Source organism: Caballeronia sp. ATUFL_F1_KS39 (genome assembly GCF_023630985.1).
GTDB lineage: Bacteria > Pseudomonadota > Gammaproteobacteria > Burkholderiales > Burkholderiaceae > Caballeronia > Caballeronia zhejiangensis.
Genome location: NZ_JALQDZ010000050.1, coordinates 1 through 56034, shown reverse-complemented (window position 1 = coordinate 56034; position 56034 = coordinate 1). Strand labels below are relative to the sequence as shown.

Here is a 56034-nt window from a genome sequence, read left to right as displayed (position 1 = left end):
ACCATCGCCGTAGGGCAGGGCGCGCAGCGTGCCGTCGAGCGCATAGGACCAGCTGTGATACGGGCATGTGAAACCCTTGGCGTTGCCCTTGTGCTCTTCGCAGACGGTCGCGCCCCGATGACGGCAACGGTTCTGCAACACGTTCACGGTTCCGGTCTTGTCGCGCACGACGATGACCGGCTGACGGCCGATGGTCGTCGTCACGAAGTCGCCGGGCTTCGGCAACTCGCTGTCATGCGCAACCCACACCCACGTCTTGTAGAAGATGCGTTCGAGTTCGGCCTCGAACAACTCCGGATCGTAGTAAAGCGAAGGCGCAATGCGATCGGACTCCGCGCGCCTGGCGAGCGCGCTGGTGTCGATGGTCTGATAGGTCGGCGTACTCATCGTATTCCTCGGAGAAGTTGAGTGGCTGATCGAACGACTGACGCGAGCTTGGCTGGGCGCTCGGCAAATCCTCTCGTTGACATCAGTCTCGCTTTTCGAGGATCATGCGTCAAATCGATTAAAAACAGGTCGTTCAATCAGTGCGGCCTATATCTCGGACGGCCCGTCATGACATCCATCGACCATATCGATCTGAATCTGCTGCGCGTTTTCCAGGCTATCGTGGAAGAGCGCAGCCTGACGCGCGCAGGCGAGCGTCTCGCGCTCTCTCAACCGGCGGTCAGCTATTCGCTCGGGCGATTACGCACCTTGTTCGACGACGCGCTATTCATCCGCACGCGCACGGGCATGCAGCCCACGCCCGTCGCGCTGGAATTGGCCGAGATCGTCGGGCGCGCGCTCGACACCGTGCGGCAGGCGTTGCGTTACGCCGAGCGTTTCGATCCGGCGACGAGCACGCGTACCTTTCGCCTGTCGCTCTCGGATGCGGGGGAGATGGCGTATCTGCCGGCGATCTGCGCCGCGTTGCACGATGCCGCGCCGCGCGCGAAGCTGGTGGTCGAGCCGTTGCCGGTCGAAGAAATCGAAGAAGCGTTGCGCGCGAGCCGGCTGGATTTCGCGATCGGCAACTTGCCGTCGCTATTGCCGCGCACGCGCCATTGCGTGCTCTTCGAGGAGTCGTATGTATGCATGACCCGCAAGCGCGACGATCTGCCCGAAGGCACCAAGCTGAAGCTCGCGCAGTTCCTTGCCGCGTCGCACGTTCAGGTTCGCTCGCTCGAACACAGCCATGACGCGCTCGACGATGCGCTGCGCGGACGAGGCGTCGGACGCAATATCGCGCTGGCGTTGCCGCATTTCGTGGCGGTGCCCGGCGTGCTGGCTGCAACGGATCTGTTCGCCACGCTGCCGGAAAAGCTCGCGCATATCCTCAACAGAGGCGAGGCGTTCAACATTTACGCGCTGCCTGTACCGTTGCCGAGAGTGGCCGTGACGATGCACTGGCACGAACACTTTCACGACGACGAAGGCAACGCGTGGATGCGCGCCCTGATGACCGACACCCTCGCGAGCTTCAAGACGATGTGATTTCGCTCAGAGATCGAGCACCAGCACGGGCGAACGGGAACGCGACACGCAGCAGCAAATCACGCTGTTGCTCGCGCGTTCCGCTTTGCTCAAACAGTGATCGCGATGCTCGGGCTCGCCGCTCACGACATCGACCATGCACGTACCGCAAACGCCTTCGCCGCACGAGGTATCGACTTCTATGCCGATGGAGGCGAGCGCATCGACGATCGACGTGCTCTTGTCCACGCGAACCGTTTGTCCGCTGCTTGCGAGTTGCACCTCGAAGCTGTCCAACGAGGCTTCGGCCGTGGCAATCGGCTCGGCTTTGAAGCGTTCCAGATGGATCGCGTCCGCGGGCAGGCGAGCTTGCGCCGTCTCCACCACGGCATCCATGAAGGCGCTCGGCCCGCATGTGTAGACGTGTGCGTTCGGACCGGCATCGCGGATACATTCGTCGAGCTTGTCGCGCTGCTCGTGCCGCTCGACGCCGAAATGCAGCTTCACGTACGCGTTGAACGGGGCACGCGTCAGCAAGGTCATGAATGCCGCATGCGCCTCGCTGCGCGCGAAGTAATGCAGCGTGAAGCGCGCATTGCTCGCGACGAGCCGATAAGCCATCGACAGCAAGGGCGTGATGCCGATGCCCGCGCCGATCAGAATGTGCTCGCTTGCGGCCGCGTGAAGCTGGAACAGACTGCGCGGCGCGCCGACGGAAAGCTCGGAGCCCACGGTCACTTCCTCGTGAAGCGAGCGTGAACCGCCGCGCGATTGCGCTTCCTTCTTGACCGCGAAGATCTGCGTCCGGAGACATGCCGGATCGCCGCAGAGCGAGTACTGACGCGTGACACCCGAGGGGCCGGTCACATCGATATGCGCGCCGGGCTCATAGGGTTCGAAGGGCGCGCCGTCGATTCGCGAGACGCTGAACGAGCGCACGCCGTGCGCTTCCTCGCGCAACGCGTCGACTCGGACTTTCACGGTTTGAGCTTGCATGATCGCCTTCCTTTCGATGTGTTTCCCACAACCATGCATCGATCTTAGAGCCGCACGCCGAATAAGAAAAATAGGCTAAAAATCGTGTATCGCATCAATGTGACTGATGACGCGTTTCGTGCGTGAAGCGCAGCGTGACGACCGTCACGAGACTGAGCGCGATGAGAAACACCGCGACGGGCCAGGACGCGTGATAGTGCGAAAGCAACGCGGTCGCGAGGAGCGGCGACAGACCGCCAGCGAAAATCGAAGCCACTTCATGCCCGAGCGCAACGCCCGAGTAGCGCACTTCCGTGCTGAACAATTCGCCGACGAGCGCAGGCAAGGTGCCGATCATCGCGCCGTGACAGACGGCCGTGCCAAGCACCAGCGCAAGCCAGATGAGCGGTGTCGAATGCGTGTCCAGCAGCCAGAAGAACGGGAAGGCCATCGCCGCGAGCGATGCGGCGCCGATCATATACACGGGCTTGCGTCCGATGCGATCGGAGAGCTTGCCCCACAGCAGCATCGCGATCATTTCGACGACCATCGCGAGCATGACGCCGGTGAGCATCGTCGAATTCGGAATGCCGATGAACTTCCCGTACACCAGCGAAAACGCGAGAAAAATGTACGCGCCGCCGTTCTCCGCGACGCGCAGGCCCATCGCCATCAGTATTTCCTTCGGATGACGCTTGATCGCTTCGAGCACCGGCATATGCGACGTCTTGCCCGCTTCTTCCGCGTTCGCGAAGTCGCGACTCTCAGGCAGGCTATGACGAATGTAGACGCCGAGCGCGAAGATCACGATGCTCGCGAGAAACGGCAGGCGCCATCCCCACGAGATGAACTGATCGTGCGGCAAGGCCTGCACCGCGAGAAACGCCGCCGAGGAAAGAACGAAACCGCCGCCGACGCCGAGCTGACTCCACGCCGCGTAATAGCCGCGCTTTTCAGGCGGCGCGTTCTCGCTGATCATCAGTACGCCGCCGCCCCATTCGCCGCCGGACGCGATGCCTTGCAGCAGGCGAAGTGCGACGAGCGCAACAGGCGCCCACAGACCGACGTGATCGTAAGTCGGCAACAGGCCGATGCCGAACGTCGCGAAGCCCATGATGAGCAATGTCCAGACGAGCGACGCGCGCCGTCCATAACGGTCGCCGATATGGCCGAACACGATACCGCCGAGCGGCCGTGCGACGAAGCCCATCGCGAATGCCGCGAACGCGCCGAGCGTGCCGATCAGCGGGTCCGCATTGGCCGGAAAAAACAAACTGCCGAACACGAGTGCGGCCGCCGTTCCGTACACGAAGAAGTCGTACCACTCCATCGCGTTGCCCGCGACCGACGCAATGACGATACGTCTGAGCGTGCGATCCGGCATTGCTGCGCTGGTTTCGGCGGTCGAGGTATGAACTGTTGCCATGTCTGCTCGCATTGAATGAGAAGGGCTGCAGCCTTCTTGAGGCTTCGCATGACAAACAGTGTCGTGGCGACACTCACCCCGGTCAAATTCGCCGAAAAGAACGCGTGATATCAGCGCAGCAAATGAGCGTCACGCGTCGGGCTGGCGAAACATCGAATGGATCGTATTGCGCAGCCACGCTACGCCCGGATCGCTCGTGAATTGCGTGTGCGAGTGCACCTGAATCTCGATGGGCGGCAGCGCAAAAGGCAATGGCAGAATGCGAAAGGCCTTACTACGATTGAAGCGCAGCGCGATGCTCTTGGGGAAGAGCACGGCAAGGTCCGTGTTCATCACGATTTCGGGCGCCACGACGAAATGCGGCAGCCGGACCGCGACATCGCGCTTGAAATTCAGCTCGTCGAGCCATTGCTCGACCATGCGATGGCCCGTCGCGTTGGTGCTCGCGTAGACGTAGCGCAAGGCGGTCAGGTCGTCGCGTGTCGGCCGCGACTTGCGTAACGGATGATTGGCGCGCACGACGCATACATGCTCGTCGACGAATAGCGTCTCGCTCACGCATCCCGCGTCGAGACCCGGTACATAGCCGAGCGCAAGATCGATTTCTCCGGCGCGCATGGCGCTGCTTACGGATTCCACCGGAACATTGACCGCTTCGATTCGAATGCCGCGCGCCTCGCGGTCGAGCAGCGCGACGAGCGGCGGCAGAAAAAAGAATTCCGACATGTCCGACATCGAAATGCGAAACACGCGCCGGGCGGTCGCGGGATCGAAGCTGGCGAGTTGCTGGACCGCCTCGTTGATGATCGACAACGCCTGCGCGAGCGGCGGATACAGCCGATGCGCGGCATCGGTCGGCACCATGCCGGCGGGCGTGCGCACGAAAAGCGGATCACCGAAGATCGTGCGCAAGCGCCGTAGCGCATGACTGACCGCGGGCTGCGTCAGTTCGAGACGTTCGCCGGCGGCGGTCAGGCTGCGCAAATCCCAGATGGCGAGGAACACGCGCAGCAGATTGAGATCGGCGATACCGGAGTTGAGCTTCGTCATACACGGTTGACTCACGAACGAGCGCTGGTCGCGCCATGCGGCCATCAATGTGTGGCGAGATTACCGTATGTGCTGTGCATTGCAAAATGCGGCGTGGCTCCGCGATAGGGCGGCAAGGTATGGAAATCGCGCCGCATCGATTCGCGCACCGGCGAGGCGAGTGCGTCGGCGAGCGCGGACGCATCGTCGAAGACGACCTTGTTGCGCTGCATCGCATTCGCGCGCGTGCAAGGCAGGCCGATGGTGCAATCGATGCGCGTGTAGATCTCCAGCTCGCGCAATCGCGGCAAGGTGGACATCAACGGCGCGTGATGCCGCAGGTAATGCGCGAGCCATGTGTCGAAGTCCTCGGCCGGCCCTTCGTACGCGACGAGATAGGTGCAGCGCTGAATGCGCGCTTGGGTGGATGGCGCGTGCGAGGCCAGCGCGCGCACGGCCATGACTTGCTGCATGAAGCGCCCGGCGATCAAAGGTTCTCGAAGCGCGCGATGGATCGGGCCATCGAGTCTCGCGGCAGCTTCGAGCGCGGCGAGTTCATCGAAATACAGTTGAAGCACGCACGATGGCGCATCGGCCGCGGGCGGAATGCGCGGATCGACGTGTTGCGCCATCGGCTCGTGCACGACCAGACTGCGCAAGCCGTCGATGCGCTGCAATGGCGCAATATCGACCAGCGGGCGCTGCCCGCCCGCATCGATCAGAAACAGGCAGATTTGCATGCTTACGCCGCCTCGCAGGAAGCAGCCGCGCGCGCGAGCCGATGAAACTGCCGGCCGAAGTACACAAGCCCATCGCCGTCTTCGCGCGAGCCGATGTGTTCTACCTGTACGAAAAGCACTGAATGCGAACCGACCTGCTTGCTGTCGACGATACGGCCTTCGAGACTCGCGATTGCATCGTCGAGCACGGGAAGTTGCAATGCGCCAGGCCGCGAACCGCAGCGCGCAAAGCGTTCGTCCATCGAGCCTCCGTCCATGCCCGCGAACACGCGCGCCAGTTCCTGCGCGTGCGCGCCCAGCACGTTGATGCACGCCCGGCCGTTACCGAGCAGCACATCGTGAACGTAACTCGACTGATTGATGCAGACGAGCATCGTGGGTGGCGTATCGGTCACCGAGCACACGGCGCTTGCCGTGATACCGCAGCGTCCGTGCGGGCCGTCGGTGGTAATGACGTTGACGGCGGCGCCGAGCGAGGCCATCGCGTTGCGAAACTGTGTGCGCGCTTGATCGTGTGTCATGGCAGATGTCCTTTCAGGATTCGCGGGTTCAGGGATACGGCGTAACGGGCGCAATGCCGACGAAGATCGCGCCCGATGCGTCGTAATTGCCTTCGCCGAGAAAGGCGTGTTGCGTGACGACGATCGAATCGCGTACCAGACGCTGCATCCGGTTCTCGCGATAGATCGCGCCGATGCCCGCCATCTTGTACGCCTGCATCACGATATCGGCGCAGGTGTGGGCGGCGTGCGTCGCCGACAGACGCAGCAAGTTTGCTTCGGCAGGCAACACCGGGTCGCCCGAGAGCACCGTGCGCCACGATGCTTCCGCGCACTCGAAGAAGAACGCCCGCGCGCTGCGCAGTTGTGCTTCCGCCTGCGCGAGCCCGGAACGATAGTAGGCGCGATCGGCGAGACGCGGCGCACCGGTCGTGGTTTTCGTCACGCCGGACATCCCCGCCAGCAGGTCGAGCGCCGCGCGCGCCAGGCCGATGTTCACTGCCGCATGCACCTGCGCCTGATACGCGACGGCGGGATACCGGTACAGCGGTTCATCGATCAGCGGCGTGCCGCCGCGCACGAAGGTCCATTGTTCCTCGACGTATTTGTCCTTCAGGCGCAGATCATGGCTGCCCGTGCCCTGCATGCCGACCACGTTCCAGTTATCGACGATCTCCACTTCGCTCGCCGGGAAAACCGCAGTAAAAGGCTTGCCGGCGTTCTTGTCGTCGGTGCCGGCCGGCGCCCCGCCGATTCCCACGCCGATCCAGTCCGCGCCCTTGCAGCCGCTCGCAAAGCGCCACTGTCCCGACACGAGGAATCCGCCAGGCGCGCGCTCGGCCTTTTGCAGCGGATACAAGCCGCCCGCGAAGACCTGATCGGGACCGGCCGCATAGATTCGCGCCTGGGTCTCCACAGACAGTGAAGCCAGGTACGTGTTCGCGGAGCCGAACGCCGCGACCCAGGCGGCCGATCCGTCCGCGATCGCGATACGTTCGAGCATCTCGAGGAAGCGCGCGGGCGGCAGCGCATCGCCGCCGAAACGTTTGGGCGTGCTCGCGCGGAAAATCCCCGCGCGCTTCATCTTGCCGACCATATCGCGCGGCACGTGGGACAGGGCGTCGAACTCGTCGCGGCGGCGCTCGACTTCCTCGATCAGCGTATCGAGGTGCAGCGGTCCGGCGTACTCGGGATAGTCGTTTTGCGTATCGATGATGGCTTCGCTTCGAAGGGCTTGCATAGGTGATACCTCTCGGTCGATGTGTGTCGATGTCATTCGGGCTGACGGCGTGCAGCGGCGCGCATCGCTTTGGGATACGTCTCGCGTGCGAGCAGCGTGGCGACGACGGTGATCAGGCCGAGTACGCCCAGATAAATGGCGACCGGCACGGCGCTGTGATAGTGGGCGAGCAACGCGGTGGCGATCATCGGCGAGAGGCCGCCGCCGAGTACGGAAGAGACTTCCCGCCCAATGCCGAGTCCCGAGAAACGCAGGTGCACCGGCAACATCTCGCTGATGAACGCGGGTTGCGCGCCTTCGAGAATGCCGAGCGTGATGCTGTTCGCGAGGACGAGCGCCGCAACCACCTTCCAGTACTCGCCCGAGCCGAGCAGCGCGAAGTACGGCCACGCGACCAGTACGATGGCGATTGCGCCGGCGAGATACACCGGCTTGCGTCCGACCTTGTCGGTCACCCAGCCGAAGAAGAGCGAAACGGGGATCATCAGCAGCATCGAAATGCACAGGCCGCTCAGAACCCAACTCGACCTGATGCCCAGAAACTGCCCGTAGGCGATCGAAAATGCGAAGAAGAGGTAGGACGCCGCGCCCTCGCCGAAGCGCAGGCCGAACACGGTCAGCACTTCGCGCGGACATTGGCGCAGCACTTCGATGACAGGCATCCGGCTTTCGTGGCGCGTCGCCTTGACTTCGGCGAATGCGGCACTTTCTCCGACGGAGCGGCGCATCCACAAGCCGAGAAGAACGAGTGCGGCGCTCGCGAGAAACGGAAGGCGCCATCCCCAGCTCTGAAAGTCGCCCGCCGGCAAGTTCTGCACCAGCAGGAACGCACCGGTGGACAGGACGAAGCCGAGTGCCGCGCCACACGGGCTCCACGCCGCGAGCGCGCCGCGCTTCGATTGCGGCGCGTTCTCGTGGATCAGCAGGATACTGCCGCTCCATTCGCCGCCGGCGGCCAGTCCCTGAAGAATGCGCAACAGAACGAGCATCACGGGCGCCGCAATGCCGACCTGCTGATAGGTCGGCAAAACGCCCATCAGGACCGTGGCGGTGCCCATCGTGAGAAGGGTCAGCATCATCACGACCTTGCGGCCGTAACGGTCGCCGATATGTCCGCATAGCACGCCGCCGATGGGTCGCGCGATGAAGCCGACCGTGAAGCCGCCGAATGCGGCGATGGTGCCCGTGAGCGGATCGGTGCCGACCGGAAAGAACAGCTTGCCGAAGACGAGCGCGGCGGCGGTGCCGTACAGAAAGAAGTCATACCACTCGAGGATCTGGCCGAGCACTGCCGTCGTGACTGCACGGCGCACGTTGCTTGGGCGACGAGCCGATCGGGTTTGAGCGAGCGCGCTCAGGTCGGAATTCAGAGCTTCAGGGTTCATGGTTGGGGAAGACATGAGGTGATGGTTCCCGCTTCCCTGATGCTCAAGAAGCGGTGCGAGTCGTATCGATGCGATGCGATGGGCCCACGATATGAGCCTCGATAATCGCGGTCAAATTCGAGACAAAAATGCGCGACATGAATCTGGTGCATGTGCCGTTGCATGTCGTACGGAATAGCCCTTGCCTCGCATGACATATCGATCGCGCTTATCGCCGGTCATGCTTTTGGCTTATTTGCCGCGTGAAACGAGCGGCCGCAGACTGCGTGGCGCATCGCATTCATCACCGCAATGAGCCTTCATTGCGTCAATCAACAGAACGACTCGCATGGAACACGCACGTATGAAACTCGCCTTGGGAACTTCTCTGGCGCTGCTTGCAGTTGCAGGCACGGCGCACGCACAAAGCGCGGTGACGCTGTACGGCATCGTCGACGATGGCTTCAACTGGACATCGAACGCCGGCGGCCACAATCTCTACAACCTGTCGAGCGGCGTCATGCAGGCCAGCCGCTGGGGATTGAGAGGCAGGGAAGAGCTTGGCGGCGGGCTTGCTGCGCTGTTCGTACTCGAGAACGGCTTCGACCTGAATAACGGCTCGCTTGCGCAGAAGAATCGCGGCAGCACGCAAGGTCTGATGTTCGGCCGGCAGGCGTACGTGGGCTTGTCCAGTGCTTACGGCGCCGTGTTGCTCGGGCGGCAATACGATTCGGTCGTGGATTATGTGGGCCCGTTCGAGTCCGGTACCCAGTGGGCGGGATATATCGGCGCGCATCCAGGCGATCTGGATAACCTCAACAACGCGTATCGCGTGAACAACGCGATCAAGTTCGTCAGTAAGGCTTACTACGGCGTTACCTTCGGCGGCGTCTACAGTCTGGGCGGCGTCGCGGGTGCGGTCTCGCGCAACCAATTGTGGTCGCTCGGTGCGGGCTATGCGAACGGCCCGCTGACGTTGGGCGTCGGTTACCTGAACGCGCGCAATCCGAACGTCGGCTTCTTCGGCGACAACGGCGCAAGCACGCCGCCCGCTGCGAGCGCGAACTTTATCTCTTCGCCCGTCTATAGCGGCTATGCATCGGCTCGTACCTATCAGGTGGTCGCGGCGGGCGCTGCTTATGCATTCGGCGCGGCCACGGTGGGTGCAACGTATTCCAACGTGCAGTTCAAGAACCTCGGCGATACCGCGAACTCCGGTCCCAATCCGCGCGGCTATTCCGGCAATGCGAACTTCAATAACGTCGAAGTCAACTTCAGGTATCAGCTCACGCCGGCGCTCCTGCTCGGCGCGGCATTCGACTACACGAAGGGCGGCGACGTCGATTCGGCCACCGGCAACAATCCCGGCGCCAAGTATTACCAAGGCGCGCTCGGCGCCGATTACTTCCTGTCTAAGCGCACCGATGTCTATCTGATCGGCGTGTACCAGAAGGCATCCGGCATCGATTCCACCGGCACAGCGGCGGTTGCGGCGATCAACAACCTCACGCCGTCGACGAGCGATCGTCAAAGCACGGTCCGCGTGGGCATCCGCCACAAGTTTTGAAGCCAGCCGATTCGCGCCGGGATGTCATCCATTTCACGGATGGCATCAACCACATTTGATCTATTTGACGGATATGCGGGTGCGGCCTAATTTGTCGTCGAGACGACGCGTGAGTCCGCGCGTGGTACCGCGGAACGGAAGACCTGTGTCGTACCCCCCCATACCTATGGAGACAACATCGTGAGCGTCAAAGTATTCGATACGAAGGAAGTTCAGGGCCTGCTTTCGGCCGCCGCCAATCTCGGCAGCGATAACGGCAATGCACGTGCGAAGCAGATCACGCATCGGCTGCTAAGCGACCTGTTCAAGGCCATCGACGACCTCGATATGACGCCCGATGAAATCTGGGCAGGCGTGAACTACTTCAACCGGCTCGGTCGCGACGGGGAAGCGGCCTTGCTCGCGGCGGGTCTCGGTCTCGAGAAGTTTCTCGACATTCGCATGGATGCGCAGGACCGTCACGCGGACATTCACGGCGGCACACCGCGCACCATCGAAGGTCCGCTGTATGTGGCGGGCGCACCGTTGCGCGATGGTGTGGCGAAGATCGACCTCAATCCGGACGATGACGCCGGGCCGCTTGTCATTCGCGGCACCGTAACCGGTCCCGACGGCAAGCCTGTCGCGGATGCCGTCGTGGAGTGCTGGCATGCAAACTCCAAAGGCTTCTACTCGCATTTCGATCCGACCGGCGCACAGAGTGACTTCAACTTGCGTGGCGCGGTGAGAACAGGACAAGACGGCAAGTACGAGTTCCGCACGCTCATGCCCGTAGGCTATGGATGCCCGCCTCACGGTTCGACGCAAGAATTGCTGAACGCGCTTGCACGGCATGGCAATCGTCCTGCACACGTTCATTTCTTCGTGACGAGCGATAACTTCCGCAAGCTGACCACGCAGATCAACATCGAGGGCGATCCGCTCATTTGGGATGACTTCGCGTATGCCACGCGCGAGGAATTGATTCCTCATGTCGTCGAAAAGAAGGGCGGCTTTGCGCTCGGTCTAAAGGCGGACGCTTACAAGGAAATTCAGTTCGATATCGCGCTGACTCGCCTCGTCGAAGGCAAGGACAATCAGCTTGTCAGTCGTCAGCGCACGGCGGTGACGGCTTAAGTCGGCGAAGCGGCTGACTCCGCTTCCATTTGCTGCGGCAGCGACGATGTTCATCGCGTTGGCGGCGATGGGCGAGAGTGACGAATCACCTGATCGCGGGTGCTACGCTCTGCAGCAAAGCCTGAAGGTCGTCGATGTTGAAGGGCTTGGAAAGAATCGTTACACCGGCGTTTTTTGCTCGTTCGAACTCATCGGCATAGCCGGTCATCAGCGCAATAGCCTGCTTCGGCCATTTCCGCCGCACTTTTTCCGCAACATCGATTCCGTTGTTGAGCCCAGGCATTTGAATGTCGGAGAGAATGAGATCGAACTTCGCGCCGTCCTCCAGCAGACCTAGCGCTGCATCTCCGGTGAGTTCGTGTCGGGATTGCCAGCCGAACACCTCCAGTACGGCCGAAAGTCCCGCGGCCACTTCTTCGTTGTCTTCGACCAGCAAAATGGAACCCTTGGTCGCCTCCGTCACCGTTACGGGTGGTGAGGGAGACACGGTCGTCGCTTTGGCTTCGGCCTGCCCGGAGCCACGGGGAAGAATGAGCGACACGGTCGTTCCTTTACCTTCCTCGCTCTCGATGCGTGCTGTTCCTCGCGCCTGCTCGCACATCGCGATGACCTGCGCAAGGCCGAGCCCCGTGCCAGCGTTCGCGGCTTTGGTCGTAAAAAGCGGCTCGAATGCGCGTTGCATCACTGATGCCGGCATGCCGACGCCGGTATCGGAACAAGCGATGACAACATAGTCACCGGGCTTCAGGCTTCCTTTCGAAGTATCGAGCGTGATGTTCCTGGTGCGAATGGTAAAGTCGCCGCCGCCGGGCATTGCATCCCTGGCATTCACCGCAAGGTTTATCAGCGCCGATTGAAGTTCGGTTTGGTCAACGTAGATTGGCCAGATTTCGTCAGAAGACCTGATGTGAAAGCGGATGCGCTCATTGAGCGACATCTGAATCAGAGAGGCTTCCCGTTCGAGCCAATCTTTGACATCCACGAACTCCTCACGCAGCGGTTGCTTGCGAGCGACGCTGAGTAGCCGCCTTGCCAGGACCTCCGCCGAAGCGGAAGCCCGTTCCACTGCGATGACTTCTTTCTCCAGTCCGTTGAAGTGCTTGCGACGGGCCAGTTCCATGTTCGCCTTGACCACCATGAGGAGATTGTTGAAGTCATGCGCGACGTTTGCCACGAGATTGCCGAGTGCGCCCATACGCTTCATCTGACGGCTTGTTGCTTCCGCGGAAACGCGCATCCCGAACTCGGCTTTCCATCTGTCCCACGCCGTTCGTTCACGTTTCAGACGGCTCAAACTGAACACGACCAGAAACCAGATGCCTACGCATGGAACCAGCGTCGCGATGGCGATAAGACCGTCGTGTCGCAACCATCTGTATGTAACCGTCGAGACCGGGATTCCGGAGGTCACGTAAAGCGGGTATGAGCCGACCTCTCGATACACCAGGAGCTTCTCGACGCCGTCGAGCGTCGAGAAACCCCTGAGACGTCCGCTTTGCCGATTAGCCTGAATAGCTTCCAGCAAGGGTTGACTGCTTGTCGGTGCGCGTCGCGCTTTTGGCTCGGGAAATCGAACGAGCGTAGTACCGTCGCTTCGGAAAAGCCCGACCGTCAAAGCCCGGTCATGTGCGGTCAGCCGGTCGTAGAACGACGAGAAATAATCGCGTCGAAGGGATATGGCCAAGACACCGAGATACTGGCCACTCGAGTCGTATCGAGGGAACGTCACATCGAAAACGTCCCGAGCCGGGTCGGATATTTGTTCGGGCCGCAGCATGCCAACTGCCGCAGAAGCGGCATGGCGTGCAGACCAGATATCCGAGCGGTCTCCAATCGATTGAAGGCCGACCGGATAGGTGCTGCTGCTGGCAAGCAAATTTCCTTTCCGGCCAAAGACAGCAATCGAGAAAACCGATGGCACCCGCTCGGCGGTTTGCCTCAGAAAGCGATGAACAGATTGCTGTCGCGCGCGAAGTGGGACATCCCCGTCGTCACCGAGAAAGGCCATTATTCGAAGCGATACCTCCTGATTCACGTCGAGGACTTTTACGGCCTGCTCCTCGGCAACTCGCGAGAGTCTGTCGATTCCTTCAGTCGAATCCGCGATTCTGGTTTGAAAACCGAAATAACCGTACGTGGCGAGAAAAAGCAATGGTGTGATGATTGATGCTGCAAGCACGGCGAGCAGCATGCGCCGGGTCACGCCAAAGTCGCGTGGCGGAACGGGGATATCGAGCGCAGTGCTGTCCGGGACAGATGTTTCCTGATGGGCAATCATGGGACTTCGGGGCGGGGCGCGAAGGCGAAGTCTATTCAGATGTTCGTACGACGTCAAACTTACCGTTGGCGCGGCGGTCGTCGACGTGTTTAAGGGCCGGATAGATACGGCGTCATGGATTCTTTTGTTTGCTCGCACGATTTTCTTGAAGCCGTGCGTCTGTGTTTGGCGAGCGTTCGTATTGACTGATACGTCGGTAGATTTGTGGCCGACGCCGTAAAACTTACTTGAATCTGAACAAGATTGGAGAACTCCCATGCTTCACCAACTCGATGTCCGTAGAACCCTTGCGTTGTCGGTTTCCATCGCGACGTTGTTAGCTGCAAGCTCGGCAGTTGCAGGTGGAAATGGCAACGGTGGAAATGGCAGCGGCGGATCTCACGGTGCCGCCACGTCGGGCATGACGTATCACAGTGAGCCGGTATCGAGCCCTTGGAATCGAGTTCCGGGGGACATGCCGAGAGAGGTAAATTCGACGGATGCCAAAGCGCGCTCGACGTCGGCGGGTACGCCCGATATGTCGATGGCACCGGGAGAATAGGGTATCGGGTAATCGACTGGAAGAGGGCGGCGACGTTCTCGCGATGTGAATGTTTCGGATCCCGATTCAATTGCGCAGCAATCGATGACTTACCCGCACCGCATCCGACCGACGGCAAAGCCGGTCAACCCCGGCGCGGGCGAAGCCGATCTGGCAATGCGCGGCGCGACGCCGCCTCGCCAGTCGTACCTGTTCGCTTACTGGCTCGCACCGGCGGGTGCGTCGCTGGCGGCGGTCGCCGGGAAGCTGGCGGCAGCCGGCGCGGATGACCCTGCGCTGTCGCTTGCCGCGGTGCTTCCGCCGCTCGTATTCCGGTTGCAGCCCGACGTCAAGCAGACGGACGCCGTCACTGCGGCGATCAACATGGCCCTGATCGTGATGGTTCGGTTCATGGCGTGCTCCTCATGGACTTATCGAGTCAAATGGCGCTGCGTTCGACCGGCAGCGCCGATGTCAGTCGGGTGACTTCAGGCGGTCGCCTTCGCTTTGCGTGCCCGGCGGTGTTCCCGGCTTGGTAGCGGGACCGGCGTCCGGCGCGCGATCCTCGTTGGGGCCGCGCGGCGCCGGCTCCTTCGGGTTCGCCGGGATGTTCTCGGTGTGTCCCGGCACCGGCTGCCCTTCGATATGCTGCGGCGTCTGTTCGTCGGTCATGATTGCCTCGTCGATGCCTGATGGTTGTCCGGCTTGGGATCGGGTTCCGCCGTGGTATCGGTGCCGCTCTTGCCATTGCTGCGGTTGGTGATCTCGCCGGTTTCGTCGAGGACGTCGTCGAGATCGTCGTCGGCATCCTCGTCGGGAGCCGACAGCCATTGAAGCAGCGGCAGACGCGCTGTGTACTGCGATGCAGGCATGGAGAAGTGGGTCATCGTGATCGCTCGATTGGCTGAAGGTAGTGAGATCGAGCAAGCGTTATTCCATCAGCGTGACGAGCGCATGCATTGCCGGCTCCGCACTCAGGCGCCGTTGCCATCGCTTCGCGCTGCGCCGCGCATCTCGTCCGCCGGACGCGGAAAGCCCGTGCGGTCAAGATAAAGCTGGGCGTAATGCTCCGAGCGTTCGCTGCGCTGCCGCGCCCGGTCATCGGACAGGGAAGTCACCGCGCGCGCATCGAGCGCGGTGACGCCCGCGACGTTGAGCAAGGCGCCGAGCGCACGCGTGTGCGCGCCTTGCCGGCGTTCGCGTGGCGCCGTCGCCACGGTCATCAGATCGAGCGCGTCGCCGCCGATGCGCGCCATCAGATACGGAGACGGATCGCGCGACGAAAGTATGCCGATGCCGCAGGCAATCTCTCTCAGCCCATACAGCCTGACGAGGCCAGGGCTGACGCGCAGGCCGGACATGCGTGCGACGGTACGGGGCGCAAGCAGTTGGGCGGTTCCCAATGCGAGACTGAAGAATGCGAGTCCACGGGCAAGCGAGTGGCCCTTCGCTTGCTGGTTGTCGGTCGCGGGATACTGGCTCATGGTGTGTTCCGGCTAGGTATGACGACTGGATGAACGAACATGTCGAAGCCTTCTGCAAGGCTTATTTCTTCGCTTCCTGACCGGATGCCGAGCGGTCCAGATATTCGGTCGAGATGGAAGGGATGTGTTCGAGCAGCCATTGCGCCATTGCCTGCTCCTGAGGCAGGATCCGTTCGCACGCGGCCCGGGTTTCGGCATCGCCGCAGCGCGTCGCTGCCGCAATCAGCGAGGTGTAGGACGCGATCTCCATGTTCTCGAATACATAGCTCATGATGGCGCCTTTCACGACTTCGTCGGTCATCGTCATGCCGCCGGCCGCTTGCGCGAAGGCCATCATCTTGGCGGCAAGATCCTTGACCGTCGATGTGCTGCCGCCGAGCCGCTCGATGCACGCGGCGACGATCTTCTGCTGGTCCAGCGTTTCTTCCAGATGCTGATCGATACGCGCCTTCAGTTGCGGATAGTGCTCGAGGCGCCCGGACTGCGCGCGCAGCATTTGCTCGGCTTGCTGTTCCATCGCGTGCGCGTCGCGAAGCCAGTCGAGCAGGTGTTCGGTCGGTTGAGCCATGGTGTCTCCCGGATCGATGTGAACGGATGAGCGAAGCAATCGCGCTTCGCGCTGCCCGATGACTCGCAATCGTCATGCCGCGCATGTTCGTGGCATGACGACGAATAGTTAGGATGCCCTTCGTACTGTTGCGACATGAAAATAAAGCGCGATACTTTAAGCGCGCCTTGAATGGCGCGTTATCTTCCGTGGCTTCAGCCCGCCGTTTTCAGGCGGGCCTTTTTTTTGCACAAAGTCGCATCAAGCGGGGCAGATGGATCGACCAGCCCGTGCCCGATGTGCGGGCGAGTCACGCGCTTCCCGAGCATCTCGGGTACGCTTCGTCCGCTGCCGAAAGAAGGCATGAACATCGCACGCACCAGGAGTTTTTCCCATGCTCGCCGCAATTGCTACATTGCTCGTTTTCCAGTGTCTCGGAGAAGGGCTTTCCTATCTCTTCAGCCTGCCGGTGCCCGGCCCGGTCATCGGCATGCTTCTGCTCGCCGGATACTGCGCATTGCGTCCGGCCGCCGCGGCCACGCTCGAACCCACGGCGCTCGAACTGCTCCGGCACCTGTCTCTGCTGTTCGTGCCGGCGGGCGTCGGCATCATGGTTTCGGCGCATGCGCTGCGCGGCGACGTGCTTGCCGTCGTGCTCTCCGTTGCAGTCAGTACCACACTCGCGGTCGCCGTCACCGCGCTCGTCATGCGTGCGATGCTGCGCGGCCGCCGCCGCGTCGCCCATGAACACGGAGACCGCACATGATCCCGGTGCCGCACTTCGGAGCGATCTGGGTCTATCTGGCGGCCACGCCGCTGCTCGGCCTTACCATCACGCTGCTCGCGTACCTCATCGCGCAGCGCATCTACGCGGCGTGCCGCTTCAATCCGCTCGCCAATCCGGTGCTGATTTCGGTGGCCATCGTCGTCGTGGTGCTCAAGACGAGCGGCACGGCCTACGAAACGTATTTCGACGGCGCGCAGTTCGTGCATTTTCTGCTCGGGCCGGCCACGGTCGCGCTGGCGTTGCCGCTTTATCGGCAGTGGGCGAATCTGAAGCGGCTCGCGTGGCCGATTCTCGTGAGTCTCGCCGCCGGCTCGCTGACCGCGATCGTATCCGCCGTGTCCGTGGCGGCCTTGCTCGGGGCGTCGCGTCAGTCGATTGCATCGCTCGCGCCGAAGTCCGCGACGACGCCCATCGCGATGGCCGTGGCGAAGGAGATCGGGGGCGTGCCTTCGCTGACGGCGGTGCTCGTCATCACGACGGGCGTGTTCGGCGCCGTCACCGCGCGGGGTATCCTCAATGTGCTGCGCGTTTCCGACGTCGAGGCGCGCGGCTTCGCGCTCGGCGTGGCGTCGCATGGCATCGGCACGGCGCGCGCCTTTCAGGTCAGCGAAGAGATGGGCGCGTTCGCCGGCCTCGGCATGGGGCTGAACGGCGTGTTTACCGCGTTCGTCGTGCCCGTTCTGCTGCCTGTGTTGTCGAAGCTGCTGTGATGTCCGCGCGCCCGGCTTGAATGTCGCACGGAATAGCCATTGCTGGCGACGACGGCATGGGTCGCGCCCCTCGCGACGTAACAACCGCCAAGGAACCTGTCCATGTCACAGCCTGCACTGTTCCAACCTGCGCGCTTGCGCAATCTGGCCCTCGCCAATCGCATCGTGATCGCGCCGATGTGCCAGTACTCCGCCGAAGACGGCTGCATGAACGACTGGCATCTGATTCACCTCGGTCAGCTCGCGCTGTCCGGCGCGGCCTTGCTCACCATCGAAGCAACGGCCGTGCTGCCGGAGGGACGCATCACATATGCGGATGTCGGTCTCTGGAACGACGAAACCGAAGCGGCGCTGAAGCGCACGCTCGACGGCATCCGGCGATGGTCGGACATGCCGGTCGCGATCCAGTTGAGTCACGCGGGACGCAAGGCATCGACCGATGTGCCGTGGGAAGGCGGCGCCCAGATTTCAGCCGATCACGCGCATGGCTGGCAGACCGAAGCGCCTTCGAGCGTCGCCTATGAGGACGGCGAAGCGCCGCCGGTCGCGCTCGATGCGGCCGGACTCGCGCGCATCCGCGATGCGTTCACGGCGGCCGCCACGCGCGCGGCGCGTCTCGGCATCGATCTCGTTCAGATCCACGCGGCGCATGGCTACTTGCTGCATCAGTTCTTGTCGCCGTTGTCGAACCGGCGCGACGATGAATACGGCGGTTCGCTCGAGAACCGCATGCGTTTTCCGCTCGAAGTGTTCGACGCCGTGCGCGCCGCATTTCCCGCCGAGCGGCCGGTGACGATCCGCGTGTCCGGCACCGATTGGGTCGAAGGCGGCTGGGACATCGAGCAGACCGTCGCATTCGCCAAAGCGCTCGAAGCGCGCGGCTGCGATGCCGTTCACGTATCGAGCGGCGGGCTTCATCCGGCGCAGAAGATTCCGGTCGGGCCGAGCTATCAGGTGCCGCTCGCGCGCGCCGTGAAGCAGGCGGTCGGGATGCCGGTCATCGCGGTCGGGCTGATCACGGGCATCGAACAGGCGGAGGCCATCGTCGGAACCGGCGATGCCGACATGATCGCGCTCGCGCGCACGGCCCTGTACGACCCGCGCTGGCCTTGGCACGCCGCGGCGGAGCTGGGCGCACAGGTGCGCGCGCCGAAGCAGTATCTGCGCTCGCAGCCGCATCAGTACCGGCATCTCTTCGAAGAAGACTGATCGTGCGATGCGGTCGCGCGCTCGAAGGGAGCGACGCTTGCAAGCCGGTTCTCATGGCGGCGTTCGTTCGCCGCCCTTCGCGCCGGGCGCGAGCACGTTCGGCAACACCGGATTCTCGGGCTGCGTATAGCGCACCTGCACGAGACGGGTGATCGCAGCGAGGCTCTCCTCGGCGGAATCCCGATGTTCGCGCTCGACGGCGGCGGTTTCGTCGGCGAGTTCGGCGTCGCCGATTACATCGCGGAACCACGTCGAATAGTCGCCGCGCCGCAGATGAAAGAGCCATGTGTCTTCATCGACGCCATCGGCCAGTTCGAGGAAAAGCGTGAGGTTGTGCGCGCGCAGCTTGAGCCGATTCTCCGGCCCGCGAAAGTAGAAACTGCGCTCGGGGATAAGCATGCCCGCCGCATATTTGCGCACATGACGGCGACGCTGCGTTTTGGCCGGCTCCACGCGAACGATGCGCGGATCGCCCCAGGCGTCGCCGCTGAGCGGCTCGCGCCGCCAGACGAGCGCCTGACCGACTTCGGGCGCGTCCGATAGCCGGCGCGGCATCGCGATGCCCGCGGCGCGCGCGAACTCCTCGAGCGCTTCCCAGGCGCCGGGACCTGCGCCGATGAACACGTTGACGCGTTCGAGCACGCGCTGCGAGATCGCGTTCGGATGCACCGTCGCGAAGATGGCCGGGCCGAGTTGCTCCGGCAGGGTTTCGTCGGCGGCGTTCGCGGCGTTCGGGAAAAGCTGATGTGCCTCGTCGAACAATATCCAGTGCGGCCGCCCGTTGAGCGCGCGCGTCGATTGCAGCTCGGCGAGCAGTTCGGCGCAGTACGAAGGCCGCTCGGCGAACGCAACGTGCATCAGATTCGCGACGACAGGCTGGCGCGGCTGGCGCAGCAACTTCATGATGTCGTCGCCTTTGGGCGCGTGCTCCGCATTGCCGATGGCGAGCGTCTTTTCGAGGTTGTCGAAATCGCCTTCCGGATCGAGCGCGCAGAACTGATATCCCGCCGCGCACAGACGCTCCATGAGTCCGGTCAACAAGGTCGACTTGCCGCCGCCCGACTGCCCGGCGAGCAGCGCGACGGTGCCTTGCTGTTCGAGCGTTTCGGCGGTGTCTTCATCGCCGCCATCGCCGCTTACGGTGCGATGCCCGATCAGCAGGTTGTGCCGCGCGTCGCGTCGGCTCAGGTGTGCGAGGTCGTCGGCCAGAATCTTGTCGATGAGTTCCGCGACGCCCGCCCCGGCGACGCCTTCGAGACAGATATCCGCGTGCGCCTTCAGCACATCGAGCGCGTTGCCGACCGCGGCGCCGAACTCGCACGCGTCCAGCAGCGGATGATCGTTCTGCGCATCGCCGACGCCGACGGCATTGCGCGGCGAGAGCGCCATCGCATCGAGGGCGGCATCGAGCCCCGTCGCCTTGCTGATGCCGGGCGCGAGAATCATCACCGCGTCGCCGTTGAACACGACGTGCAGATCGAGGCCGAGTTCGCGGATCGCTTCGTGCGCCTGTTCGTCGTACGGGCGCGATGTGGCGACGAGCGTCTCGCTCACGCTCAGGTGCTTTACGCCGCGTTGCCGCATCGCTTCGACGAACGCGGCGGGCGGCGGCGGCGCGAGAAGCGTGCGTTCGCGCGTCGCCGGGTGATAGAGCACGCCGCCGTTCTCCGCGACCACATACGAAAACCGGTCGATGCCGTCGCACAGACTCAGCAGATCGTCGAGTTCGCGGCCGGTGACGAGCACCATATGGCGGCCGGATTCGCGCAGCCGGTCGACGGCGCGCCACGTCGCTTCATCGACGCGGCCATGCTGCGCCAGCGTGCCGTCGTAATCGCTTGCAACCACCATGCAGCGCATTCAAACCTCCGTCAATGTGAGCCGCGCGGTGCGCTCGCGCACGAGCCGCTCGTAGACCTCGACATAAGCACGCCCCATGCGCTCCGCCGTGAAAAACTGCTCGAAGCGCGCGCGGCATGCGCGCCGGTCGATCTCCGGCAATCGCGCGACGGCTTCGACCGCCTCGTCCTCGTCACGCACGATGAACCCGCTCACGCCATGCTCGATGATCTCCGGCACCGAACCGCGCCCGAACGCGATGACCGGCGTGCCGCACGCGAGCGCTTCGATCATCGCGATGCCGAAGGGCTCCGGCCAGGCGATCGGAAAGAGCATCGCGCGGGCATGGCCGAGCAGTCCGCGCTTGCCGTGATCGTCGAGTTCGCCGACGAATTCGACGTGCGGCGCCTCGATGAGCGGTTCGACATCGCGAATGAAGTAGGGGCGATCCGCTTCGTCGATCTTCGCCGCGATCCTGAGCGGCACGTTCGCCCGCCGCGCGATGCGGATGGCCGCGTCCGGTCCCTTCGATGGCGCGATACGTCCGACGAACGCGAGATGCTGTTCCGCCCGCGCCTGAAACGGCAGCAACGCCGCGGGCATGCCGTGATGCACGGTCGCGGTCCAGCCGGCCCACGGCATCGGCTCGCGCTGCGCATCGGAGATGGACACGAGCGGCACATCGGCGAAACGCCGGTAAAGCGCGTCGAGGCCGGGCACGTCGAGCCGCCAGTGAAGCGTCGTAACGTGCGCGGCATCGAGCCGGCGCGCGTACGGAAAGCTCATGTAGTCCGTATGAAAATGCACGATGTCGAAATCGCCGGACGCGCGCACGACGTCCTCGAGCATCGCGAAGTGGAAGGCTTGCGGATCGGCGGTGTCTTCGAGCAGTCTCACGGCGCAGTCCGAACTCGCGACGAGCTTCGCGCGTGTGCGCGAGTCGGCGCTTGCAAAGAGCGTGACGTCGTGTCCCATCTTCACGAGTTCTTCCGTGAGCCAGGACACGACGCGCTCTATGCCGCCGTAACGTCGCGGCGGCACGCTCTCATAAAGAGTGGAAACCTGGGCGATGCGCATGACCAGTTATGCGAGTGAATGCAACCGGGAACGGCAATCGTCATGCCTGCATCGGGTCGCCGGGTGCCCATTCCTCGCCGCCTCGCGCTGGATCCGCGAGCAGCGTGCGATAGATCGCGAGGTAATCGCGCGTCATGCGCTCGGCGCTGAAGCGCCGCTCGAAGCTGCGCCGGCAATCGTTGCGACGAATGGTGCCGAGTTTCTGCACTGCACGCGCGGCCTGTTCGACATCGTCGACGATGAAACCCGTCACGCCATGCTCGACGATCTCCGGCACCGCACCGCGCCGGAAAGCGATCGCGGGCGTGCCGGAAGCCATCGCCTCGATGAGCACGAGGCCGAAGGGCTCCTCCCAGCCGATCGGAAACATCAACGCACGCGCGTGGGAGAAGAGTTCGAGGCGCGTCTCGCCGCCCACTTCGCCGAGATATTCGACGAACGATTGCGAGGCCTCCAGCATCGGATATATCTCTTCCCTGAACCACGCGCGTTCGCCGGGATGCACGGCCGCGGCGATCTTGAGCGGCAGCCCCGCGCGCCGCGCGATCTCGACGGCGCGCTCGATTCCCTTCTCGGGCATCATGCGGCCCACGAAAAGCAGATAGTCGCCGCCGTTCGGAGAGAAGCGCATGGCATCGAGCGGCAGGCCATGATGCACGGTGCCGATCCAGTTGGCGTGCGGTGTGTCCTTGCGCTGGCTGTCCGAGATGGAAACGAGCGGCGCATCGGGATAAGCCTCGTAGAGCGGACCGTGATCGGGCACGAGCAGGCGGCCGTGCACGGTCGTAAGCGACGGACACGACATATACCGCTGCAATGGCAGATGAAACGGCTCGCCGTGGAAGTGAACGAGGTCGAACTGCGCGGAGCGGCGCACGACGGCGTCGAGCTGACGCAGATGATGGCTCGTCGTATCCCACACGCGTTCGTCACGCCAGAGTCCCACCGGATGTGTCGCGCGAAGGCGCGCCCGGGTCTTCGAGTCGCCCGCAGCGAACAATGTGACGTCGTGACCCCAGGCGACGAGTTGTTCCGTCAGCGCGGAAACGACGCGTTCGGTCGCGCCATAGGCTTTGGGGGGAACGCTTTCATAGAGCGGTGCAACTTGTGCGATCTTCATTTTGCGGTCCTTGCGGGCCGTTCGCTGCAAGCCCGATTGCTTGCGGATGACGGATAAGCTCGCCGAGCAATCGAAGGGCCACACGCGCGACGATCGCGGGTCGCGCTCGAAGCAGGCACGTCGCCGCCGCGATTCAGATCATTTGTCCTGGACGCCGGGCTTCGCCGGATGGCCGATTGCGCCGCCGGTGTGCTGATTGTCGTGGCCGGCGAGATATCGATCGATCAGCCGGCGCGCCTGTTCGACGCCGCCGCGCAGCGCTTCCGCGCTCGTCAGCCAGTTGGGTTCGACCGTCTCGACTTGAGGCAGAGCCACCGGCCGTCCGTTGCGGGTGACGCGCAGCTCGGGTGTCCAGTCGCCGGTTGGCGTTTGTTTCGTCGATACCTCGACGTCGTAGCCGCCAAGGGAAAAGGTCTCGGTTTTCATCGTCGGTCTTGTATCGGTTGGATCGGTTGTTTCGGGTGAACGAGGTCGCAGCAGCAGGCCCTATGCCCGACAGGCATCGAATCTGCTGTAAGCACGCATCGCATCGTGCACGACGCACGCAGCAGCGGCCTCAGGAGAAGAGTCAATGTCCGAATCGCAAGCAGGCGCCGAGTCGCCCCACCTCGACCACGATCAGCGCGAGCAAGCCGCGGATCATTCGACGCCGCATGCGCTCGTCATCCACGAAATCGTGCGCGAAGAGGGCGAAACCGCGATGGAGCGCACGGCCTCGGCGCTCATATGGTCCGGGCTCGCGGCCGGTCTTTCGATGGGTTTCTCCTTTCTCGTTCAGGCGATCTTGCAAAGCGAGCTGCCTGCATCCAAATCGCAGCATCTGATTGCAAGCCTGGGATATACGATCGGCTTCGTGTTCGTCATCCTCGGGCGTCAGCAGCTTTTCACCGAGAGCACGCTGACGGCGGTGCTGCCCGTGCTCACGCGGCGTGACTTGCGCACAGTGGGTAAAACGCTGCGCCTATGGTCTATCGTGTTGTTATCCAATCTCGTCGGCACCGCAGTATTCGCCGCGCTTCTGCAGTTCAAGGACGTGTTCGATCCCGACGTCAACGCGGCGCTCGCGGAGGTCGCGCGTGCGCCTTTCAGCGCCGGCTTCGGCGTCACACTGGTACGCGCCGTCTTCGCCGGCTGGCTGATCGCGCTGATGGTCTGGCTCTTGCCGAGCGCGCGGTCCGCGCGCCTGCTCACCATCCTGCTCGTGACTTACACCGTCGGCGTGAGCAAGCTGACGCACGTCATCGCCAGTTCGGCCGAGGCCGCGTATGCCGTGATGACGCACGCCGCGAGCATCGGCGATTACTTCGGCGTGTTCCTGCTGCCGACGCTTCTCGGGAACATGATCGGCGGGATATCGATGGTCGCGATCGTCAACCATGCGGCCATCGCGCCGGAAATCGGCGACACGCAGTAACGCGGACTCTGTCGGCCCGGAGCCGTGGACCGCTGCACCGTCAGCGGGATTTATCGCACCACGGCTGGGTCATTGCTGAACCGGCGTGGATCACGCCCGGTCGCCGCAAGTCGCGACGCTGATGCCAAATCGTTGATTTAACGGCGGAATCTGTCACTGGCACGGACAGTGCATTGTGCGTTCAACTTGTATTCAAGATTGAACTCATGAACGCGACCGCATCTGCCGGCGATCACGCACCGCTCACCGTTCGCGCACTTCTCGATGCGTACGCGCGCGGCGATACCGACCCGCAGCGAATCGCCGTAGCGACGCTTGCTCGCATCGAAGCGAGTGATCGCCCGGAAGCATGGACGCTCGTCGTTCCGGCAGCGGATCTGCAAACGACGGCAGCGTCGCTTGCACGCGAGCTCGCCGAAGCCGGACCCGCGATCTTCGAGCGCAAGCCTTTATTCGGCGTGCCGTTCGCGGTGAAGGACAACATCGACATTGCGGGCTTGCCGACGACCGCCGCATGTCCGGCGTTCGCCTATACGCCCGGCGAAACGGCGTTCGCCGTGCAGCGCTTGATCGATGCGGGCGCGATGCTCATCGGCAAGACGAATCTCGATCAGTTCGCGACCGGGCTCGTCGGCACGCGCTCGCCGCATGGCGCCGTGCAACAAGTTAGTCATCCGGAATATGTGTCGGGCGGATCGAGTTCCGGTTCGGCGGTGACGGTGGCGCAGGGCATCGTCGCGTTTTCGCTCGGCACCGATACCGCAGGTTCGGGCCGCGTGCCGGCGGGTTTCAACGGCATCGTCGGAATGAAGCCGTCGCTGGGGCTCGTCAGCAAGCGCGGGGTCGTGCCCGCGTGCAAGAGTCTCGATACGCTATCGATCTTCGCGCACGACGTCGCCGATGCCTGGATCGTGCTGCAGCAGATGGTCACTTTCGATGCGCTCGACGGATATTCGCGCCGCGTCGCAGCGCTCGGCTTGCTGCCGGATGCGCCGCGCGTCGCGATTCCCGACACGCTGGAATTCTTCGGCGACACGCACGCGGCCGACGCCTTCGCGGCGACGCTGGATCGTCTGCAACTCGAACCCGCGACGTTTCCCTTCGCGCCGATGCAACGCGCGGCCGCGTTGCTGTACGACGGTCCGTGGGTCGCGGAACGCCGCGCGGCGCTGGGCGATTTCTTCGTCACGAACCGCGATGACATCGATCCGACCGTAGCGAAAGTGATCGGCAAGGCCGACGCATTCTCCGCCGCCGACGCATTCAACGCGCAATACGAACTCACGCTGCTGAAGCGGGAGGCGGAAGCGTTGTTCAAAACGTTCGACATCCTGATCGTTCCCACGACGCCGACGCATCCGACCATCGCGCAAGTGCAGGCGAACCCGGTCGAAGTGAACAGCCGTCTCGGCGTCTATACGAACTTCGTCAATCTGCTCGACCTGTGCGCGCTCGCCGTGCCGGGACCGCCGCGCGCCGACGGCTTGCCCGCGGGCATCACGCTCATTGGGCCAGCGGGCGCGGATCGGAGACTCGCGGCATTGGGCGCGAAGATTCAGGCACTTTCCGATGCCAGCATCGATCCGCTGCCGATCCAGGAGCCAAGCATCGAGCTCGCCGTAGTCGGCGCACATCTGCGCGGCATGCCGCTCGAATGGCAGATGAAGCAGGCGGGCGCGCGGTTCATCGAAGAAACGATGACGTCGCCGCACTACACGCTCTACGCATTAGCCGATACGCAGCCGCCGAAGCCCGGACTCGTGCGCACCGGAAACGAGGGTGCCGCGATCGCCATCGAGATATGGGAGATGCCTATGCGGACCTTCGGCGCATTCGTCGCGGCGATTCCCGCGCCGCTCGGTATCGGCACGGTCACGACCGCCGATGGCCGCATCGTCAAAGGCTTCATCTGCGAACCGGCCGCCGTCGCGCCGGACAGCGGCGCACGCGACATCACTTCCTTCGGCGGCTGGCGCGCGTATCGGCACAGCCTCGTCTCTTCATCCAGCGATCAACTCAAACAGGAAGCTACATCATGACCAATCGCCGCCAGTTCATCCAAGGCGCGGGCGCGCTCGCGCTCGGCAGCGCGCTGCCCTTCGATCTCGCCTTCGGCGCAAGCAATCTCACCGTCGGCGTGATCTATGTCGGCGCGAAGGGCGATTACGGCTATAACCAGGCGCAGGCTCAGGCCGCCGCGATCATCAAGAAGATGCCGGGTGTGAAGGTGGTGGAGGAAGAGAACGTGCCCGAGACCGTGGCCGTGCAAAAGACGATGGAAGCGATGATCGAACAGGACGGCGCGACGCTCATCTTCGCGACTTCGTTCGGCTATTTCGATCCGCATGTGCTGAAGATGGCCGCGAAGTATCCAAAGGTCCGCTTCGCGCATTGCGGCGGTTTGTGGAAGCAGGGCAATCCGCCGAATATCGCGAGCTACTTCGGCTATATCGATGAATGTCAGTACCTCAACGGCGTCGTCGCGGGACACGTGAGCAAGAGCAAGAAGCTCGGTTTCGTCGCCGCCAAGCCGATTCCACAAGTGCTGCGCAATATCAATGCATTCACGCTCGGCGCGCAATCGGTGGATCCGTCTATCACCACGCACGTCATCTTCACCGGCGACTGGTCGATGCCGGTCAAGGAAGCCGAAGCGGCCAACAGTCTCGTCGATCAGGGGTGCGATGTGCTGACCTGTCACGTCGACGGTCCGAAGGTCGTCATCGAAACGGCGGAGAAGCGCGGCGCGATGAGTTGCGGCTATCACGCGAGTCAGGCCGCGCTTGCGCCGAAGGGTTATCTGACGGGCGCGGAATGGGACTGGGCGACGCCTTTCAAGGAACTCGTCACGGATGCGCAGACCAGCACGCCGCAGCCCAACATTCTGCGCGGCGGCCTGAAGGAAGGCTTCGTGAAGATGTCGCCCTACGGCGCGAAAGTCACGGCCGATGCGAAGTCCAATGCCGACGCCATCAAGACGAAGATGGCCGCGGGCGATTACGTGATCTTCAAAGGCCCGATGAAGGACAACAAGGGCGGCAGTGCCATCGCATCGGGCACGGCTTACGCGCAGACGGATATCAAGCTGGAAAGCATGAACTATCTCGTCGCGGGCGTCGTCGGGCAGATCTGATTCATTCCTTCGCGGAGCCGGCATGCGTTCCTATCCTCTGTTACCGCGCGTGGCGCTGGGCGCATTGCCCGCTTTGCCGACGTTGTGCGCGCTCATCGGCACGCTGGTGCTGTTCTCGCTATTCCTGCTCGTGCAGGGCCAGCCCGCCGACGATGCGCTCGTGCTGATCGCGCAAGGCGCATTCGGCTCGCCGTTCGCGTGGCAGAGCACGTTGCTGCGCGCCGCGCCGCTGATGCTCACCGCGTTGTGCGTCGCGTTGCCTGCGCAGGTCGGGCTGATCGTGATCGGTGGCGAAGGCGCGCTCGCGCTCGGCGGACTCGCATCGGCGGTCGTGGCGACGGTCGTGCCTGCCGCGATGCCGTGGTTCGTCGTCGCTCCGTTGATGGCGCTCGCCGGCATGATCGCGGGCGGCGTGTGGATCGGCGCGGTCGGCGCAATGCGGCAACTGCGCGGCGTCAACGAGACGATCAGCAGTCTGTTGATGTCGTACATCGCGATTGCATTGTTCAAGCATCTCGTCGAAGGACCGTTGCGCGATCCCGCGAGTCTCAACAAGCCTTCGACGCCGCCCGTTCCCGACGCCTTCTCGATCGGTTCGTTGCCGGGTCTCGACGTGCATTGGGGCTTGTTCTGGGGCGCGCTCGCGTGCGTCGCGGCATGGGTCTTCGTGCGCCACAGCACCAAAGGCTTCGCGATGCGCATCGCGGGCGGCAACAACCATGCGGCGAAGCTCGTCGGGCTGCCGGTGAACAAGCTCGCGATCGCGGCCTGCGCGATGGGCGGCGCGGCGGCCGGTCTCGCGGGCATGTTCGAAGTCGCGGCGGTGCAGGGCAGCGCGAACGCATCGCTGCTGGCGGGTTACGGCTATGCGGGGATTCTCGTGGCGTTCGCGGCGCGTCAGAACCCGTTGGCGATCATTCTGTGCGCGGTGCTCGTCGGCGGTATCGAAGCGAGCGGTTCGCTTCTGCAACGCCGCCTGGGTCTGCCCGATGCCACCACGCTCGTCCTGCAAGGTCTGCTCTTTGCCAACCTGCTCGCGTGGGAAGCCATGGGCGGTCGTCTTGCGGCGTGGCGCATCAGGCTGCAGGCGATGACCGTCGCGCGCTCGTCGGTTCGACTGGAGGGCACTCATGTTTGATGCACATTCACCCGTCGCGGTGCTGCTGCTGTCGTTGTTCGCGGGCGCCATCCGCGTGAGCACGCCGTATTTGTTCGTGAGCATCGGCGAATGTCTGACGGAGAAGGGCGGGCGCGTCAATCTCGGCCTCGAAGGCATTCTCGTATCCGGCGCGATGACCGGTTATGCGGCCGCGTATCTGTCCGGCTCGCCGTGGCTCGGCGTGCTCGCGGCCGGCTGCGCGGGGTTGCTGCTCGGCTGCCTGCACGGTCTCGTGTGCTCGTTGCCGCGCGTGTCGGACATCGCGTTCGGCATCGCGCTGATGCTGGTCGGCACCGGCCTCGCGTTCTATCTCGGCAAGCCGTTCATCGAGCCGCAAGCGCCGATGTTGTCATCGATCGATCTCGGTGCTTGGGCTTCGTCGCCGCAGTTGCATAACGCGTTGCATGTCAATCCGCTCTTCATCATCGGCGTCGCGCTGGCGTTCGCGTTGCAATGGGGCTTGCGACATACGCGTTGGGGCATGGCTTTGCGTCTCGTCGGCGAGAACGCGGAAAGCGCCCGCGCGATGGGTTATCCGATCACGCGCGTTCGCATTCTCGCGACGACGGTCGGCGGCTTCTTCGCGGGCGTAGGCGGCGCGTATCTGTCGCTGGTGTATCCGGGAAGCTGGAACGAAGGCTTGTCGAGCGGACAAGGCCTGATGGCCGTCGCGCTCGTCATCTTCGCGCGCTGGCAGCCGTTGCGATGCCTGTGGGCCGCGCTGATCTTCGGCGCAGCGGGAGCGCTCGGACCCGCGTTGCAGGCCATCGGCGTGACGAGCGGTTACTACCTTTTCAATGCGGCGCCTTACGTCCTCACCCTCGTCATCATGATCGTCAATTGCCGTCCCGACCGCACGCTCGCGGGTGCGCCCGGCGAACTGAGTCTCACGCGTTGAACCCTATTTTCATGGAGTCGAACACATGAGCCGCTTCATCGAAGCACGTCCCTATCCGTGGCCCTACGACGGCAATCTGCGGCCGGAGAACACCGCGCTCGTCATCATCGACATGCAGACCGACTTTTGCGGCATCGGCGGTTATGTCGACAAGATGGGCTATGACCTCTCGATGACGCGCGCGCCCATCGAACCGATCAGGAACGTACTCACGCTGATGCGCGAGCAAGGCTTCACGATCATTCATACGCGCGAAGGGCACCGGCCCGATCTGTCGGATTTGCCCGCCAACAAGCGATGGAGAAGCCGTCGCGCGGGCACGAACGGCATCGGCATCGGCGATGAAGGACCCTGCGGCAAGATACTCGTGCGCGGCGAACCGGGCTGGGAAATCATCGATGAACTGAAGCCGATCGAAGGCGAGATCGTCATCGACAAGCCAGGCAAAGGCTCGTTCTGCGCAACGGACCTCGAAATGGTATTGCGCACGCGCGGCATCGTGAATCTGGTGCTCACGGGCATCACGACCGATGTCTGCGTTCACACGACGATGCGCGAAGCGAACGATCGCGGCTTCGAATGCACCATTCTCGCGGATTGTTGCGGCGCGACCGATCAGGGCAATCACGACGCCGCGCTCAACATGGTGCTGATGCAGGGCGGCGTATTCGGCACGGTGTCGGATTCGAAGGCTTTGCTCGCGACGCTGGGACGCTGACCATGAACGCACCGACCAAAGCGATGAGCGTGGAAGTGCTCGGCGCGACGAAGCGTTTCGGCGCTTTCACCGCGCTCGACGACGTGACGCTCAAAGTGCGCGCGGGCACCGTGCATGCGCTGCTCGGCGAAAACGGCGCGGGCAAGAGTACGCTCGTGAAAGGGCTCGTCGGTTATGGCGTGCTCGATCACGGCGAGATCATCGCGGATGCGCGGCAGGTGAGAATCGCGTCGCCGCGCGATGCACAGGCGCTCGGCATCGGCATGGTGTATCAGCATTTCACGCTGGCGGCGGGCTTGTCGGTCGAAGAGAATTTGCTGCTCGCGCGCGGGCGATTGCCGTGGAAGATCGACTGGCCGAAGGAACGTGCCGCGCTCGATGCCTTCATGCGTTCGATGCCCTTTCGTCTGCCTCTCGATGCGCCCGTCGCCGGTCTCGCCGCAGGAGAAAAGCAGAAGCTCGAGATTCTGAAACAGCTTTATTTGCAGCAGCGTTTCCTCATTCTCGATGAACCCACGTCCGTGCTCACGCCGCAGGAAGCCGACGAAGTGCTCGGCCTGATGCGCGATCTCGCCACGCGCGGCGAGCTGACCGTGTTGATGATCACGCACAAGTTCCGTGAAGTGATGGCGTATGCCGACGACGTCACGGTGTTGCGCAAGGGCAAGCTCGTCGGGACGAGCGCGGTCGCGGATACGAGCCGCGACAAGCTCGCCGCGTCGATGATGGGCGGTGAATCCGCGAAGCAGGACGATCCCGAACTCGCCGGAATGCACCCCGGACGCAAGCTGCTCGATGCGGCTTCGCCCGTGCGTCTCGCGCTGTCCAGTCTCAACGTCGTCGATGATCGTGGACATCGGGCGGTGCGCGATGTTTCGCTCAGCGTGAAGTCGGGCGAGATACTCGGCATCGCGGGCGTATCGGGCAACGGGCAGAAGGAACTGATCGAAGCGCTCGTCGGCCAGCGCCGCGTGCAAAGCGGTGAAATGCACATGCATGGCGAGCCATACCGCGCGACGCGTGAAGAGATGACGCGGCTGCGCGTATTTGCGCTCCCCGAAGAACCGCTGCGCAATGCGTGCGTCGCGAACATGAGCATCGCGGACAACCTCGCCTTGCGCGACTTCGACCGTGCGCCGATGAAGCGTCACGGCTGGCGTCTCGATCGCCGTGCGATGCGCGAACGCGCCGAACGTCTCATCGCCGAATTCAACGTCAAACCGCCGGTGCCGGCGCGCGCCATCGGCACGTTGTCGGGCGGCAACGTGCAGCGCGCCGTGCTCGCGCGCGAGCTCGGGCAAGCGGTGGATGTGCTGATCGTCGCGAATCCCGTATTCGGACTGGACTTCGCATCGGTCGCGGACATCCACGCGCGCATTCTCGCCGCACGCGATGCAGGCGCCGCAGTGCTGCTCGTCAGCGAAGACCTCGATGAACTGCTGGAACTGGCGGATCGCATCGCGGTGATCGCGGAAGGGCGGCTGGTACACGAAACGGCTGCGAGCGGCGCGGATCGCGTCGCGTTGGGAAGACACATGGCGGGTCATGTCGAAAGCGCCACGCGCGCTGCGTCGGAGCCGCTCGCCGTTCACGCATAAAGGAGCAAGGAAGAATGAGTTCGAGCGGTCTCGGTGGATTGAACAAGTCGCCGCAAGGCATCGTCGTGGGTCTCGTGCAGTTGGAGAATCCGGCTGTCGCCACCCCGGAGCAACTGGCCGCGCAGACACGGCGCATCGTCGAACTGATCGGCAAGGCGCGCCGCAACAATCCGTCGATGGATCTGGTCGTGTTTCCCGAATACATGCTGCACGGCCTGTCGATGGATACGAACGATGCCATCATGTGCTCGCTCGACGGTCCCGAAGTGGCCGCGTTCAAGGCGGCGTGCATCGAGCATCGCATCTGGGGATGCTTCTCCATCATGGAGCGCAATCCAGGCGGCAATCCCTATAACAGCGGGATCATCATCGACGATCGGGGCGAGGTGCAACTCTACTATCGCAAGATGCATCCGTGGGTGCCGGTCGAGCCGTGGGAGCCGGGCAATCTCGGCGTGCCGGTGTGCATCGGGCCGAAGGGCGCGAAGCTCTCGCTCATCATCTGTCATGACGGCATGTTTCCGGAGATGGCGCGCGAAGCCGCTTACAAGGGCGCGGAAATCATCTTGCGCACGGCGGGCTATACCGCGCCCATTCGCCATGCCTGGCAAATCACCAATCAGTCGAACGCATTCCAGAATCTCGCGCAGACCGCGAGCGTGTGTCTGTGCGGCAGCGACGGCACGTTCGACTCGATGGGCGAAGGCATGTTCTGCGATTTCGACGGCACGGTGTTGGTCGAAGGCAGTCATCGCCCGGATGAGATCATCACCTGTGAAATGCGCCCCGATCTCGTGCGCGAAGCCCGCATTCACTGGGGCGTCGAAAACAACATCTATCAGTTCGGACATCGCGGCTATGTCGCCGTGAAGGGCGGCGCGCAGGATTGTCCTTACACGTTCATGCAGGACATGGTGCGTGGCGAATATCGTCTGCCGTGGGAGGACGAAGTCGTCGTGAAAGACGGGACGTCATGCGGTTTTTCGAAACCCGAACGCCGATACGAGGGCTGACGCCATGCCTACCCTGACCCGCGCCCGACCGTCTCCGTTCACGTTCGATGTAGCGCATACGGCGTTGATCGTCATCGACATGCAGCGCGACTTCGTGGAGCCGGGCGGCTTCGGCGAAGCGCTCGGCAACGATGTGTCGCTGCTGACGTCGATCGTGCCGACCGTCGCGCATCTGATCGAACATGCGCGCGATCGCGGCTGGCTCGTCGTGCATACGCGCGAATCGCACGCGCCCGATCTCTCCGATTGTCCGGATGCGAAGCGGCTGCGCGGCGCGCCACGAGCGCGCATCGGCGATATGGGACCGATGGGCCGCATTCTCGTTCGCGGCGAACCGGGCAACGCCATCGTCGATGCGGTCGCGCCCATTACGGGCGAGATCGTCATCGACAAGCCCGGCAAAGGCGCCTTTTACGCAACGCGCCTCGGCGAAGAGCTTGCGCGATGCGGCATCACGCATCTCGTGTTCGCAGGCGTCACGACCGAAGTATGCGTGCAGACGAGCATGCGCGAAGCGAACGATCGCGGCTACGAATGCGTGCTGATAGAAGACGCGACGGCGAGCTACATACCGTCGTTCAAGACTGCGACCATCGAGATGATTCGCTCGCAGGGCGGCATCGTCGGATGGACGGCCACGCTCGCCGATGTGCTGGAGAATTGATGGAACTGAATCGTCCGGAAACGGTGGCTGAAGTCGAGCGCGCGTTCATCGCCTATGAGAAGGCGCTCGTCGATAACGATGTGGCTACCATGAACGCGCTCTTCTGGCACGCGCCGGAAACGGTACGATACGGCATCGCCGAAGTGCAGCATGGCGGCGATGAAATTCGCCGCTGGCGCGAGACGTGCGCGCCGGTGCCGCGTTCGCGGCGTTTGCATCGAACGGTGGTCACGACTTTCGGCACGGATTACGCTTCGGTCAGCACCGAATTCACGAGCGATGCCACGCCTTTGCTCGGACGTCAGATGCAGACGTGGGCGCGCATCGGCAATGCATCGAATGCGTTCGCGGGGTGGACCATCGTCGCGGCGCACGTGAGTCTGATCGAAACGCCCTGAAGAGGCATTACACGGAGACATCGAATCAACTCGCCCAAACTCACGGAGCGCAGTGCCGTGCGCGCCATTCAGAGCGCCAATCCGCTTGCCGAGCAGGTTTATCAGCAGTTGAAGCAGGACATCTTCAGCTTTCGCCTGTTTCCCGGCGACCGCTTCTCGGAGACCGACATCGCGCAATACTACGGGGTGTCGCGTACGCCGATGCGCGACGCGCTGTTCCGCCTGCTGCGCGAAGGCTATCTCGAAGTCGGTTTCAGGCGTGGCTGGAAGGTGTCGGAGATCAACTTCGCGCAGCTCGATCAGTTGTATGACTTGCGAATCGTGCTGGAGACCGCATCGCTCGACAAACTCGCGAGCAGCGCGCCACCGCATCCGGAAGTGGATGCGCTCAAGTCGGTGTGGTGCGTTTCGCCCGATGCGCAGGAAAGCGATCCGGTCGCGATGTTTCGCCTGGACGAGGACTTTCACCGCGGACTCGTGCGCGCAAGCGGCAACGGCGAGATGCTGCGCGTGCATAACGAAGTGACGGAACGCATCCGCATCGTGCGGCGGCTGGATTTCTTGAAGCCGCATCGCACTAGCGCAACTTACGACGAGCACGCGAAAATGCTGCGCTTCATCGATCGCGGCAAGTGCGGCGAAGCGGCGATGCTGCTGCGCGCACATATCACGCAAAGCAAGCTGGAAGTGCGCAAGATCACCGTTTCCATGCTGACGGAAGCGCGCGACCGCAAGCTGCCTTTCGTCGACTGAGCGAACGGGAATGTAGCGGACGCAGACGTTCGGAATCAGCCGCTCCGCAGGGAGCGGCCGATCTCACTACGCGTTACAGCGGCGTCTTTTTCGCCGGCGGAACCGCGCCGTCGGCTACGTCCCGGTTGCCCGCCGTCCGCTCGACTTCCACTTCGGTACCGCGCACCGTGTCGTGAATGGTTTCGGTGCGGTTCGTTTCTTCCTTGCCGACGACCACTTCCTCGACCACGCGCGCCGTCTTCGCCACGACGGGCTGCTCGGCCGTTTCCCTGATCTCGACGAAGCCTTCCTTCAGATCCGCCACCGTCGCCGGACGATCCACCGGCCGACGCTCGATGTTCGCGTGTTCTTCACGCAGATTCACCGATTCGCTCACCGGCGTTTCGGTCACCCGCGAATAGACGCGCACGCCGCCCGTCTGCACTTCGCGCTTGCCGACTTCGACGGATTCCTTCACGACGGGAAAGGCCTGCCGTTCAGCGGCGATCTCATCGGCCGTATAAGCCGGCGCATTGCGGTCATAGCCGCTATAGCCCGTGCTGCGCCATTGCTCGACGCGCGTGTCGATGTCGATGGCGCCGGCTGCATAGAGCGCGTCGCGCACGCGTTCGATCGACGATTCGTCGATCACATCCACCGTCAACAGCGCGCCGCCGCGACGGACCGCTTCGTGATAGTGGCCGATTTCCTCGGGCTGATCGTGATCGCCAAACAGGTTCTTGAAGAAGTGCTCGATGCGCGCCATCGCGCCTTCGTGATGCTCGCCGGCGGGACGGTCGGTGGCATCGCCGGACACGGACGTGGACGCGCTCATATCGTTCGCATGCACGTTCATATTCGTGCGGGCGACGCCTTCCGTTTCGAGGCGCGTCTGAGCAAGTTCCGCGTCCTGAAGCGTATTGAATACACCGATGATGGTCTGGCTCATTGCATTATCTCCGTGAGAGTGATTCGGGTATCGAGAGGTGCGCCGGTCCATATGCGCAACGGCCGTTCCCGCCTCGGGTGCGGGTGAATCTAGCCGGCATCCGGATCGGGCTTCCACTTGCCGCTCGTGCCTTCGCGACGTTCGACCACCAATTCTTCGGAGTTCAGAAGAACCTGGTGGACGACGTCCTGTTGCGTCTCTCGCGTCGTCACATGCACCTCTTCTTTCAACGTGAGCTGCATGCGAACGACCGGCACGTATTCGTACACAGGAATGATGAGCGTGTCGCCTTCGCGACGCGGCTCGGCACGTTCCTCGACCGGACGATTCACGGCCACGCGCCTGACTTCCACCTTTTCGGCGCTCAGGCGCATGCTGACCGGCTGCATCTCTTCATGCACCACCTTGCGAACGCGCACGGCGCCGGTCTCCGTCCGCTTCACGTCGACGGACAATTCTTCCTGCACGGCGGAAAGCCGGAGCTCGTCGGACGTGCCGGACGAGTCCGCGTTCGTCGCGTTCGGGGTCGTGGGCTTGTCATCGGCGCTCATCGGCGTCTCCGTTGAAGCGTGGTCAGGTCGTCGGCCGGGCGCGCTCAAAGGCGGGCGCCTGCCTGCACGGTGCGATTGCGAGGGGCCGCGTTCTTGCGATCCAGCGCGGAGCCGCCGCCTTCCTCGACCGGCGGCTGATGACGAAAGCCCGCGCCGCCCGAAACGATCGCGATGATCGCGCCGACGATGAGCGCCGCGAACGAGAACCAGCTTGCGCGAGCGACGCCACGCGCGGCGGTGTCGGCGGCCTGGCGCGCGTTCTGTTCGGCATCCGGAGAGGATGCAGCCGACGCCGCCGATGCCATCGCCGCCTGCACTTGCTGCTTCGCGGAGTCGATGAGCTGATTGTTGCCGCCCGCCTGATTCGCGGCGGTCGCGCCGGCTTGTGCGCCGACTTGCGCGGTGGTTGCGACGATGCTGCCGGCCGTGCTCACCGCGCCCGTAATCAGCGAGGTCATGCCGAACACGACGAGCAGCGTCATCACCGCCCATGACAGCAGACCGTGGAGCCATCCGAGGACGGGCGCGCAGCGTCCGGCGTAATAGGAGCCGACGAAAACCGCGAGCACGGTCGTGACGATTACCCATACGCCCGAGCCGAAACCGAAGCCGTGCAACGTATCGGGCTTCGACAACGGCGAGAGGAGCGATGCGCCGATCGCCGTGCCGAGCACGCTCATGATGAGATAGACGATCATCGAAAGGATGACGCCCGCGATGATCGAACCCCACGACAGGCGCGGCAGGCCTTCTTGAGTAGTAAGCAGTTTCATGATGTCTCCAGGAAGAGTTGCGGCGTCGATGCGCGCGGCACTGATGCGCAAGCGCTGTGCCGCGCGCAAGTTTTGAATCGGCGCGTAAATGCGAGTGATTCAGACGCCGTCTGATCGATGGATCCGCCTGTTCGGGGCGTCACTTCGCGGCGGGAGGGAAGCGTGCGTCAGTGGAGCAGAGCACGAGAGACGTATGACTTGCGGGAATGCGATGGGATTTGCATCGGGCGCAGGCGCTGGTTCACCGCGACGCACTTCACTTCAGCGGACTGCGGCCCATAGCAATGACACACCCGACGACACCATCAGCGCATCGACGATGAACCGGAAGGTGTTAGCGGACATGCGCGCGACGATCCCGCGCGCGCAAAACGTGCCTGCCATGATCGCCGCGCCGGTAATCAACCCTTGAGCGACCACTTGAGCGGGCAGGGCGCCGAACTGCTGAAAGGCCGCGACTTTCGCACCGTAGACGATCAGCGAACCGGTAGCTTCGGTCGCGAGAAACGCGCCCTTCACAAGGCCGTAGTTCATGAAAACCGGCACGGTGATCGGTCCGGTCGAAACGACGATGCCCGTCAGGAAGCCGACCGGTGCGCCAATCAGCGCGAGCTGGAAGAGCGAGAGGCGCATGGCCCGGCGGGCGAGCCATCGGCGCGTGGGCACCATCGCGATAAAGAAGAGACCAAGCGCGAGCTCGACCGCGTGCGGCGGGAGCGCAAGCAGCGTGTGAACCCCTAATATCGCGCCGGGCGCGGCTGTCGCGCCATAGGCAATGGAAGCTTTCCAGTCGATCTCGCGCCACCAGGACAGGACCTTGCCGAGATTGCCCATGATCGCGGCGATGGCCATGATCGGAACGGCCTGCTGCGGGCCGTAGATGAGCACGAGCACGGGCATCAACAGCATCGACGAGCCGGTGCCGATCACGCCGCTCAAAACACCCGCCATCCAACCCACGCTCAATACGATCAGGTATCCCATCGAGGTCTCCATGCGCCAGCGCCGATTCTAGCCGCGGACGCGAAACCCGCGAGACGCTGGTTCCAAGCGGATGCGCGAGCTGCGGCATGCACGCAACGCCGCATTGCATGGAAGATTGACTTCACTCAATTGCCGTGGGAACTGTGTAACACTATTGTCACAATCTAATTTTCGACAGCCTGGCGTCAGCGTCACGTCCATTCAAAGGAAATCGATTCGCCGTGCTGGTTCTTCTCAATCTGCTCTCTGGCGTCGCCCTCCTGGTTTGGGGCTCACATATCGTTCGCACCGGCATTCTCCGGGTGCTCGGCGCCGATCTCCGCGCCATTCTGGGCCGTAGCACCGGCAGCAAGACGCGCGCGTTTCTGGCGGGCATCGGCGTGACGAGCCTCGTGCAGAGTAGCAACGCCACAGCCGTCATCATTACATCGTTCGCCGCGCAGGGACTGGTGCCGCTCGCGGCCGGGCTAACGGTTCTGCTCGGCGCGGATGTCGGCACCGCGTTGATGGCGCGAGTGCTGACGCTCGACCTGTCATGGCTTTCGCCGATCCTGATCCTGTTCGGCGTGCCGCTTTTCCTGACCCGCAAGCAGACGCGGGCGGGGCAGGTGGGCCGAACCATCATCGGACTCGGATTGATTCTGCTGGCGCTGCATCTCATCGTCGAAGCGGCTCAGCCGATGATGCAGGGCGCCGGCGTCAGGGTCATGTTCGGCGCGCTCACAGGCGACACGATGCTCGACGCGCTCGTGGGCGCGGGCTTCGCGATGCTCTCGTATTCGAGCCTCGCCGCAGTCCTGTTGACGGCGACACTGGCGTCGTCGGGCGTCATCTCGCTGAAGGTCGCCTTGTGCCTCGTCGTCGGCGCGAATCTGGGCAGCGGGCTCCTGGCGCTCTTGAACGCGCTGCCGCAGAACGCGGCAGCACGGCGTCTTTCCGCTGGCAGCTTCGCATTCAAACTGGCCGGCGCGATCATCATTCTGCCTTTCGCATCGCTGCTCGCACGCGGATTGCCGGTTCTGATCGCCAATCCGCGCGAAGCCGTAGTCGGTTTCCATGTGATCTACAACACCGTGCGCTGCTGCGCGTGTCTCGCCCTCGTCGAACGGGTCGCTGCGATCAGCCGGCGTTTGCTGCCGGATCGCACGGTCGCGACCGGCGAGTTGCGCCCGCTGTACCTGGATCCGGCAGGCCTCGTGACGCCGAGCCTCGCGCTGGCGAATGCTTCGCGTGAAGTGCTTCGCATCGGCGACATCGTGCGCGTCATGCTCGATAACGTCGCCGATCTGCTGAGACGCAATGATCTCGCCGTCGCCCGCGAAACCATGCGCATGGACGACGACGTCGACCAGCTCTACGCGGAAGTGAAAAGCTATCTGACGCTGATCTCGCGCGAGCAGCTCGACGAGGCGGAAAGCCGTCGCTGGACGGACATCATTTCGCTGACGATCAATCTCGAGCATGCGGGAGACATCATCGAGCGAATCGTCAGTGATATCGAAGAGAAGAAAATCTCGCAACGGCTCGCGTTCTCGGAACAGGGCCTGGGCGAACTCGACGATCTGCATGCGCGGCTCATCAGTAACCTGCGGCTCGGATTGTCGGTGTTTCTCAACAACGATCTGCGATGCGCCGAGCAGTTGCTGGCCGAGAAGGAACGCTTTCGCGATCTGGAGCGCGCCTACTCGCACAAGCATCTGGACCGGCTGGCGGGACAAAGCTCGCGCAGCGTGGAAACCAGCGCGCTGCACCTGGATCTCATCGGCAATATGAAACGGCTGAACTCGCTCTTCTGTTCGACGGCGTATCCCGTGCTCGATGCGGCGGGCGCGCTGCATGACACGCGTCTGCGCAAGCGCTCGCTCGACACGCTGCACGTCAAGGAATGACGCAGCTCACGCAAGCACCAGGTCGCCCACTGTCTTCTTGAGCGCGCGCAAATCCGCGGCCTCGCCGGACTTGCGATCGGTCACGAGAACGTCGATGTCGCGAGGCGCGCAAAACGTGATGCGGCTGCGCTGGCCGATCTTGCTGTGATCGGCGAGGATCGCGACGCGGTCCGCATTCTCGACCATCGCCCGGGCAATCTCGGCTTCTGCACGATCGAAGTTGCTCGCCCCGTGCCGCTGATCGATGCCGACAGGCGAGAGCATCGCCAGATCGGCGCGGTATCGCCGGATGTCGAGCACGGTCGTCGCGCCCGTCGTGGCCGCCGCGCGCTCGCTGAGCATGCCGCCGAGCAGGATGACTTCGTTCATCGCGCGCACGCGCTCATGCGGTCCCGATGTGCCGCGCAACCGCAGCGCGACATCGACCGAATTCGTGACGATGGTGAGATTGGCGAGCTTCGCAAGCTCGTCCGCGAGGATGGCGGTCGTGGTTCCGGCATCGACGAATACGGTTTGCCCGGCGTGAACGATGCCGATTGCCGCCCGCGCGATGGCCGACTTCGCGCGCACGTTCGCGCGGGCGCGTTCGGCGATGGGCGCCTCGTCGCTCGACGGGACGGCGCCGCCATGCACGCGCCGTAGCGCACCCGCCTGCTCCAGATCGAGCAAGTCGCGGCGCACCGTTTCGCGCGACACGGAAAGCTCCGCCATGATCCTCTCGTTCGAGACACGGCCGAGCATCGACAGGAGCGCGCGTATGCGCTGATGACGGTCTTTCTGCCACATAGGGAATGCTCGATGGTGGAAGCAACAATGAGAATTGCGCTGGCACGCTGTTGTTCAGCTTACATCCGTCATAAGCGAAAGTTGTACTTTTTTGGCAGCTTGCAAATTTGAGGATTTGAAACTAGCCTGCATCAGCAATCGGCGGTTCTCTTCAACGCACTACCTTCCTTTCGGGAACAGCGATGACGATGAAGCGTATCTGGGCGGGCCGTCTCCTTTCGATCTCCACGGCAGCGGGACTCGCGGCGGGCGGCATCGACGCCGCATCGGCCGCGCCATCCGAGGCGCTCGTGGCCGCCGCGAAGCAGGAAGGACAGTTGACCACGATCGCGTTGCCGCACGACTGGTGCGGATACGGCGCGCTGATCGACACGTTCCAGAAGAAGTACGGCATCCACGTCAACGAGCTGAATCCGGATGCGGGCTCGGGCGACGAGATCGAAGCGATCAAGGCCAACAAGGGCAACAAGGGTCCGCAAGCGCCGGATGTGATCGATGTCGGCCTGTCGTTCGGTCCGTCCGCGAAGAAGGAAGGCTTGTTGCAGCCTTACAAGGTGTCGACGTGGGATTCGATCCCGGCTGCGTCGAAGGATGCGGAAGGCTACTGGTACGGCGACTACTACGGCGTGCTCGCGTTCGAAGTCAACGCGGACATGATCGACAAGCCGCCGTCCGATTGGGGCGATCTGCTCAAGTCCGACTATCGCAACGCGGTCTCGCTCGCGGGCGACCCGCGTTCGGCCAATCAGGCGATTCAGGCTGTCCATGCGGCGGGCCTTTCGCAGACGAAGGGTGACGCGTCGAAGGCCGACCAGGCGGGCCTCAAGTTCTTCGCCGATCTGAACAAGAGCGGCAACTTCGTGCCGGTGATCGGCAAGGCCGCGTCGCTCGCGCAGGGGACGACGCCGATCATCGTGCGCTGGGATTACAACGCGCTTGCCGATCGCGACACGCTCAAAGGCAATCCGAAAGTGCAGGTGATCGTGCCGAAGACGGGTGTCGTCGCGGGCGTCTATGTGCAGGCGATCAGCGCCTACGCACCGCATCCGAACGCCGCGAAATTGTGGATGGAATTCCTTTACTCCGACGAAGGGCAACTCGGCTGGCTGGCCGGATACTGCCATCCGATGCGCTATAACGAGCTGGTCGCGCAGAAGAAAGTGCCGCAGGCGCTGCTTGCCAAACTGCCGCCGGCATCGGCTTACAGCAACGCCGTGTTCCCGACGCTCGAACAGCAAAACGCCACGAAGGACGCCGTCACCAAAGGCTGGGATCAGGTCGTCGGCGCGAACGTGAAGTAGCCGCGAGTTCGCCGGAATGAGCGCATCTCCGCAGCCAGGCGCTTCGGGCCCGGATCTGCTGACGCCGGCCGCGCCCGCGCCGCAGTCCGGCCCCGCCCGCGCGAGCCGCGGCGCGGGCTGGCTCACGTATGCGGGCGTCGCGCCATTCTTTGCGTTCGCGCTGCTGTTTCTGTTGTTGCCCACCGCCTTTCTGATGATCGGCGCGTTTCAGGATGCGCAGGGACGCTTCACGCTGGCGAATCTTCGCGAACTGTTTCAGCCCGCCGTGCTCGATGCCTACTGGATCAGCGTGAAGGTGAGCGTGGCATCCGCCGCCGGCGGGACGCTGTTCGGCGCGTTGCTCGCCTGGGCAGCGGTGCATGGCCGGCTGCCGGCGTGGATCCGTCCGACGCTCATGACGTTCTCGGGCGTCGCGTCCAACTTCGCGGGCGTGCCGCTCGCGTTCGCATTCATCTGCACGTTAGGACGCGTGGGCCTCGTCACGGTGCTGGCGCGCAAATACCTCGGCGTCAATCTGTATTCCACCGGCTTCAGCATCCTCAGCTTCGTCGGGCTGACCATTACCTACCTGTACTTCCAGATTCCGTTGATGGTCCTCATCATCACGCCCGCGCTCGACGGTCTCAAACGCGAGTGGCGCGAAGCGTGCGACTGTCTCGGCGGCACGGCCGCGCAGTACTGGCGATACGTCGGTTTGCCGGTCCTGTGGCCGAGCGTGCTCGGCGCGGCGCTGCTGCTCTTCGCCAACGCGTTCGGCGCAGTGGCCACGGCGTATGCGCTGACGGGCAGCTCGCTCAACATCGTGCCGATTCTGCTGTATGCGCAGATTCGCGGCGACGTGCTGCATAACCAGAACCTCGGCTATGCGCTCGCGCTCGGCATGATCGTGGTTACGGGCTTGTCGAACGGCGGCTACATCTGGTTGCGCGCGAGGGCCGAAAGGGGACGCGCATGAAGACGCACATGAAGACGCACATGAAGACGCGCATGAAGACGCAATCGCGCGCGGGCGCCTGGATCGCGATGATCGTCGGCACGATGTATTTTGTGATTCCGCTCGCCGCCACCTTCGAATTCAGCCTGCGGATGCGCCGCGACGCTTACAGCTTCGACGCGTATCGCGTCGTTCTCGGCGATCCGCGTTTTCAGGCTTCGTTCGGCTACTCGGTGCTCATGGGCCTGCTCACCATCGTGATCGGCGTGCTGCTCGTCGTGCCGACCGCGTACTGGGTGCAATTGCGTCTGCCGAAGCTGCGGCCCGTCGTAGAGTTCATCACTTTGCTGCCGCTCGTGATACCGGCCATCGTGATCGTGTTCGGTTATCTGCGCATCTATAACAGCAGTTCCATCCTGCCGCTCACCAGCAACGAGCGCGCGACCGATCTGCTGCTCGTCTTCGGCTACGTCACGCTGTCGTTACCGTACATGTACCGCGCCGTCGATGCGGGCATGCGCGCCGTCGACGTCCGCTCGCTGACCGAAGCCGCCGAATGTCTCGGCGCCGGCTGGACGACGATCCTTTTCCGCGTGATCTTTCCCAACGTGCGCTCGGGCATTCTGTCCGGCGCGTTCCTGACGTTCGCCGTCGTGATCGGCGAATTCACGATCGCGAGCCTGCTGGACCGTCCGGCGTTCGGACCTTATCTGCAACTGATCGGCGCGAATCGCGCATACGAGCCCTCGGCGCTGGCGATCATCGCGTTCGTCGTCACATGGGCATCGATGGGCCTGATCCAGGTGTTCGGATCGGCGCGCGCACTGGCCGGCCATAAAACCTGAGCCGACGAGGCCGCGACTTATGCCATTTCTCGAAATCGACGATCTTCACAAAACGTTCGGGCCGAACGTCGCGCTGCATCGGTTCGACATGACGATCGAGCAGGGCGAATTCATCACGTTTCTCGGTCCGTCGGGTTGCGGCAAGACGACGGTGCTGCGCATGATCGCCGGATTCGAAACGCCCACGCGCGGCACGATCCGTCTGAATGGACGCAACGTCACGCACATGCGTACGCGCGACCGCGCCGTCGGCATGGTGTTTCAGGCCTATGCGCTTTTTCCGAACATGACGGTGGCGCAGAACATCGGCTTCGCGTTGAAGGTCGCGAAGCGTTCGCAGAAGGAGATCGACGCGCGCGTCGCCGAGATGCTCGAACTCATCAAGCTGCCGCAACTCGCCGCGCGTTATCCGTGGCAATTGTCGGGCGGACAGCAACAGCGCGTGGCGCTGGCGCGCGCGCTCGCGAGCAAGCCGCAGGTGCTGTTGCTCGACGAACCGCTGTCCGCGCTCGACGCGAAAATCCGCGTGTCATTGCGCGAGGACATTCGGGCGCTGCAGCGCGAGCTCGGCATTACATCGATTTTCGTCACGCACGATCAGGAAGAGGCGTTGTCGATCTCCGACCGCATCGTCGTGATGAACGACGGGCGCGTGGAACAGATCGGCTCGCCGCTCGACATCTACAATTTTCCGCGCACGCGCTTCGTCGCATCGTTCGTCGGGACGCTGAACATTCTCGCCGGGCGCGTGATCGATCCCGGAAGCGGGCGCATCGCGGTCGATGGTCAGGAGCTCGTGACGTCGCGCCCACTGCCGCCGGATGATGCCGGCAAGGAACGATTGCTGGCGCTGCGCCCCGAAGCGATCATCCTGGAGCCGCCGTCGAACGGACGGAATTCGCTCGCGGCCACCGTCGAGCAGATCAGCTTTCTCGGCGCCGTGGTGCGCATTCGTGCGCGGGTCAGCAACGCGGTCGTATCGCTCGATGTCTTCAACGATCCCAACAGGACCCTGCCGGAGCGCGGGCAGCCGGTAGCGCTCGGGTTTTCTCACGACAACCTTCTCGTGCTCGATGAAAATGCGCGCTAGCTTTGCAATGCGAGGAGCAGTTGCCCACGCAGATCGGCAATCCGGCGCGCGCGGGTTATCGATTGCGCGCGCCACGTTGCCGGCGATGACTTCGTGACACCCTCAGGCGAGCGGAATGCGCGTTTCGTCGAGCGGGCGCAGCTTGCCGGGATGCACGGCGCGGCATAGCGCCTCGACGAAGTAGAAGTCGCCGAACATGGTCGCACCGTCGACGCCGATATTGTGCGGCTTCGAGTAACACGAGTTATGCAGCAGCCCGTGCTGGCCGTCGCGTGTGAATTCGTCGCGGCAGAGCGCTTCGAGCATCGCGAGGCCGTGGCCTTGCCATTTGCCCGCAGCGTGCGCATCGGGATGCACGCGTGCCATCTCCAGCAACGCCGACGCCACCACGGCGGCAGCGGCCGTGTCCTTGATCTCGGCGTCGCGGCCGGTCGCATCGAAGTCCCACGGCGGCACCTGACGCCCTTCGAGGCGGCGCAGGTAGTAATCGGCGAGACGCTCGGCGAGGTCCAGATAGCCGCGCTTGCCGGTTTCCCGCGCGGAGTTCACATATCCGTAGATCGCCCAGGCCTGGCCGCGGCTCCATGCGGATTCGTCGAACGCGCCCTGGAACGTGTAGCCGCGTTTGCGCGCGCCGCTCTCCACGTCGTATTCGACGGCGTGATAGGTCGAGTCGTCGGCGCGCACGAAGGCGCGCGCGGTCATCTCGGCGTGCGCGTCCGCGGCGTGCCGGTAGCTGCCGTCGTCGGCGTGATTGGCGGCCCAGTAGAGCAGCGACAGATTGGCCATCGTGTCGATCGCGGAGGCGCTGCGGCCGCGCGGATCGGAGATCGGCCCCCAGGACGCGAGATAGGCGCCGCCGCGCGTGGTCACGAGCCGGGCGCGCAGCTTGTCCGCGGCTTCGAGCGCGATATCGGCGAACCACGCGTCGCCGGTGATGTGATGCCCCGGCACCGCGCTGCTATCGAAGATAAAGCCGATGTCATGCGTGTTCGGATCCTGCGCGCGCTGGCGCACGAGCAGCATGCGGGCACGCGCCCATTCGAGAAAGCGCGCCTCGCGGGTGTGCAGATACGAACTCAGCAGCAAGCCGACCCAGAAGCCGCAGAACCAGTTGCCGTGGCTCCATGCGTCGCCGTCGTAGCCCGCAGAGAGCGACGCGGGCAGACGCACCCATTGACCATCGGGATCGGTGACTTGCGGGAATTCGACGCCGAAGGTCAGCTCGTCGGAAGCGACCTTCTGCGCGGTTTTATCGAGTGTTTCGCGAAACAGCTTTGCCTGGTTCTCGCTGAGTGACAGCGGGTTCATTGCGTTCGACACGGCGTCTCCTTGAGTTCGTCATTCGCAGGACGATTCTAAGAAGCGCCCGCGCGAGCGCGTTAGGATGAAACGCATGAACTGTTGGACATTTCCGCATAGAAGCGGCGCACGACGACGCTCAGATGTGCAGCTTGTCGAGGCTGCGCCGATAGTCGATCGGCGAGCGGCCCGTGTGCTTGCGAAAGCATCGGCTGAAGTAGGCGGGATCGTCGAACGAGAGCATCGCGGCGATCTCCGCGACATTCACTTCGGAGTGCAGCAGCAACCGTTTGGCCTCCAGCATCACGCGCTCGCGGATCAGCTTGGGCGCGGTGCTGCCGAGCGCCTGACGCGTCGCCTCGTTGAGCGCGCGCTCCGTGACGTTGAGCAGGCGCGCGTAATCAGCCGCCTCGTTGACCGAGCGAAAATGCTTTTCCAGCAGACTCTTGAAGCGGCGCGACAGCAGCACGCTGCGCGTCGCGGCGGCATCTCGCATGGCGGCGGCGTCGCACATGCGCGCGACCTTGATCAGGAAAACGTGCAAGTAGGCCCAGATCGCGTCGGTGTAGCCGACCTGTTCCTCCTGATACTCATGGCGAATGCCGTCCATCACGCGCGCCAGTTCGCGCACCTGCGCGTCGCTCAGATTGACGCACGGCGCGAGCTGCTCGAAGTTGTAGACGGGCACTTCCGTTTCGGTATGGCGGTTCTGCACGCGGAACGCGAAAAACTCCGACGAAAAGCTGAGCGAATAGCCGAGCGTATCGGCCGAAAGATCCAGATCGTGAATCTGTCCCGGCGCCATGAAGTAGAGCGTGTTGGGACGCACGTCGTAGCGCACCGAATCGATCACATGCGAGCCGCTGCCCGCGAGCACCCACATCATGTGATAGAAGTCGTGCCGATGCGGATAGACCAGCGTCGACTTGAGCGCCTCGATCGGCGCGAGATGAAAGTCCGGCGTCTTGACGTGTGCGCCGTATTCGTAGTCCTCGATCCGGATCACCGGAACGTGACAGCAACATGCGGTATCCAACTGTCTCCTCCGTCGGCGGCGAGTGTCTTCGCGCCCGCCTGCATGCCCGCGCTGCGCGGGCAACTGCACGAGTGTAGCCGTGCCCGCGCCCGCCGGTTAACTGGCATTTACACCATGCGGCCCGCGCGGCGATGTCACGCCGCCGCGCTGCGCGCCATCAGCGCATGATCGAAGCGCAGTTCCTTCAGCGCGGAAAGTCCGCTCAGCACGACGTGCCCTTGTTGATTGCGCACGGTCGTGTCCATCACGAGAATGTGTTTCGCGGGCTTCTTTTCGACGACGCATACGCCGATCGTCACCGTATCGCCGATATACACCGGCCCCAGAAAACGCAGCTCCTGTCCGACATACACGAAGCCTGGCCCTGTCAGTTCGGTGTGCGCCGCCGACACCAGCGCGGCCGTCAACAGGCCATGCACGACGCGCCGTCCGAACGGCGAGCATTCGGCGAAGGCGTGCTGCATGTGCAGCGGGTTCAGATCGCCGGACAGGTGCCCGAACGCGTCCACTTCGGCCTCGGTGACCGTGTGCACGTTCACCTGCGTACGGCCGATCTCGACGTCGTCGAAGCGCAAGAGCGCCGGCCAGTTGTTCGGTTGTGCGCTCATGCTTCTCTCCTCGATGTCAATGCGATGCCGCGTTCGACATAGCCGTCGATTTCCTGCGGCGTGTAGCCCAGTTCCGCGAGCACTTCGCGGGTATGTTGTCCCTGTTTCGGCGGATGCCGCCGCAAGGGCGGCGCCGCGCCGTCGTAGCGCACAGGATGCGCGAGCACGCGCACCGGTCCCGCTTCCTCGTGATCGAACGACAGGATCATTTCGTTGTGGGCGACTTGCGGGTCCTGCTCCACCTGCTCGTAGTCGTTGACGGGCGCGAACCAGATATCGTGTTCCTCGAAGGTGCGCATCCAGTCCTCGGTCGTGCGCGTTTTCAGCGTGTCATAGACAAGGCGATTGATCTCGTCGCGCCTTCGCACGTTGTCCTTCGGATGCGTGAATTCGGCGAGCGCGGGACACGACAGCGCATTCGCGAGCTTCTGCGTCGGCGTGAGCGACATCGCGATATAACCGTCACGCGTCCGGTACACGCCATACGGCGCGGGATGAAAACGGCTGCCCATCGGCGGATGCGTGCGTGCCCACAACGGCCCCTTGTTCATGTAATACGTGAACGGCTCGATTTGCAGATCGAGCGCGGCGTTGAGCAGATTGCTCTCGATGCGCGTGCCGACGCCCGTGCGCTCGCGCGCCTGCAACGCGGCCACCACGCCGAATGCGGCGAGTACGGCCGCATGCTGATCGACGATGGCGGAACCGACCGGCGTGGGCGGCGATTCGGCATCGCCGGACAGCATGGTCAGTCCGCTCATCGCCTGCAAGAGCAGATCCTGGCCCGGACGTTTCAGATAAGGCCCGGACGAACCGTAGCCGGTACACGAGCAATACACGAGACGCGGATTGACTTCGTGCACCTGCGCGTAGCCGAAGCCCATCTTGTCGAGCACGCCGGGACGATAGTTCTCGACGAGCACGTCGGCTTCGCGTATCAGACGCCACACGATCTCGCGCGCGGCTTCGTCGCGCAGATCGAGCGAGATGCTGCGCTGATTGCGGTTGCCGAGCAGAAAGAACACGCTCACGCCTTCGATGAACGCATCCGCGCCGGTCCAGCTACGTTCGAACGCGCCGCCGGGCGGTTCGACCTTGATGACATCCGCGCCGACATCGGCGAGCATCTGCACGGCGGCGGGGCCTTGCAGGAAATGCGTGAAACTCAGCACCTTGATGCCTTCCAGCATGAACATTCTCCTCTCGGTTTCAGCGCGCGATCACGCGAGCAGCGTGCGCGCGATGATCATGCGTTGTATTTCCGACGTGCCTTCGACGATCTCCAGCACCTTCGCATCGCCGAATGCGCGCGCGACGGGAAACTCGGCCATGACGCCGTAGCCGCCGTGAATCTGCAATGCCTGATGCGCGGCTTTCATCGCGTGCTCGGTGGCGAACAGCTTGGCTTGCGACGCCTGCACATCGAAGGGCGCGCCGGCATCTTTCGACGCGGCGGCATCGTAGAGCATCAGACGCGCGGCGTGCGCATCGGCCGCCATGTCGGCGATCTTGAATTGCAGCGCCTGGAACTCGGCGATCGCGCGTCCGAACGCGCGGCGCTCCTTCATGTACGCGACCGAGCGATCCAGCGAGCCCTGCAGGATGCCGAGCGCGAGCGCGCCGATCAGAATGCGCCCCGTGCTGATCTGCGCGAGCGTCTGACGCAAGCCCGCGCCGCGTTCGCCCAGCAGTTGATCGGCGGGAATCGCGCATTGCTCGAAGAACAGTTCGTGCGTGATCGATGCGCGCCAGCCGATCTTGCGCAGCTTTCTGCCCTTGCCATAGCCGGGCGTTCCTTGCGGCACGATGAAGTTGGAGATCTCCTTGCGGCCGTCGGGTCGCGTGCCGGTGACAGCCGCGATCACGGTCGGCCCGCCGATCTCCGTACCCGAATTGCTGATGAACGTCTTCGCACCGTCGATGATCCACCGTTCGCCGTCGAAGACCGCGCGCGTGCCGATATTCGCCGCATCGGAACCGGCGTCGGGCTCGGACAATCCGATCGCGCCGATCTGCGTGCCGTCGAGAATGGGGCGCAAGAAACGCGCTTTCTGCTGCGGCGTGCCGTAGTTGTTCAACAGGCTCGCGACGGTCGAGTTCGCCATGAGCGCATTGGCGACGGCGCAGTCCACGCGCGCGAGTTCTTCGAGCACGATCACGAACGACAGCCAGTCACCGCCACCGCCGCCGAATTCGTCGGGATACGGCAAGCCCGTGAAGCCGAGTTCGCCGGCCTGCCGCCAGATCGCGTAGGGAAACGCTTCCTGCTCCCAGAGCGTCTCCGATTGCGGTGCGATTTCCTTCTCGGCGAAACGGCGCACGGCCTCGCGCATCATCGTGTGCTCTTCGCCGAGCCAGTGAGGTTGATTGAAGGTTGTCGTCATGGCGTGACCGGTGCGGTGTCGGCTTGCGCGGCGCGGCGTGCGCGTTTGCGTTCCACGAAGTGGCGCAGGCCCGCGCGCGCGCCTTCGCTCGAAAAATTCACCGCGTATTGCGCGGCCTCGAAGTCGAGTCCGGCGGACAAGGGCATGTCGCTCGCGCGATTCAGCGCGCGCTTCGCCATCTCGGCCGCGAACGGATCGTAGGAGGCGAGGGTGTCGGCCAGCGCGCGCACGGCGTCGAACAGCTTCGCGGGCGCGGCGATTTCGTGGATGAAGCCGAACGCCTCGCATTCGCGCGCGGAAAAGCGCCTGCCGCTCATCACGAAGCGTTTCGCGCACGCGAGCCCCATCTTGGCGACGGCGAGTTGCGTGCCGCCCCAGCCGGGCATGGTGTTCAGGGTGATCTCGGGAAATGCGAAGCTCGCCTCGCTCGATGCCACGATGAAGTCGCACGCGAGCGCCAGTTCGAAGCCGCCGCCGAGCGCGTAGCCGTTGACCATCGCGATGGTCGGCTTCGCGCTTTCATGCAGACGCAACAGCGCGCGCTGTCCGGCCACCATGTCGCGATAAGCCGAGACGCCGTCGAGCGACACGAGCCGCTCGATGTCGTTGCCCGCGGCGAACGCCTTTGCGCCGCTGCCGGTGAGCGCGATCACGCGCGTCGCGTCGTCGGCGAGCGCATCGGCGATTTCGGCTTCGAGCGCCGCGAGCATGTCGGGCGTGAACGCGTTGAGCTTGTCGGCGCGATTGAGCGTCAGGAGGCGCAGCGCGCCATGCTGCGACGCGAGAACGGGAAGCGTGTCGTTCGTCATGGCGTCACAGCACTTTCAGATAGGTCTTGCCCGATGCCACGACCACGCCGTCCTGGCGCGTCACGTCGGCGGCGAAGATGCACACGTTGCGCTCTTCATCCTTTTCTTCGAGCGTGAGACGCGCGCTCACCGTGTCGCCGATGAACACCGGCGCGTTAAAGGTGATGTCGTAGCGATACGATACGGCGCCGGGGCCCGGCGCTTTCGCCGCCATGTATCCCATCACCGTGGAAAGGAAGCCGACCGACAGGCAGCCCTGCGCGATGCGCTTTTCGAAGCGCGTGCCCTTCGCGTATTCCTCGTTGAGATGCACGGCGTAGAAATCGCCGACGATGCCGGCAAAGCCGTAGATATCGTATTCGGAGACCGTCTTGGCGAAATCGGCGGTGTCGCCGATTGAATAGCAATCCATATGAGGGCGTTTGGCCATGTCGATGTTTCTTCTCGGATGAGTTGGGGTTAACGCTGAACGATGCGTGCTGATGTTGCATCGCCGGCTTGGAAGTCACTTTAAAGACGCGTTACAGGCAACCGGTAGGACGGTTCGCGCGATCTTTTGGACTTTTTTGCATCGGACCCGGCGATGCGAAAGGGCAGCGTAAAAAAGTCCAAGAAATTCGACGACTGGTCCTAACGCACCCTCGCCGCGATCACAAATACTTGCGTCAACCCGCCGGCTCCGCATTCGCACCGGGCACTCGCACCGAACGATGCGGCGCACTCGCCGGGCGGTATCCATATCGAGCAAGGAGACAACATGAGTTCGCTTTTCAGAGCGCAGAGCATGCTGCGCATGGCGATGAGCGCGGCGCTCGCCGCGATGTGCGTGGCGGCGTCGTCTGGCGCGAGCGCGCAGGACAAGGTCGTGATGAAGCTCGGTCACACGCTGGCGCCTGACAATCACTATCAGTTGACCGCGCAGGTCTTCGCGAAGGAAGTCGCCGCGCGCACGCACGGTCACATCGAGATTCAACTGTTCCCGCAATCGCAGCTCGGCGGCGAAGTGCAGATGACGCAGGCGCTGCGCACCGGTACGCAGGAGTTGATGATCTCCGCGCAGGCGCCGATCGACAACACGATCAAGCAATGGCAGATCTTCGATATGCCGTATCTCTTCTCCAGCATGGACGAGGCGAACGGCGTGCTGCAAGGCCCGGTCGGGCGTAAGTATCTCGACATGATGAAGCCGGTGAACATGATCGGCCTGACGTGGCTCGCGGTCGGCGAACGCAACCTGTTCACGACCAAACGTCCGGTCACGTCGCTCGCGGACATGAAGGACCTCAAGGTGCGCGTGATGCAGAGCCCCGGCTATATCGCGGGCTACAAGGCACTCGGCGCGAATCCGACGCCGCTCGCCTACAACCAGTTGTTTCTCGCGCTGTCGCAAGGTCTCGTCGATGGCGCCGATACTTCGCCCGAGCAGTTCGTTCAGGACAAGTTCTCCGACGTCGCCAAGCACTTCTACGTGACGCATGTGAACTATCTGCCGGTCGTGCTGGCGATGAGCAAGAGCGCGTGGGACAAGCTTTCGCCCGCCGATCAGAAGGCGTTCCAGGACTCGGCGAAGATCGCGGCGGACTTCGATCTCAAGGAGTACAAGCGCGAATACGACGCCGCGATCGCCGCGATGAAAGCGAAGGGCATTCAGGTCACGACGGTCGATACCGCGCCGTGGGCGCAAGCGACCAAGACCGCGCGCGACGAACTGATCGGCAAGATTCCGGACGGCCCGGCGCTGTATCAGGAGATCAATTCGGCCAAGCAGGCGCCGGCGGTCGCATCGAAATGACGGATGCGAACGACGGCCACCGCACAACCCAGGCACCACGGGAGGCGACACGCATGGAAAAGCTCGCGCGCGGCTTGATGTTCGTTGACGGCATCGTGCTGAAGATCAATCTGTTCGTCTGTAGCTGCCTTTTGCTCGGGGCGGTGATCGTCGCGGGGCTCGGGGTGATCTTCCGCTTCGTGCTGCACGATTCGCTGTCGTGGTCCGACGAGGTGTCGGCGTATCTGTTCGTGTGGCTGACGTGCCTCGGCGCCGCGGCCGGCGTGAAGCTGCGCGCGCATCCGGAAGTGCGCGTGCTGGCCGATCGCGTGCCGGCTGCGTTCGCGCCGCTGCTCAAGGACTTCACCGACTGCGCGATCCTGGCGCTCGGCGCGGTGTTCGTCTTGTACGGCACGGACATGCTCGCGCTGATGGGCACCGAAACCGCCGCGTCGATTCCGATCTCGATGGTCTATCCGTATCTCTCGATTCCGGTGTGCGGCGCGCTGCTCGCGTTTCATTCGCTGGTGCGGATCGCGGTCTCGCATCTCGCGCCGCAGACGCAGACCGACGCTACGCTCGTCGAGGGCGTGTCCGAACATCTCTAGGAAATACATCATGTGGGCAATCGCATTTGGAGCAGGGCTGCTCGGGCTCGGCGTGCCGGTGGCCATCTGCATCGGCATTGCGGCGACGCTCGCGCTGTCGATCAACGGCACGTCGCTGCTCGTGATTCCGCAGCAGCTTTTTTCGAACCTCAACAACGTCGGCCTGCTCGCCATTCCGTTCTTCATGCTGACGGGCGCGATCATGGATTCGGGCGGCGTGTCAAAGCGCATCATCGAATTTTCGCAGGCATTGGTGGGCTTCATGCGCGGCGGCATCGGTCAGGTGACGATCGTTGCGAGCATGTTCTTCGCGGACCTTTCCGGCTCGGCGACGGCCGACACGGCAGCCATCGGCTCGGTGATGATTCCCGGCATGGTGAAGAAGGGCTATAACCGCGCGTTCGCGGTGGCGCTGCAATCGGCGGCGGGCTCGCTCGGGCTGCTCTCGCCCGTGTCGATGAGCATGCTCGTCTATGCCTATACGGCCAACGTGTCGGTCGGCACGATGTTCATTGCCGGCATCATTCCGATGCTGCTGGTGGTCGCGTCGTTCATGATCGTCAATTACGTGACCGCGGTGAAGAAGGGCTACAGCGCCGTCGAGCCGTTCGATGGGCGCAAGCTGTGGACGACCTTCCGCGAAGCGTTCTGGGCGCTGCTCACGCCGGTCATCATTCTGGGCGGCATCCTCGGCGGCATCTTCACGCCGGTGGAGGCGGGCGTGGTCGCGGCCGTCTATGTGACGCTGGTGAGCGCGTTTATCTTTCGGACGCTGAAGCTCTCGCATTTCAAGGACATTCTGGTGCGAACTTCAGTGAACACCACGCGTGTCTCGTTCCTGCTCGGGCTCGCGTTCGTGCTTGGGCGCTATCTGATCGAAGCGCAGATTCCGCTGCACGTCGCGAATAGTTTTCTCGCGATTACCACGAGCGCGATCGTGCTGCTGATCCTCATCAACCTGTTTCTCATCGCCGCGCATACCGTGCTGGAAACGATCTCGAGCATTGCCGTCGTGATTCCGGTGTTCCTGCCGCTCGTCGTGCAGATGCACATCGATCCGGTCGTGTTCGGCGTGATCGTGCTGATCAACTCGGCCATCGGCATCAATCTGCCGCCCATAGGTTTCTGTCTCTTCACGGCGGCTTCGATCGGCGGCGTGTCGGTAGAGAAGGCGACACGCGCGATTCTTCCCTTTATCTTCGCGCTGGTGATCGACCTGCTGCTGATCATCTTCTTCCCGCATATCCCGCAGTTTTTGCCGCATTTGCTGGGGGGCGAAGTAAGCGGGCATTTGCCCTTCATCGGATAAGAAGGGCGCGAAAGCGCCCTTTTTCACATCATGCGCGCGCGTGGTGCAGGCGGCTTCTCGGCACGTGAGACGTTCAAGCCTCCGATCTGTCTTCGCCCAAAGCCGCACATCCACGCCGTTCATCGGGTAAACTCCTGTGGCACTAGTCGTTTTCCTGAATAAAGCACTCACGTGCAGTTATAGGGACGAAACTTCATGTCAGAACCGCCGAAAATCAGTGTGCTGGTGCCCGTGTACAAAGTCGAGCCGTATATCGAAGAATGCCTCGACTCACTACTGTCGCAGACTTCCACCGATTTCGAAATCATCGCCGTCGACGACAGCAGTCCTGACCGCTCCGGGGAAATGACCTTACGCATCCTCGAACAGCAAAGCAGAATTCGCTGGAAGTTCATCAAAAACGCTGAAAACAAGGGGCTCGCAGAGACTCGCAGGATTGCGGCACTCGCCGCGAGCGGCGAATATGTGCTCTGCGTGGACAGCGATGACCACGTTCATCACGATCTCATACGCCGGGTCGCCGAAGAAGCGGAGAAGCTCAATGCGGATATCGTAATTTTTGCCGCCGAGAATATTAGCCCGGACGGCAAGATCAATTATCGCGTCGAAGCCGGCGATACCGTCATGAGCGGTGTTGAAGCCGTAGAGAAAATTCTCGACTTGACGTTGCAGGCGTATTGCTTCAACAAGTTAGTACGCCGCTCGATCTTCCTCGCGATCGAGCATCCGACGGGGCTGATCTACGAGGATATTTGTGTTTCGGTCCAGACGCTCGGTAAAGCCAGCGTCGTTCGTCTCATGCCCGATACCTTGTATTCGTACATGTATCGCGAATCGGGCATCTCGACACGATTCAATCCGAAGATCATTGACATCTTTGCGATCATGGATCGGGTAGAGAAGAGCACGGCGTCCATGCCGATAAGAAATTACCGGAAGCTTTTCTTCAGGCTGAAATATGTCTATGGCTTTCGGACCATCGCGTTTCAGGCAGCGATCAAGGCGCCGACGTATCGGTCAGCCGAGCCTATTCTGGATAGCGTCGCGCAGAGGCTTCGTCTCAGGCACTTGCTCGGCATGGTTTCGGACCATCGGCCGAAGCTGTCGCTGGTCATGGCGATGCTGAAGATTCATCCGTGGATCTTCTATCGTTTCGTGCGACGATTCGGGCACTAGGCGGCGGATCGATCTCGCAGGGCCGTGCGAGCGTCGCTGCTCATCCCGGTTTTCTTCATGGCGCCTCGGCGGTGTGTGCGGCAGCTTTCGTCTGCCGCCTTTCTAACTGACTTTACATAAGCTTTATTATCGTGCTTTGTATTGTAGGAGCAACATGAGAATGTCGTGTTCTAGCAAGATACAAATGTCGTGTTTTTGCGACCACTGGCAAGCTGGCGA

56 protein-coding genes (1 of these 56 only partly in view) are annotated in these 56034 nt (G+C 63.2%); 27 read left to right on the top strand and 29 right to left on the bottom strand.

The window, feature by feature from the left end; translation table 11 throughout:
* Nucleotides 1-387, bottom strand: the 5' end (the start) of a protein-coding gene (locus tag NCR93_RS25590; protein ID WP_008346725.1) for an aromatic ring-hydroxylating oxygenase subunit alpha. 897 nt of this gene lie to the left of the window's left edge; 387 of the gene's 1284 nt are visible here — the first part of the coding sequence; the start codon lies at nucleotides 385-387; its stop codon lies beyond the left edge, outside the window.
* 168 nt (nucleotides 388-555) lie between these two features.
* On the opposite strand from NCR93_RS25590, the gene NCR93_RS25585 reads away from it, so the two are divergent.
* Entirely contained in the window at nucleotides 556-1476 is a 921-nt protein-coding gene (locus NCR93_RS25585) for a LysR family transcriptional regulator (RefSeq protein ID WP_008346723.1), read from the top strand.
* Nucleotides 1477-1482: 6 nt separating this feature from the next.
* Here the strand turns inward: NCR93_RS25585 and NCR93_RS25580 are convergent, their stop codons facing one another.
* The 7 genes from NCR93_RS25580 to NCR93_RS25550 all read right to left on the bottom strand — a co-directional run bounded on the left by NCR93_RS25580 (nucleotide 1483) and on the right by NCR93_RS25550 (nucleotide 8750).
* The gene (locus tag NCR93_RS25580; protein ID WP_008346721.1) at nucleotides 1483-2451 is read right to left on the bottom strand and encodes a PDR/VanB family oxidoreductase; all 969 of its coding nucleotides are present in this window, start codon (nucleotides 2449-2451) and stop codon (nucleotides 1483-1485) included.
* Between the two features lie 94 nt (nucleotides 2452-2545).
* Nucleotides 2546-3856 carry an MFS transporter gene (locus tag NCR93_RS25575; RefSeq protein ID WP_175981621.1) on the bottom strand — a complete coding sequence of 437 codons (1311 nt, stop codon included), beginning with the start codon at nucleotides 3854-3856 and terminating at the stop codon, nucleotides 2546-2548.
* Between the two features lie 129 nt (nucleotides 3857-3985).
* Complete coding sequence (locus NCR93_RS25570) at nucleotides 3986-4906, bottom strand: LysR family transcriptional regulator (protein ID WP_033535823.1); 921 nt, start codon at nucleotides 4904-4906, stop codon at nucleotides 3986-3988.
* A 44-nt stretch (nucleotides 4907-4950) separates the two neighbouring features.
* Nucleotides 4951-5625: an ethyl tert-butyl ether degradation protein EthD gene (locus NCR93_RS25565; protein ID WP_175981623.1), complete on the bottom strand. Its 675-nt coding sequence runs from the start codon at nucleotides 5623-5625 to the stop codon at nucleotides 4951-4953.
* 2 nt (nucleotides 5626-5627) lie between these two features.
* Entirely contained in the window at nucleotides 5628-6146 is a 519-nt protein-coding gene (locus NCR93_RS25560) for a flavin reductase (protein ID WP_175981625.1), read from the bottom strand.
* A 28-nt stretch (nucleotides 6147-6174) separates the two neighbouring features.
* Nucleotides 6175-7365 (bottom strand): acyl-CoA dehydrogenase family protein, encoded by a 1191-nt coding sequence (locus NCR93_RS25555; protein ID WP_175981627.1) that lies wholly within the window; start codon nucleotides 7363-7365, stop codon nucleotides 6175-6177.
* Nucleotides 7366-7397: 32 nt separating this feature from the next.
* A complete protein-coding gene (locus tag NCR93_RS25550; protein ID WP_175981704.1) occupies nucleotides 7398-8750 on the bottom strand; it encodes an MFS transporter in 1353 nt (450 codons plus the stop codon).
* A 343-nt stretch (nucleotides 8751-9093) separates the two neighbouring features.
* Between NCR93_RS25550 and NCR93_RS25545 the strand changes: the two genes are divergently transcribed.
* Both NCR93_RS25545 and catA read left to right on the top strand, forming a co-directional pair.
* Complete coding sequence (locus NCR93_RS25545) at nucleotides 9094-10296, top strand: porin (protein WP_175981629.1); 1203 nt, start codon at nucleotides 9094-9096, stop codon at nucleotides 10294-10296.
* A gap of 180 nt (nucleotides 10297-10476) precedes the next feature.
* A complete protein-coding gene (gene catA / locus NCR93_RS25540; protein WP_175981631.1) occupies nucleotides 10477-11412 on the top strand; it encodes a catechol 1,2-dioxygenase in 936 nt (311 codons plus the stop codon).
* Nucleotides 11413-11497: 85 nt separating this feature from the next.
* Here catA and NCR93_RS25535 read toward each other — a convergent pair whose 3' ends face one another.
* Complete coding sequence (locus tag NCR93_RS25535; RefSeq protein WP_175981632.1) at nucleotides 11498-13690, bottom strand: hybrid sensor histidine kinase/response regulator; 2193 nt, start codon at nucleotides 13688-13690, stop codon at nucleotides 11498-11500.
* Nucleotides 13691-14315: 625 nt separating this feature from the next.
* Here NCR93_RS25535 and NCR93_RS25530 point away from each other — a divergent pair.
* A complete protein-coding gene (locus tag NCR93_RS25530; RefSeq protein ID WP_175981635.1) occupies nucleotides 14316-14696 on the top strand; it encodes a hypothetical protein in 381 nt (126 codons plus the stop codon).
* On the opposite strand, the gene NCR93_RS25525 is transcribed toward NCR93_RS25530, so the two are convergent.
* The 4 genes from NCR93_RS25525 to NCR93_RS25510 all read right to left on the bottom strand — a co-directional run bounded on the left by NCR93_RS25525 (nucleotide 14685) and on the right by NCR93_RS25510 (nucleotide 16262).
* Nucleotides 14685-14882, bottom strand: coding sequence for a hypothetical protein (locus NCR93_RS25525; RefSeq protein ID WP_008346702.1), 198 nt, complete (start codon nucleotides 14880-14882; stop codon nucleotides 14685-14687). The two genes, NCR93_RS25530 and NCR93_RS25525, sit on opposite strands and share 12 nt — an antisense overlap.
* On the bottom strand, nucleotides 14879-15097 hold the full coding sequence (locus tag NCR93_RS25520; RefSeq protein WP_175981273.1) for a hypothetical protein: 219 nt from the start codon (nucleotides 15095-15097) through the stop codon (nucleotides 14879-14881). Before NCR93_RS25520 ends, NCR93_RS25525 begins: the two co-directional genes overlap by 4 nt.
* Nucleotides 15098-15184: 87 nt before the next feature.
* Entirely contained in the window at nucleotides 15185-15694 is a 510-nt protein-coding gene (locus tag NCR93_RS25515) for a hypothetical protein (RefSeq protein WP_008346698.1), read from the bottom strand.
* A 61-nt stretch (nucleotides 15695-15755) separates the two neighbouring features.
* On the bottom strand, nucleotides 15756-16262 hold the full coding sequence (locus tag NCR93_RS25510) for a ferritin-like domain-containing protein (RefSeq protein WP_008346696.1): 507 nt from the start codon (nucleotides 16260-16262) through the stop codon (nucleotides 15756-15758).
* Between the two features lie 373 nt (nucleotides 16263-16635).
* Between NCR93_RS25510 and NCR93_RS25505 the strand changes: the two genes are divergently transcribed.
* The 3 genes from NCR93_RS25505 to NCR93_RS25495 all read left to right on the top strand — a co-directional run bounded on the left by NCR93_RS25505 (nucleotide 16636) and on the right by NCR93_RS25495 (nucleotide 18947).
* Entirely contained in the window at nucleotides 16636-17007 is a 372-nt protein-coding gene (locus NCR93_RS25505; protein ID WP_175981636.1) for a CidA/LrgA family protein, read from the top strand.
* The gene (locus NCR93_RS25500) at nucleotides 17004-17738 is read left to right on the top strand and encodes an LrgB family protein (RefSeq protein ID WP_008346692.1); all 735 of its coding nucleotides are present in this window, start codon (nucleotides 17004-17006) and stop codon (nucleotides 17736-17738) included. The genes NCR93_RS25505 and NCR93_RS25500 overlap by 4 nt, the downstream gene beginning before the upstream one ends.
* A 102-nt stretch (nucleotides 17739-17840) precedes the next feature.
* Nucleotides 17841-18947 carry an NADH:flavin oxidoreductase/NADH oxidase gene (locus NCR93_RS25495; protein ID WP_175981638.1) on the top strand — a complete coding sequence of 369 codons (1107 nt, stop codon included), beginning with the start codon at nucleotides 17841-17843 and terminating at the stop codon, nucleotides 18945-18947.
* 51 nt (nucleotides 18948-18998) lie between these two features.
* Here NCR93_RS25495 and NCR93_RS25490 read toward each other — a convergent pair whose 3' ends face one another.
* From NCR93_RS25490 to NCR93_RS25475, 4 genes are all read right to left on the bottom strand, one after another.
* Nucleotides 18999-20807, bottom strand: a complete 1809-nt coding sequence (locus tag NCR93_RS25490; protein ID WP_175981641.1) for an HAD-IIB family hydrolase — start codon at nucleotides 20805-20807, stop codon at nucleotides 18999-19001.
* Entirely contained in the window at nucleotides 20808-21863 is a 1056-nt protein-coding gene (locus tag NCR93_RS25485; protein WP_175981642.1) for a glycosyltransferase family 4 protein, read from the bottom strand.
* 40 nt (nucleotides 21864-21903) lie between these two features.
* Nucleotides 21904-22983: a glycosyltransferase family 4 protein gene (locus NCR93_RS25480; RefSeq protein ID WP_175981644.1), complete on the bottom strand. Its 1080-nt coding sequence runs from the start codon at nucleotides 22981-22983 to the stop codon at nucleotides 21904-21906.
* Nucleotides 22984-23121: 138 nt separating this feature from the next.
* Nucleotides 23122-23409, bottom strand: coding sequence for a DUF6566 family protein (locus NCR93_RS25475; RefSeq protein WP_175981646.1), 288 nt, complete (start codon nucleotides 23407-23409; stop codon nucleotides 23122-23124).
* Nucleotides 23410-23554: 145 nt separating this feature from the next.
* Here NCR93_RS25475 and NCR93_RS25470 point away from each other — a divergent pair, with 145 nt between their 5' ends.
* The 11 genes from NCR93_RS25470 to NCR93_RS25420 all read left to right on the top strand — a co-directional run bounded on the left by NCR93_RS25470 (nucleotide 23555) and on the right by NCR93_RS25420 (nucleotide 34731).
* Nucleotides 23555-24397, top strand: coding sequence for a formate/nitrite transporter family protein (locus tag NCR93_RS25470; protein WP_008346682.1), 843 nt, complete (start codon nucleotides 23555-23557; stop codon nucleotides 24395-24397).
* 206 nt (nucleotides 24398-24603) lie between these two features.
* Nucleotides 24604-26436 (top strand): allophanate hydrolase, encoded by a 1833-nt coding sequence (gene atzF, locus NCR93_RS25465; RefSeq protein ID WP_175981648.1) that lies wholly within the window; start codon nucleotides 24604-24606, stop codon nucleotides 26434-26436.
* Complete coding sequence (locus NCR93_RS25460; RefSeq protein WP_175981650.1) at nucleotides 26433-27530, top strand: BMP family ABC transporter substrate-binding protein; 1098 nt, start codon at nucleotides 26433-26435, stop codon at nucleotides 27528-27530. Before atzF ends, NCR93_RS25460 begins: the two co-directional genes overlap by 4 nt.
* 22 nt (nucleotides 27531-27552) lie before the next feature.
* Nucleotides 27553-28668 (top strand): ABC transporter permease, encoded by a 1116-nt coding sequence (locus NCR93_RS25455; RefSeq protein ID WP_175981652.1) that lies wholly within the window; start codon nucleotides 27553-27555, stop codon nucleotides 28666-28668.
* Nucleotides 28661-29587, top strand: a complete 927-nt coding sequence (locus tag NCR93_RS25450) for an ABC transporter permease (protein WP_008346674.1) — start codon at nucleotides 28661-28663, stop codon at nucleotides 29585-29587. The genes NCR93_RS25455 and NCR93_RS25450 overlap by 8 nt, the downstream gene beginning before the upstream one ends.
* 25 nt (nucleotides 29588-29612) lie before the next feature.
* Nucleotides 29613-30305 (top strand): biuret amidohydrolase, encoded by a 693-nt coding sequence (gene biuH, locus NCR93_RS25445; RefSeq protein ID WP_008346673.1) that lies wholly within the window; start codon nucleotides 29613-29615, stop codon nucleotides 30303-30305.
* Between the two features lie 2 nt (nucleotides 30306-30307).
* Entirely contained in the window at nucleotides 30308-31903 is a 1596-nt protein-coding gene (locus NCR93_RS25440) for an ABC transporter ATP-binding protein (protein ID WP_250497447.1), read from the top strand.
* A gap of 14 nt (nucleotides 31904-31917) precedes the next feature.
* On the top strand, nucleotides 31918-32916 hold the full coding sequence (locus NCR93_RS25435) for a formamidase (protein WP_175981656.1): 999 nt from the start codon (nucleotides 31918-31920) through the stop codon (nucleotides 32914-32916).
* 4 nt (nucleotides 32917-32920) lie between these two features.
* Nucleotides 32921-33580, top strand: coding sequence for a cysteine hydrolase family protein (locus tag NCR93_RS25430; protein ID WP_175981658.1), 660 nt, complete (start codon nucleotides 32921-32923; stop codon nucleotides 33578-33580).
* Nucleotides 33580-33978 (top strand): oxalurate catabolism protein HpxZ, encoded by a 399-nt coding sequence (gene hpxZ, locus NCR93_RS25425; RefSeq protein WP_008346668.1) that lies wholly within the window; start codon nucleotides 33580-33582, stop codon nucleotides 33976-33978. Before NCR93_RS25430 ends, hpxZ begins: the two co-directional genes overlap by 1 nt.
* A 57-nt stretch (nucleotides 33979-34035) precedes the next feature.
* Entirely contained in the window at nucleotides 34036-34731 is a 696-nt protein-coding gene (locus NCR93_RS25420; RefSeq protein ID WP_008346667.1) for a GntR family transcriptional regulator, read from the top strand.
* 73 nt (nucleotides 34732-34804) lie between these two features.
* Here the strand turns inward: NCR93_RS25420 and NCR93_RS25415 are convergent, their stop codons facing one another.
* The 4 genes from NCR93_RS25415 to NCR93_RS25400 all read right to left on the bottom strand — a co-directional run bounded on the left by NCR93_RS25415 (nucleotide 34805) and on the right by NCR93_RS25400 (nucleotide 37967).
* Entirely contained in the window at nucleotides 34805-35659 is an 855-nt protein-coding gene (locus NCR93_RS25415) for a YsnF/AvaK domain-containing protein (RefSeq protein WP_008346666.1), read from the bottom strand.
* 89 nt (nucleotides 35660-35748) lie between these two features.
* Entirely contained in the window at nucleotides 35749-36210 is a 462-nt protein-coding gene (locus tag NCR93_RS25410; RefSeq protein WP_175981660.1) for a YsnF/AvaK domain-containing protein, read from the bottom strand.
* A 44-nt stretch (nucleotides 36211-36254) separates the two neighbouring features.
* A complete protein-coding gene (locus NCR93_RS25405; RefSeq protein WP_175981662.1) occupies nucleotides 36255-36983 on the bottom strand; it encodes a YrzE family protein in 729 nt (242 codons plus the stop codon).
* Between the two features lie 261 nt (nucleotides 36984-37244).
* Complete coding sequence (locus tag NCR93_RS25400; RefSeq protein WP_008346663.1) at nucleotides 37245-37967, bottom strand: sulfite exporter TauE/SafE family protein; 723 nt, start codon at nucleotides 37965-37967, stop codon at nucleotides 37245-37247.
* A gap of 221 nt (nucleotides 37968-38188) precedes the next feature.
* Here NCR93_RS25400 and NCR93_RS25395 point away from each other — a divergent pair, with 221 nt between their 5' ends.
* Nucleotides 38189-39856, top strand: coding sequence for a Na/Pi cotransporter family protein (locus tag NCR93_RS25395; protein WP_008346662.1), 1668 nt, complete (start codon nucleotides 38189-38191; stop codon nucleotides 39854-39856).
* Nucleotides 39857-39862: 6 nt separating this feature from the next.
* On the opposite strand, the gene NCR93_RS25390 is transcribed toward NCR93_RS25395, so the two are convergent.
* Entirely contained in the window at nucleotides 39863-40642 is a 780-nt protein-coding gene (locus tag NCR93_RS25390; RefSeq protein WP_008346661.1) for a DeoR/GlpR family DNA-binding transcription regulator, read from the bottom strand.
* 182 nt (nucleotides 40643-40824) lie between these two features.
* Between NCR93_RS25390 and NCR93_RS25385 the strand changes: the two genes are divergently transcribed.
* The 4 genes from NCR93_RS25385 to NCR93_RS25370 are packed head-to-tail and all read left to right on the top strand — an operon-like array spanning nucleotide 40825 to nucleotide 44812.
* Nucleotides 40825-41943 (top strand): ABC transporter substrate-binding protein, encoded by a 1119-nt coding sequence (locus NCR93_RS25385; protein WP_175981664.1) that lies wholly within the window; start codon nucleotides 40825-40827, stop codon nucleotides 41941-41943.
* Between the two features lie 16 nt (nucleotides 41944-41959).
* On the top strand, nucleotides 41960-42898 hold the full coding sequence (locus NCR93_RS25380) for an ABC transporter permease (protein WP_175981666.1): 939 nt from the start codon (nucleotides 41960-41962) through the stop codon (nucleotides 42896-42898).
* 32 nt (nucleotides 42899-42930) lie between these two features.
* On the top strand, nucleotides 42931-43722 hold the full coding sequence (locus tag NCR93_RS25375) for an ABC transporter permease (RefSeq protein WP_008346658.1): 792 nt from the start codon (nucleotides 42931-42933) through the stop codon (nucleotides 43720-43722).
* Nucleotides 43723-43741: 19 nt separating this feature from the next.
* Nucleotides 43742-44812, top strand: a complete 1071-nt coding sequence (locus NCR93_RS25370; protein WP_008346656.1) for an ABC transporter ATP-binding protein — start codon at nucleotides 43742-43744, stop codon at nucleotides 44810-44812.
* Between the two features lie 102 nt (nucleotides 44813-44914).
* Here NCR93_RS25370 and NCR93_RS25365 read toward each other — a convergent pair whose 3' ends face one another.
* The 7 genes from NCR93_RS25365 to NCR93_RS25335 form a co-directional block, all read right to left on the bottom strand.
* Entirely contained in the window at nucleotides 44915-46135 is a 1221-nt protein-coding gene (locus NCR93_RS25365) for a glycoside hydrolase family 88 protein (protein ID WP_239295386.1), read from the bottom strand.
* A gap of 118 nt (nucleotides 46136-46253) precedes the next feature.
* Nucleotides 46254-47150, bottom strand: a complete 897-nt coding sequence (locus tag NCR93_RS25360) for a helix-turn-helix domain-containing protein (protein ID WP_175981668.1) — start codon at nucleotides 47148-47150, stop codon at nucleotides 46254-46256.
* Between the two features lie 134 nt (nucleotides 47151-47284).
* Entirely contained in the window at nucleotides 47285-47758 is a 474-nt protein-coding gene (locus tag NCR93_RS25355; RefSeq protein WP_175981670.1) for a MaoC family dehydratase, read from the bottom strand.
* Complete coding sequence (locus tag NCR93_RS25350) at nucleotides 47755-48948, bottom strand: CaiB/BaiF CoA transferase family protein (protein ID WP_250441447.1); 1194 nt, start codon at nucleotides 48946-48948, stop codon at nucleotides 47755-47757. The genes NCR93_RS25355 and NCR93_RS25350 overlap by 4 nt, the downstream gene beginning before the upstream one ends.
* A gap of 30 nt (nucleotides 48949-48978) precedes the next feature.
* Nucleotides 48979-50142, bottom strand: coding sequence for an acyl-CoA dehydrogenase family protein (locus NCR93_RS25345; RefSeq protein ID WP_175981674.1), 1164 nt, complete (start codon nucleotides 50140-50142; stop codon nucleotides 48979-48981).
* Nucleotides 50139-50951, bottom strand: a complete 813-nt coding sequence (locus NCR93_RS25340) for an enoyl-CoA hydratase/isomerase family protein (protein WP_175981676.1) — start codon at nucleotides 50949-50951, stop codon at nucleotides 50139-50141. The genes NCR93_RS25345 and NCR93_RS25340 overlap by 4 nt, the downstream gene beginning before the upstream one ends.
* Nucleotides 50952-50955: 4 nt before the next feature.
* The gene (locus NCR93_RS25335; protein ID WP_239295387.1) at nucleotides 50956-51381 is read right to left on the bottom strand and encodes a MaoC family dehydratase; all 426 of its coding nucleotides are present in this window, start codon (nucleotides 51379-51381) and stop codon (nucleotides 50956-50958) included.
* Nucleotides 51382-51708: 327 nt separating this feature from the next.
* Between NCR93_RS25335 and NCR93_RS25330 the strand changes: the two genes are divergently transcribed.
* The 4 genes from NCR93_RS25330 (at nucleotide 51709) to NCR93_RS25315 (ending at nucleotide 55815) form a co-directional block, all read left to right on the top strand.
* Complete coding sequence (locus NCR93_RS25330; protein ID WP_008346643.1) at nucleotides 51709-52743, top strand: TRAP transporter substrate-binding protein; 1035 nt, start codon at nucleotides 51709-51711, stop codon at nucleotides 52741-52743.
* A 53-nt stretch (nucleotides 52744-52796) separates the two neighbouring features.
* Complete coding sequence (locus NCR93_RS25325; RefSeq protein WP_008346641.1) at nucleotides 52797-53330, top strand: TRAP transporter small permease; 534 nt, start codon at nucleotides 52797-52799, stop codon at nucleotides 53328-53330.
* Between the two features lie 10 nt (nucleotides 53331-53340).
* Complete coding sequence (locus NCR93_RS25320; RefSeq protein WP_250532300.1) at nucleotides 53341-54639, top strand: TRAP transporter large permease; 1299 nt, start codon at nucleotides 53341-53343, stop codon at nucleotides 54637-54639.
* Nucleotides 54640-54834: 195 nt separating this feature from the next.
* Nucleotides 54835-55815: a glycosyltransferase family 2 protein gene (locus NCR93_RS25315; protein ID WP_008346637.1), complete on the top strand. Its 981-nt coding sequence runs from the start codon at nucleotides 54835-54837 to the stop codon at nucleotides 55813-55815.
* Nucleotides 55816-56034 lie beyond the last annotated feature (219 nt).

Bases quoted from the DNA above. Each gene is read 5' to 3' on its own strand.
- NCR93_RS25400 (WP_008346663.1), bottom strand. From the start codon at position 37,967: ATGGGATACCTGATCGTATTGAGCGTGGGTTGGATGGCGGGTGTTTTG.
- NCR93_RS25485 (WP_175981642.1), bottom strand. From the start codon at position 21,863: ATGCGCATCGCCCAGGTTTCCACTCTTTATGAGAGCGTGCCGCCGCGA.
- NCR93_RS25460 (WP_175981650.1), top strand. From the start codon at position 26,433: ATGACCAATCGCCGCCAGTTCATCCAAGGCGCGGGCGCGCTCGCGCTC.
- NCR93_RS25480 (WP_175981644.1), bottom strand. From the start codon at position 22,983: ATGAAGATCGCACAAGTTGCACCGCTCTATGAAAGCGTTCCCCCCAAA.
- NCR93_RS25320 (WP_250532300.1), top strand. From the start codon at position 53,341: ATGTGGGCAATCGCATTTGGAGCAGGGCTGCTCGGGCTCGGCGTGCCG.
- NCR93_RS25510 (WP_008346696.1), bottom strand. From the start codon at position 16,262: ATGGCTCAACCGACCGAACACCTGCTCGACTGGCTTCGCGACGCGCAC.
- NCR93_RS25565 (WP_175981623.1), bottom strand. From the start codon at position 5,625: ATGCAAATCTGCCTGTTTCTGATCGATGCGGGCGGGCAGCGCCCGCTG.
- NCR93_RS25355 (WP_175981670.1), bottom strand. From the start codon at position 47,758: ATGAGCGCACAACCGAACAACTGGCCGGCGCTCTTGCGCTTCGACGAC.
- NCR93_RS25545 (WP_175981629.1), top strand. From the start codon at position 9,094: ATGAAACTCGCCTTGGGAACTTCTCTGGCGCTGCTTGCAGTTGCAGGC.
- NCR93_RS25430 (WP_175981658.1), top strand. From the start codon at position 32,921: ATGCCTACCCTGACCCGCGCCCGACCGTCTCCGTTCACGTTCGATGTA.
- biuH (WP_008346673.1), top strand. From the start codon at position 29,613: ATGAGCCGCTTCATCGAAGCACGTCCCTATCCGTGGCCCTACGACGGC.
- NCR93_RS25530 (WP_175981635.1), top strand. From the start codon at position 14,316: ATGACTTACCCGCACCGCATCCGACCGACGGCAAAGCCGGTCAACCCC.
- NCR93_RS25515 (WP_008346698.1), bottom strand. From the start codon at position 15,694: ATGAGCCAGTATCCCGCGACCGACAACCAGCAAGCGAAGGGCCACTCG.
- NCR93_RS25380 (WP_175981666.1), top strand. From the start codon at position 41,960: ATGAGCGCATCTCCGCAGCCAGGCGCTTCGGGCCCGGATCTGCTGACG.
- NCR93_RS25375 (WP_008346658.1), top strand. From the start codon at position 42,931: ATGAAGACGCAATCGCGCGCGGGCGCCTGGATCGCGATGATCGTCGGC.
- NCR93_RS25340 (WP_175981676.1), bottom strand. From the start codon at position 50,951: ATGACGAACGACACGCTTCCCGTTCTCGCGTCGCAGCATGGCGCGCTG.
- NCR93_RS25345 (WP_175981674.1), bottom strand. From the start codon at position 50,142: ATGACGACAACCTTCAATCAACCTCACTGGCTCGGCGAAGAGCACACG.
- NCR93_RS25325 (WP_008346641.1), top strand. From the start codon at position 52,797: ATGGAAAAGCTCGCGCGCGGCTTGATGTTCGTTGACGGCATCGTGCTG.
- NCR93_RS25315 (WP_008346637.1), top strand. From the start codon at position 54,835: ATGTCAGAACCGCCGAAAATCAGTGTGCTGGTGCCCGTGTACAAAGTC.
- NCR93_RS25525 (WP_008346702.1), bottom strand. From the start codon at position 14,882: ATGACCGACGAACAGACGCCGCAGCATATCGAAGGGCAGCCGGTGCCG.
- NCR93_RS25550 (WP_175981704.1), bottom strand. From the start codon at position 8,750: ATGAACCCTGAAGCTCTGAATTCCGACCTGAGCGCGCTCGCTCAAACC.
- NCR93_RS25560 (WP_175981625.1), bottom strand. From the start codon at position 6,146: ATGACACACGATCAAGCGCGCACACAGTTTCGCAACGCGATGGCCTCG.
- NCR93_RS25390 (WP_008346661.1), bottom strand. From the start codon at position 40,642: ATGTGGCAGAAAGACCGTCATCAGCGCATACGCGCGCTCCTGTCGATG.
- NCR93_RS25585 (WP_008346723.1), top strand. From the start codon at position 556: ATGACATCCATCGACCATATCGATCTGAATCTGCTGCGCGTTTTCCAG.
- atzF (WP_175981648.1), top strand. From the start codon at position 24,604: ATGAACGCGACCGCATCTGCCGGCGATCACGCACCGCTCACCGTTCGC.
- NCR93_RS25415 (WP_008346666.1), bottom strand. From the start codon at position 35,659: ATGAGCCAGACCATCATCGGTGTATTCAATACGCTTCAGGACGCGGAA.
- NCR93_RS25520 (WP_175981273.1), bottom strand. From the start codon at position 15,097: ATGACCCACTTCTCCATGCCTGCATCGCAGTACACAGCGCGTCTGCCG.
- NCR93_RS25470 (WP_008346682.1), top strand. From the start codon at position 23,555: ATGTCCGAATCGCAAGCAGGCGCCGAGTCGCCCCACCTCGACCACGAT.
- NCR93_RS25455 (WP_175981652.1), top strand. From the start codon at position 27,553: ATGCGTTCCTATCCTCTGTTACCGCGCGTGGCGCTGGGCGCATTGCCC.
- NCR93_RS25335 (WP_239295387.1), bottom strand. From the start codon at position 51,381: ATGGCCAAACGCCCTCATATGGATTGCTATTCAATCGGCGACACCGCC.
- NCR93_RS25575 (WP_175981621.1), bottom strand. From the start codon at position 3,856: ATGGCAACAGTTCATACCTCGACCGCCGAAACCAGCGCAGCAATGCCG.
- NCR93_RS25500 (WP_008346692.1), top strand. From the start codon at position 17,004: ATGATCCCGGTGCCGCACTTCGGAGCGATCTGGGTCTATCTGGCGGCC.
- NCR93_RS25495 (WP_175981638.1), top strand. From the start codon at position 17,841: ATGTCACAGCCTGCACTGTTCCAACCTGCGCGCTTGCGCAATCTGGCC.
- NCR93_RS25385 (WP_175981664.1), top strand. From the start codon at position 40,825: ATGACGATGAAGCGTATCTGGGCGGGCCGTCTCCTTTCGATCTCCACG.
- NCR93_RS25535 (WP_175981632.1), bottom strand. From the start codon at position 13,690: ATGATTGCCCATCAGGAAACATCTGTCCCGGACAGCACTGCGCTCGAT.
- NCR93_RS25410 (WP_175981660.1), bottom strand. From the start codon at position 36,210: ATGAGCGCCGATGACAAGCCCACGACCCCGAACGCGACGAACGCGGAC.
- NCR93_RS25475 (WP_175981646.1), bottom strand. From the start codon at position 23,409: ATGAAAACCGAGACCTTTTCCCTTGGCGGCTACGACGTCGAGGTATCG.
- NCR93_RS25570 (WP_033535823.1), bottom strand. From the start codon at position 4,906: ATGACGAAGCTCAACTCCGGTATCGCCGATCTCAATCTGCTGCGCGTG.
- NCR93_RS25330 (WP_008346643.1), top strand. From the start codon at position 51,709: ATGAGTTCGCTTTTCAGAGCGCAGAGCATGCTGCGCATGGCGATGAGC.
- NCR93_RS25440 (WP_250497447.1), top strand. From the start codon at position 30,308: ATGAACGCACCGACCAAAGCGATGAGCGTGGAAGTGCTCGGCGCGACG.
- NCR93_RS25505 (WP_175981636.1), top strand. From the start codon at position 16,636: ATGCTCGCCGCAATTGCTACATTGCTCGTTTTCCAGTGTCTCGGAGAA.
- NCR93_RS25555 (WP_175981627.1), bottom strand. From the start codon at position 7,365: ATGCAAGCCCTTCGAAGCGAAGCCATCATCGATACGCAAAACGACTAT.
- NCR93_RS25450 (WP_008346674.1), top strand. From the start codon at position 28,661: ATGTTTGATGCACATTCACCCGTCGCGGTGCTGCTGCTGTCGTTGTTC.
- NCR93_RS25490 (WP_175981641.1), bottom strand. From the start codon at position 20,807: ATGCGCTGCATGGTGGTTGCAAGCGATTACGACGGCACGCTGGCGCAG.
- hpxZ (WP_008346668.1), top strand. From the start codon at position 33,580: ATGGAACTGAATCGTCCGGAAACGGTGGCTGAAGTCGAGCGCGCGTTC.
- NCR93_RS25405 (WP_175981662.1), bottom strand. From the start codon at position 36,983: ATGAAACTGCTTACTACTCAAGAAGGCCTGCCGCGCCTGTCGTGGGGT.
- NCR93_RS25580 (WP_008346721.1), bottom strand. From the start codon at position 2,451: ATGCAAGCTCAAACCGTGAAAGTCCGAGTCGACGCGTTGCGCGAGGAA.
- NCR93_RS25435 (WP_175981656.1), top strand. From the start codon at position 31,918: ATGAGTTCGAGCGGTCTCGGTGGATTGAACAAGTCGCCGCAAGGCATC.
- NCR93_RS25370 (WP_008346656.1), top strand. From the start codon at position 43,742: ATGCCATTTCTCGAAATCGACGATCTTCACAAAACGTTCGGGCCGAAC.
- NCR93_RS25350 (WP_250441447.1), bottom strand. From the start codon at position 48,948: ATGCTGGAAGGCATCAAGGTGCTGAGTTTCACGCATTTCCTGCAAGGC.